At 32.0% G+C, this 57,671-nt stretch carries 60 protein-coding genes and 1 tRNA gene (2 of these 61 only partly in view); 29 read left to right on the top strand and 32 right to left on the bottom strand.

Going from position 1 to position 57,671, the window contains the following annotated elements; genetic code table 11:
- The 3 genes from HNP35_RS06490 to HNP35_RS06480 all read right to left on the bottom strand — a co-directional run.
- Nucleotides 1-485 carry the 5' portion of a helix-turn-helix domain-containing protein gene (locus tag HNP35_RS06490; RefSeq protein WP_184157664.1) on the bottom strand. 424 nt of this gene lie to the left of the window's left edge, so 485 of the gene's 909 nt are visible here — the first part of the coding sequence; it begins with the start codon at nt 483-485; its stop codon lies beyond the left edge, outside the window.
- A gap of 72 nt (nt 486-557) precedes the next feature.
- Nucleotides 558-2,087: a SulP family inorganic anion transporter gene (locus HNP35_RS06485; protein ID WP_184157665.1), complete on the bottom strand. Its 1,530-nt coding sequence runs from the start codon at nt 2,085-2,087 to the stop codon at nt 558-560.
- Between the two features lie 256 nt (nt 2,088-2,343).
- Nucleotides 2,344-2,589 carry a hypothetical protein gene (locus HNP35_RS06480; RefSeq protein ID WP_246453353.1) on the bottom strand — a complete coding sequence of 82 codons (246 nt, stop codon included), beginning with the start codon at nt 2,587-2,589 and terminating at the stop codon, nt 2,344-2,346.
- 466 nt (nt 2,590-3,055) lie between these two features.
- Here HNP35_RS06480 and HNP35_RS06475 point away from each other — a divergent pair, with 466 nt between their 5' ends.
- The 17 genes from HNP35_RS06475 to HNP35_RS06395 all read left to right on the top strand — a co-directional run bounded on the left by HNP35_RS06475 (nt 3,056) and on the right by HNP35_RS06395 (nt 17,273).
- The gene (locus tag HNP35_RS06475; RefSeq protein WP_246453351.1) at nt 3,056-3,928 is read left to right on the top strand and encodes a sensor histidine kinase; all 873 of its coding nucleotides are present in this window, start codon (nt 3,056-3,058) and stop codon (nt 3,926-3,928) included.
- Nucleotides 3,901-4,614, top strand: coding sequence for a LytR/AlgR family response regulator transcription factor (locus HNP35_RS06470; RefSeq protein ID WP_184157667.1), 714 nt, complete (start codon nt 3,901-3,903; stop codon nt 4,612-4,614). The genes HNP35_RS06475 and HNP35_RS06470 overlap by 28 nt, the downstream gene beginning before the upstream one ends.
- 353 nt (nt 4,615-4,967) lie before the next feature.
- Nucleotides 4,968-5,432 carry a hypothetical protein gene (locus HNP35_RS06465; RefSeq protein ID WP_184157668.1) on the top strand — a complete coding sequence of 155 codons (465 nt, stop codon included), beginning with the start codon at nt 4,968-4,970 and terminating at the stop codon, nt 5,430-5,432.
- Nucleotides 5,433-5,847: 415 nt separating this feature from the next.
- On the top strand, nt 5,848-7,077 hold the full coding sequence (locus HNP35_RS06460; RefSeq protein ID WP_184157669.1) for a TMEM143 family protein: 1,230 nt from the start codon (nt 5,848-5,850) through the stop codon (nt 7,075-7,077).
- 91 nt (nt 7,078-7,168) lie between these two features.
- Nucleotides 7,169-7,639, top strand: coding sequence for a DUF962 domain-containing protein (locus HNP35_RS06455; RefSeq protein WP_184157670.1), 471 nt, complete (start codon nt 7,169-7,171; stop codon nt 7,637-7,639).
- 1 nt (nt 7,640) lies between these two features.
- Complete coding sequence (locus HNP35_RS06450) at nt 7,641-8,507, top strand: class I SAM-dependent methyltransferase (RefSeq protein WP_184157671.1); 867 nt, start codon at nt 7,641-7,643, stop codon at nt 8,505-8,507.
- 165 nt (nt 8,508-8,672) lie between these two features.
- The gene (locus tag HNP35_RS06445) at nt 8,673-10,517 is read left to right on the top strand and encodes a TlpA disulfide reductase family protein (protein ID WP_184157672.1); all 1,845 of its coding nucleotides are present in this window, start codon (nt 8,673-8,675) and stop codon (nt 10,515-10,517) included.
- Between the two features lie 27 nt (nt 10,518-10,544).
- Entirely contained in the window at nt 10,545-11,063 is a 519-nt protein-coding gene (locus HNP35_RS06440) for a hypothetical protein (protein ID WP_184157673.1), read from the top strand.
- Nucleotides 11,064-11,228: 165 nt separating this feature from the next.
- Nucleotides 11,229-12,089 carry a hypothetical protein gene (locus HNP35_RS06435; RefSeq protein ID WP_184157674.1) on the top strand — a complete coding sequence of 287 codons (861 nt, stop codon included), beginning with the start codon at nt 11,229-11,231 and terminating at the stop codon, nt 12,087-12,089.
- Between the two features lie 40 nt (nt 12,090-12,129).
- Entirely contained in the window at nt 12,130-12,312 is a 183-nt protein-coding gene (locus HNP35_RS06430) for a hypothetical protein (protein WP_184157675.1), read from the top strand.
- Entirely contained in the window at nt 12,309-12,989 is a 681-nt protein-coding gene (locus HNP35_RS06425; RefSeq protein ID WP_184157676.1) for a 3-keto-disaccharide hydrolase, read from the top strand. The genes HNP35_RS06430 and HNP35_RS06425 overlap by 4 nt, the downstream gene beginning before the upstream one ends.
- Before the next feature lie 60 nt (nt 12,990-13,049).
- Entirely contained in the window at nt 13,050-13,637 is a 588-nt protein-coding gene (locus HNP35_RS06420; RefSeq protein WP_184157677.1) for an RDD family protein, read from the top strand.
- Between the two features lie 59 nt (nt 13,638-13,696).
- Nucleotides 13,697-14,119 (top strand): hypothetical protein, encoded by a 423-nt coding sequence (locus tag HNP35_RS06415; RefSeq protein WP_184157678.1) that lies wholly within the window; start codon nt 13,697-13,699, stop codon nt 14,117-14,119.
- An 8-nt stretch (nt 14,120-14,127) separates the two neighbouring features.
- Complete coding sequence (locus HNP35_RS06410) at nt 14,128-14,493, top strand: hypothetical protein (RefSeq protein ID WP_184157679.1); 366 nt, start codon at nt 14,128-14,130, stop codon at nt 14,491-14,493.
- 110 nt (nt 14,494-14,603) lie between these two features.
- Entirely contained in the window at nt 14,604-15,164 is a 561-nt protein-coding gene (locus HNP35_RS06405) for a GNAT family N-acetyltransferase (RefSeq protein WP_184157680.1), read from the top strand.
- 69 nt (nt 15,165-15,233) lie between these two features.
- Entirely contained in the window at nt 15,234-16,481 is a 1,248-nt protein-coding gene (locus tag HNP35_RS06400) for a hypothetical protein (protein ID WP_184157681.1), read from the top strand.
- Between the two features lie 171 nt (nt 16,482-16,652).
- Nucleotides 16,653-17,273 (top strand): hypothetical protein, encoded by a 621-nt coding sequence (locus HNP35_RS06395; protein WP_184157682.1) that lies wholly within the window; start codon nt 16,653-16,655, stop codon nt 17,271-17,273.
- A gap of 156 nt (nt 17,274-17,429) precedes the next feature.
- Here the strand turns inward: HNP35_RS06395 and HNP35_RS06390 are convergent, their stop codons facing one another.
- The 17 genes from HNP35_RS06390 to mraZ all read right to left on the bottom strand — a co-directional run bounded on the left by HNP35_RS06390 (nt 17,430) and on the right by mraZ (nt 36,210).
- Nucleotides 17,430-18,620 carry a hypothetical protein gene (locus tag HNP35_RS06390; RefSeq protein ID WP_184157683.1) on the bottom strand — a complete coding sequence of 397 codons (1,191 nt, stop codon included), beginning with the start codon at nt 18,618-18,620 and terminating at the stop codon, nt 17,430-17,432.
- 237 nt (nt 18,621-18,857) lie between these two features.
- Nucleotides 18,858-18,931, bottom strand: a tRNA-Arg gene (locus tag HNP35_RS06385).
- 102 nt (nt 18,932-19,033) lie between these two features.
- Entirely contained in the window at nt 19,034-19,483 is a 450-nt protein-coding gene (locus HNP35_RS06380; RefSeq protein WP_184157684.1) for a GatB/YqeY domain-containing protein, read from the bottom strand.
- A 260-nt stretch (nt 19,484-19,743) separates the two neighbouring features.
- Entirely contained in the window at nt 19,744-21,720 is a 1,977-nt protein-coding gene (gene ftsZ, locus HNP35_RS06375; RefSeq protein WP_184157685.1) for a cell division protein FtsZ, read from the bottom strand.
- A gap of 86 nt (nt 21,721-21,806) precedes the next feature.
- The gene (gene ftsA / locus HNP35_RS06370; RefSeq protein ID WP_184157686.1) at nt 21,807-23,213 is read right to left on the bottom strand and encodes a cell division protein FtsA; all 1,407 of its coding nucleotides are present in this window, start codon (nt 23,211-23,213) and stop codon (nt 21,807-21,809) included.
- A 6-nt stretch (nt 23,214-23,219) separates the two neighbouring features.
- Nucleotides 23,220-23,942: a cell division protein FtsQ/DivIB gene (locus HNP35_RS06365; RefSeq protein WP_184157687.1), complete on the bottom strand. Its 723-nt coding sequence runs from the start codon at nt 23,940-23,942 to the stop codon at nt 23,220-23,222.
- Entirely contained in the window at nt 23,929-25,278 is a 1,350-nt protein-coding gene (gene murC, locus HNP35_RS06360) for a UDP-N-acetylmuramate--L-alanine ligase (RefSeq protein ID WP_184157688.1), read from the bottom strand. Before murC ends, HNP35_RS06365 begins: the two co-directional genes overlap by 14 nt.
- Nucleotides 25,279-25,406: 128 nt before the next feature.
- Nucleotides 25,407-26,498, bottom strand: coding sequence for an undecaprenyldiphospho-muramoylpentapeptide beta-N-acetylglucosaminyltransferase (gene murG / locus HNP35_RS06355; protein ID WP_184157689.1), 1,092 nt, complete (start codon nt 26,496-26,498; stop codon nt 25,407-25,409).
- 45 nt (nt 26,499-26,543) lie between these two features.
- Nucleotides 26,544-27,854 (bottom strand): FtsW/RodA/SpoVE family cell cycle protein, encoded by a 1,311-nt coding sequence (locus HNP35_RS06350; protein WP_184157690.1) that lies wholly within the window; start codon nt 27,852-27,854, stop codon nt 26,544-26,546.
- A gap of 53 nt (nt 27,855-27,907) precedes the next feature.
- A complete protein-coding gene (locus tag HNP35_RS06345; RefSeq protein ID WP_246453348.1) occupies nt 27,908-28,228 on the bottom strand; it encodes a four helix bundle protein in 321 nt (106 codons plus the stop codon).
- Nucleotides 28,229-28,351: 123 nt separating this feature from the next.
- The gene (murD, locus tag HNP35_RS06340) at nt 28,352-29,683 is read right to left on the bottom strand and encodes a UDP-N-acetylmuramoyl-L-alanine--D-glutamate ligase (RefSeq protein ID WP_184157692.1); all 1,332 of its coding nucleotides are present in this window, start codon (nt 29,681-29,683) and stop codon (nt 28,352-28,354) included.
- Nucleotides 29,684-30,916, bottom strand: coding sequence for a phospho-N-acetylmuramoyl-pentapeptide-transferase (mraY, locus tag HNP35_RS06335; RefSeq protein ID WP_184157693.1), 1,233 nt, complete (start codon nt 30,914-30,916; stop codon nt 29,684-29,686).
- Between the two features lie 102 nt (nt 30,917-31,018).
- Nucleotides 31,019-32,482, bottom strand: a complete 1,464-nt coding sequence (locus HNP35_RS06330; protein ID WP_184157694.1) for a UDP-N-acetylmuramoyl-L-alanyl-D-glutamate--2,6-diaminopimelate ligase — start codon at nt 32,480-32,482, stop codon at nt 31,019-31,021.
- Entirely contained in the window at nt 32,479-34,494 is a 2,016-nt protein-coding gene (locus HNP35_RS06325; protein ID WP_184157695.1) for a penicillin-binding protein, read from the bottom strand. Before HNP35_RS06325 ends, HNP35_RS06330 begins: the two co-directional genes overlap by 4 nt.
- Entirely contained in the window at nt 34,485-34,832 is a 348-nt protein-coding gene (locus HNP35_RS06320) for an FtsL-like putative cell division protein (RefSeq protein ID WP_184157696.1), read from the bottom strand. Before HNP35_RS06320 ends, HNP35_RS06325 begins: the two co-directional genes overlap by 10 nt.
- Nucleotides 34,833-34,853: 21 nt before the next feature.
- On the bottom strand, nt 34,854-35,762 hold the full coding sequence (gene rsmH, locus HNP35_RS06315; RefSeq protein WP_184157697.1) for a 16S rRNA (cytosine(1402)-N(4))-methyltransferase RsmH: 909 nt from the start codon (nt 35,760-35,762) through the stop codon (nt 34,854-34,856).
- Nucleotides 35,737-36,210 (bottom strand): division/cell wall cluster transcriptional repressor MraZ, encoded by a 474-nt coding sequence (gene mraZ, locus HNP35_RS06310; protein WP_184157698.1) that lies wholly within the window; start codon nt 36,208-36,210, stop codon nt 35,737-35,739. The genes rsmH and mraZ overlap by 26 nt, the downstream gene beginning before the upstream one ends.
- Before the next feature lie 378 nt (nt 36,211-36,588).
- Between mraZ and HNP35_RS06305 the strand changes: the two genes are divergently transcribed.
- Both HNP35_RS06305 and yihA read left to right on the top strand, forming a co-directional pair.
- Complete coding sequence (locus HNP35_RS06305; protein ID WP_113677632.1) at nt 36,589-37,353, top strand: alpha/beta fold hydrolase; 765 nt, start codon at nt 36,589-36,591, stop codon at nt 37,351-37,353.
- Nucleotides 37,354-37,396: 43 nt separating this feature from the next.
- A complete protein-coding gene (gene yihA, locus HNP35_RS06300) occupies nt 37,397-38,017 on the top strand; it encodes a ribosome biogenesis GTP-binding protein YihA/YsxC (protein ID WP_184157699.1) in 621 nt (206 codons plus the stop codon).
- Between the two features lie 81 nt (nt 38,018-38,098).
- Here yihA and HNP35_RS06295 read toward each other — a convergent pair whose 3' ends face one another.
- From HNP35_RS06295 to gldB, 3 genes are all read right to left on the bottom strand, one after another.
- The gene (locus HNP35_RS06295) at nt 38,099-38,491 is read right to left on the bottom strand and encodes a hypothetical protein (RefSeq protein WP_184157700.1); all 393 of its coding nucleotides are present in this window, start codon (nt 38,489-38,491) and stop codon (nt 38,099-38,101) included.
- A 383-nt stretch (nt 38,492-38,874) separates the two neighbouring features.
- Entirely contained in the window at nt 38,875-39,207 is a 333-nt protein-coding gene (gene gldC / locus HNP35_RS06290) for a gliding motility protein GldC (protein ID WP_008467164.1), read from the bottom strand.
- Entirely contained in the window at nt 39,207-40,166 is a 960-nt protein-coding gene (gldB, locus tag HNP35_RS06285) for a gliding motility lipoprotein GldB (RefSeq protein WP_184157701.1), read from the bottom strand. Before gldB ends, gldC begins: the two co-directional genes overlap by 1 nt.
- Before the next feature lie 99 nt (nt 40,167-40,265).
- On the opposite strand from gldB, the gene nadE reads away from it, so the two are divergent.
- Complete coding sequence (nadE, locus tag HNP35_RS06280) at nt 40,266-41,072, top strand: NAD(+) synthase (RefSeq protein WP_184157702.1); 807 nt, start codon at nt 40,266-40,268, stop codon at nt 41,070-41,072.
- A gap of 93 nt (nt 41,073-41,165) precedes the next feature.
- A complete protein-coding gene (locus HNP35_RS06275) occupies nt 41,166-41,795 on the top strand; it encodes a response regulator transcription factor (RefSeq protein ID WP_008467169.1) in 630 nt (209 codons plus the stop codon).
- A gap of 95 nt (nt 41,796-41,890) precedes the next feature.
- Here HNP35_RS06275 and dnaG read toward each other — a convergent pair whose 3' ends face one another.
- The 5 genes from dnaG to HNP35_RS06250 form a co-directional block, all read right to left on the bottom strand.
- Nucleotides 41,891-43,963 carry a DNA primase gene (gene dnaG / locus HNP35_RS06270; RefSeq protein ID WP_184157703.1) on the bottom strand — a complete coding sequence of 691 codons (2,073 nt, stop codon included), beginning with the start codon at nt 43,961-43,963 and terminating at the stop codon, nt 41,891-41,893.
- 126 nt (nt 43,964-44,089) lie between these two features.
- Nucleotides 44,090-45,118, bottom strand: coding sequence for a hypothetical protein (locus HNP35_RS06265; RefSeq protein WP_184157704.1), 1,029 nt, complete (start codon nt 45,116-45,118; stop codon nt 44,090-44,092).
- A gap of 79 nt (nt 45,119-45,197) precedes the next feature.
- Nucleotides 45,198-45,932 carry a hypothetical protein gene (locus HNP35_RS06260; RefSeq protein ID WP_184157705.1) on the bottom strand — a complete coding sequence of 245 codons (735 nt, stop codon included), beginning with the start codon at nt 45,930-45,932 and terminating at the stop codon, nt 45,198-45,200.
- Nucleotides 45,919-46,479, bottom strand: a complete 561-nt coding sequence (locus HNP35_RS06255) for an RNA polymerase sigma factor (RefSeq protein ID WP_008467173.1) — start codon at nt 46,477-46,479, stop codon at nt 45,919-45,921. The genes HNP35_RS06260 and HNP35_RS06255 overlap by 14 nt, the downstream gene beginning before the upstream one ends.
- Nucleotides 46,480-46,677: 198 nt before the next feature.
- Nucleotides 46,678-47,655 (bottom strand): polyprenyl synthetase family protein, encoded by a 978-nt coding sequence (locus tag HNP35_RS06250; protein WP_184157706.1) that lies wholly within the window; start codon nt 47,653-47,655, stop codon nt 46,678-46,680.
- Nucleotides 47,656-47,812: 157 nt separating this feature from the next.
- On the opposite strand from HNP35_RS06250, the gene HNP35_RS06245 reads away from it, so the two are divergent.
- The gene (locus HNP35_RS06245) at nt 47,813-48,673 is read left to right on the top strand and encodes a hypothetical protein (RefSeq protein ID WP_184157707.1); all 861 of its coding nucleotides are present in this window, start codon (nt 47,813-47,815) and stop codon (nt 48,671-48,673) included.
- Nucleotides 48,674-48,885: 212 nt separating this feature from the next.
- On the opposite strand, the gene rlmN is transcribed toward HNP35_RS06245, so the two are convergent.
- The gene (gene rlmN / locus HNP35_RS06240; RefSeq protein ID WP_184157708.1) at nt 48,886-49,932 is read right to left on the bottom strand and encodes a 23S rRNA (adenine(2503)-C(2))-methyltransferase RlmN; all 1,047 of its coding nucleotides are present in this window, start codon (nt 49,930-49,932) and stop codon (nt 48,886-48,888) included.
- A 334-nt stretch (nt 49,933-50,266) separates the two neighbouring features.
- On the opposite strand from rlmN, the gene HNP35_RS06235 reads away from it, so the two are divergent.
- From HNP35_RS06235 to HNP35_RS06205, 7 genes are all read left to right on the top strand, one after another.
- Nucleotides 50,267-50,827, top strand: coding sequence for a YceI family protein (locus HNP35_RS06235; RefSeq protein WP_184157709.1), 561 nt, complete (start codon nt 50,267-50,269; stop codon nt 50,825-50,827).
- Nucleotides 50,828-51,130: 303 nt separating this feature from the next.
- The gene (locus tag HNP35_RS06230; protein ID WP_246453346.1) at nt 51,131-51,697 is read left to right on the top strand and encodes a YceI family protein; all 567 of its coding nucleotides are present in this window, start codon (nt 51,131-51,133) and stop codon (nt 51,695-51,697) included.
- Nucleotides 51,698-51,702: 5 nt separating this feature from the next.
- Entirely contained in the window at nt 51,703-53,154 is a 1,452-nt protein-coding gene (locus HNP35_RS06225) for a hypothetical protein (RefSeq protein ID WP_184157711.1), read from the top strand.
- Between the two features lie 38 nt (nt 53,155-53,192).
- On the top strand, nt 53,193-53,717 hold the full coding sequence (locus tag HNP35_RS06220) for a hypothetical protein (RefSeq protein ID WP_246453344.1): 525 nt from the start codon (nt 53,193-53,195) through the stop codon (nt 53,715-53,717).
- 166 nt (nt 53,718-53,883) lie between these two features.
- Nucleotides 53,884-54,249, top strand: a complete 366-nt coding sequence (locus HNP35_RS06215) for a hypothetical protein (protein WP_184157713.1) — start codon at nt 53,884-53,886, stop codon at nt 54,247-54,249.
- Nucleotides 54,250-54,364: 115 nt separating this feature from the next.
- On the top strand, nt 54,365-55,006 hold the full coding sequence (locus HNP35_RS06210; RefSeq protein ID WP_111284805.1) for an O-methyltransferase: 642 nt from the start codon (nt 54,365-54,367) through the stop codon (nt 55,004-55,006).
- Nucleotides 55,007-55,173: 167 nt separating this feature from the next.
- Complete coding sequence (locus tag HNP35_RS06205; protein ID WP_184157714.1) at nt 55,174-55,896, top strand: phytanoyl-CoA dioxygenase family protein; 723 nt, start codon at nt 55,174-55,176, stop codon at nt 55,894-55,896.
- 169 nt (nt 55,897-56,065) lie between these two features.
- On the opposite strand, the gene HNP35_RS06200 is transcribed toward HNP35_RS06205, so the two are convergent.
- From HNP35_RS06200 to HNP35_RS06190, 3 genes are all read right to left on the bottom strand, one after another.
- Complete coding sequence (locus HNP35_RS06200) at nt 56,066-56,629, bottom strand: phosphatase PAP2 family protein (protein ID WP_184157715.1); 564 nt, start codon at nt 56,627-56,629, stop codon at nt 56,066-56,068.
- Nucleotides 56,629-56,976: a Sec-independent protein translocase subunit TatA/TatB gene (locus HNP35_RS06195; protein ID WP_184157716.1), complete on the bottom strand. Its 348-nt coding sequence runs from the start codon at nt 56,974-56,976 to the stop codon at nt 56,629-56,631. Before HNP35_RS06195 ends, HNP35_RS06200 begins: the two co-directional genes overlap by 1 nt.
- 153 nt (nt 56,977-57,129) lie before the next feature.
- Nucleotides 57,130-57,671, bottom strand: partial view of a M1 family metallopeptidase gene (locus HNP35_RS06190; protein ID WP_184157717.1) — the final stretch only. The gene runs 1,702 nt beyond the window's last position; 542 of the gene's 2,244 nt are visible here — the last part of the coding sequence; its start codon lies off the right edge, out of view; it ends in the stop codon at nt 57,130-57,132.

Raw genomic sequence — 57,671 nt, 5'->3', positions numbered from 1 at the left:
TTGCGAAGCACATCATATTTAAAAGCATAATCAGAATTAATCTCATCCAGCATTCTTAAATAAACTGCTTTTAACGATTCTGTTAACTCCGCAGAAATTGGAACAACAGGATTACCGCCTGGTTGGAAAAGTGGATATTCTTTTAAATTCCCAAACTGACTAAAAAAAGCATCTGTAAAAATACAGAAAAACCCTGTTTGATTTTCATCAATATGCTCCCAACTGTAAGGAATCTGCGGATTTGCAAAGAACAAAGCCTGATCTTCAATCGCAACAACTTTATCCGCGTAGTGCACTCTATTTTTTCCAATGATTAAACTGATTTTGTAAAAGTCTTTTCTTGTGTAAGGCAAAGGATTACAAGTACTTCCAATATAATCATCCAGTTTAAAAACATTAAAATGCCCAATCTCTTTTTTAAGATTTTCAGGCATTCCATTTATTTTTACTGTATAAAAATCTTCTAAAGTTTCTGTGAGTTTCATTTTGTAAAGTTACAAAAATCAATCTTTCTAAAATTAGAAAATTGACAATTGATAATTAACAATTCACAATTATTAAGAGACCACTTTATAAGTTGGATCTTCAATAACGTTTACTTTAATAACTGCATCAGCATTTTTAAGCAATTGTCTGCAATCAGAACTTAAATGCTGTAATTCTACCGTTTTATTTTCCTGATTGTATTTTTTCGTTAGATTATTTAAAGCTTCTATAGCAGACATATCTGAAACGCGGCTTTCTTTAAAATCGATTATGATATGATTGGGATCGTTTTGAATATCAAATTTCTCTAAAAATGCAGTTGTTGAACCAAAAAATAAAGGCCCGTAAATTTCATAATGTTTTATTCCGTTTTCATCAATATAATGACGTGCACGGATTCGTTTGGCACTTTCCCAAGCAAAAACTAACGCTGAAATAATCACACCAATTAAAACTGCCAAGGCCAGATTATGCAGTACAATTGTAATTAGAGCAACAAGAATGCCGACAAAAATATCATGTCTTGGCATTTTATTAATGATTTTAAAACTAGCCCATTCGAAGGTTGTAATAGCAACCATCATCATTACGCCGACTAAAGCCGCCATTGGCAATTTACCAATTACTGGCGCACCAAAAAGAATAATAATCAAGATCGTCAAGGCGCCAATAATTCCAGAAAGTCTCGCTCTCGAACCAGCGCCAAGATTCACAAGTGTCTGTGCGATCATTGGACATCCGCCCATTCCATAGAAAAAGCCATTTAAAATATTAGAACTTCCTTGAGCAATGCATTCGCGATTACTATTTCCTCTTGTCCCTGTAATTTCATCAACTAGATTTAAAGTAAGCAAACCTTCTGTTAAACCTACTGCAGCAACAATTACTGAATAAGGAAAAATAACTTTTAACGTTTCAAATGAAAATGGAATATTAGGAATATGAAACGGAGGAAATCCGCCTTGAACAGACGCAATATCTTCTACTGTTTTTGTTTCGATATTAAAAACAATTACCAAGGCAAAAACTACCATAATGGCAACTAAAGATGCTGGAATTGTTTTAGTAATCTTCGGAAAAATCAGAACAATAGCAATTGTTAAAGCTACCAAACCTAACATCGTATATAAAGGAGTTCCTTGAAGCCAAGAAACTTGTCCGTTTACAATTGTTTTAAACTGTTCCAACTGCGACATAAAAATTACAACAGCTAAACCATTTACGAAACCAAACATAACAGGCTGCGGAACAAGTCTTATAAATTTTCCGAGTTTAAAAAGTCCGATACAAATTTGAACTACGCCCCCAAGTGCGACAGCCGCAAAAACATATTCTATTCCGTGTGATTTCATCAATGCAATCAGAACAATTACAGTTGCTCCTGCTCCACCCGAAATCATTCCAGGTCTTCCTCCAAAAATAGCAGTAACTAAACCCGCAATAAAAGCTGCATATAAACCAACTAGCGGAGGAAATCCAGCTAGAATTGCAAAAGACAAAGATTCAGGAATCATCGTCATGGCAACAGTTAAACCAGCTAAAATTTCATTTTTGTAATTTACCTTTTGAGTGAAGTCGAAGAGTTGGAAAGCTTTTTTCATAGGGCACAAAATTAAAAAAATTATATGCAAAAAAAGCACAAACCTTTCTGTAATAGAAAAGCATTATTCGCCATGAAAAAGACTAAACAGTTATTTTTAATTTAACTGTTTTAAAAGAAAAAGGAAGATTGAAAGAATAACGTTTATCATTTTAAGAATTTAGTTCTTGTCAAAAATTTTTCACAAAATACTTACAAAATAAACAAATGCACTAGCGTATTTACACCTGTTTTTTTATTTCATTACAAATCAAAATTTAATCTATTCTCTCGCAAGTATAACCTAAGCAATGCACATAATCCATAATATTTTCGCATTGTAAATCAATACCTTCTACCCGAAGGATTTTATCGCAATCTTCCAAATCAAAATTAATTTTATAGTCAGGAAATTGAGATTGTATAACTGCGATTACATAATTTTTATCAGATTCTTTCTGAACATTTGTTTTAAAAATCTCCACAACCATATCTGCCTCTTTTAATTCTTTAAACTGGTACATATCACTTTGATTAAAAAGATTATACAATTTTTCTAGGGTAAAAATACCTTACGAGTTTTCTTTTTGATCACAAATTCTGCTTTGATTTTGAAAGGCTTAAAATTAAGTAAAAACTTTCAATAAAGGCTTTTTTATTTAAGTAAATTCTTCTTTTTTATAATTATTAAAAAGGGAGTTTTACTTTTAAATTTATCATCCAAACTCAATTCAAAAATAAATCACAAACCGCTATTACAATAGCAATTTTATACCAGTGGCGTATGATTTATACGAATGGCGTTAGTATAAATTATTCTTTACAAATGACTAAAAACTATACGATTATATTATTTTTGCCGTCATGAAAATTCTCAAAATCTATCAAAATTTCTTTCTTAGAAATCTCATTGTACACACCTTTATACTATTGGTGATTTTTGCCTGTGTTTATGATGAACTTCATTTGGCAGGTCATAACTTTTGCTACATGGCAAGTAAAATTGCAATAGGATATTTTCCATGTATTCTTTGGATTACTGTTTTTAATCTATTTGTAATTAAAAAGCTATTATTCAAAAGAAAGGTAAAAGTATTTTTTCTGCTGTTTTTAACTTACTGGACTTCTTTTTATTTTTTTATTAATTGGTTTTTCCCTTTGGTTGGCTTTGGAAATTTCAAAACACTGCAGATTTTATCGCTTCTTATTAACGGAATGTTTTTCTATTTTATTCATGTTGTGATTACGAAAAAAATCATGGATGCAGATAAAGATATTATGAATTTCAAATCGGAACTTTCGTTTTTAAAACAACAATTGAATCCGCATTTTTTGCTAAATGCCATGAATAACCTTTATGGAGAAGCATTGGCAGAACCTGATAAAGTTCCCGATCGAATTCTGAATCTTTCGGATATGCTGCGATACCAAATTGAAGCTTCAAAAAAAGATTATGTTTTATTGGAAGAAGAAATTGCTTTCATTACAAAATATATCGAATATTATACGTTTAGAAATGAAAGACTTGCTGTAAAACAAAACATTGAAGGATTGCATGATGAAATCGAAATTCCACCTTTGTTCTTTTTACCTTTGGTTGAAAATGCAGTGAAATTTTCTGCGGAAACTGCAGAACCTTCCATCAATCTGGATTTGAAAGTAAAATGTCGAAGTGTAATTTTTACGCTAAAAAACAACTGTTTAGATTCTGAATCACGACTTTCGAGCACCGGAATCGGGATTGAAAATCTAAAAAGACGTTTAGAAGTTTACGGCCTAAAACACACTTTGAGCTGTAAAAAAGAGAAAAATATGTTTACCGTAAAATTATGCATATGGCACTTACCTACCGCTGTCTTATAATTGATGACGAATCTCCTGCTCATAAAGCTTTAATTTCGCACATTTCTAAATTTGACGAATTAGAACATTCTGGAAGTGCTTTTAATGGTATGGAAGCCATAAAATTACTCAACGAAAATCAATACGATATTATTTTCCTCGACATTAATATGCCAGTGATTTCGGGTGTAGAATTAATGGAATTACAGCCGAATCGTCCGCTTACAATTGTGACAACGGCTTATTCTGATTTTGCACTTTCTGCCTATCAAAATGATGCGATTGATTATCTTTTGAAGCCCATTTCTCCAGATAAATTTGCTAAAGCCATAGAAAAAGCAAAAACATACCATTCTGGAAATAACCTAAAAAAAGAAGATAGCAACGACGAAAAAATTCTTTCGTGCCGTTCTAATGGACAAGTAATTGAAACGGCATTACCTGATATTTTGTATATAGAAAGTCTTGGCAACTACATGAAATTGTACAGCCGAAAATTAAAATCTCCTATTATTATTTACGGTTCACTTGCCAGTATTGCTGCAGAAATCGACTGTTCTCATTTTGTTCAGGTGCATCGTTCGTTTATTGTAAATACACGTGAAATAGTCTCTATTATCAATAAAATCTTAACAATGAGTAATGGAGAAAATATTCCTGTTGGAAGAAAATATCAGATTTTGTTAGACAATTTACCTATTAAATAAGTTGTCTCTTATTTCGATTGTTTGTTTACCTTTTACATTATGAGAATTAAACAAAATATTCAACTTATTTCTGCGCAAAGAAAAAAGAATTATTTTTCTTACAATAAAAATTCAGGAAACTAAATTATTTTTGTACTAAATCTAATACATATTAAAATCTTGTATCCTCAATAATTACAGGCTTTTTCAATTTTACGAAAACGTTATATTGATTTAATTTAAATAAAGTGAAAATATATCTACATGCAATTTTGTGAATTATTTTCCTAAAAAATATACTAAGATGAATAACTTTTCTTACTTAATTATTTAAATTCGCGAGATACACAACTACTAAGATTATTTTATAACCAATGCGCATTTTTAATTTATTTAAACGATCAGATATAGAATGTCCGAGATGTCTTGGAAAAGGATTTGTTGACTGGGAAGATATTGCTCGATTAAATCGAAGATTAAAATGGGTTCCTGCACCTTGCGCCTATTGTAACGCAACAGGAAAAGTTGAGAAAGAGATGCTTTCTAAAGTTGCTGTAGATTGCATGTACCTTACCATTGATTTACCAGAATCTGTAATCGAAAAAATAAAAGAGGGTGATCGTGAAACTGTAGAAAAAGGCAAACAGCGCGAACTCTTTGTTGAATTTTTAATCCAATATGCAGAACATCATTATTTTACTCAAAATATGGATGCTGAAAGTATTGCAAACTTATACTTGAAAAACGAAGCCGAAAATGCGCCCTTTTCTGCAACACGAGAAGAATTAATAAAATACATTCAGGGTGTAATCGAATTAAAAAAATCGGTATTAAACTAAGCTTTGTTACTCTGTTACTTTGTTTCAAAAAAAGAAAAACAGGTATAAATACGTATAGCCAGAACTTTATTTTGGCGTAAACTTGCTGTGAATAATTTTTAGTTTAGAATAAGGTTTTCACCTAGAAGGCTTTTAAATTTTTTGTCACTTTTTTTGGAAAACAGAAGTGGGATTTCAAATCGCTGGTACCGATTAGAAATCCCACTTTTTTTGTTTGATGTTTGACCACATTTTTTTAAGCAGGACTTCCTGAGAATAACGCAAAGTTCACCAAGTTTTTTGCTGAGAAATTTAGGAGGTCTTAAAAGCTTTGCATACTTTGCGATAAAAAACATCACTTTAAAAGTCTAAAATCAAATTTCAGGCAGTATTTTTGCGTTCTGTAAACGCCACGAAATTAAAGCCCAAAATCAGCATGAAACGAGAACATTATATTCCGTTCAACAAAGAATTTTTACTAGAACAGCAAATTGCAATCTTCGCCGAAGATGCTAAAAAGGTAGAAGGTTTTAAAAAACTTTTCGATATTATCGAACATTATTACCATTACGAATCTTTTAATCTGAATCGAAATCTAAAGCAAAATTATGCGCTCTACGATCCTGATTTAAGCGAAAAAGAGCGTGAGCAGTTTATAAACAAAAGTGATTTTCCTATTTTTAAAGAAACGCTGCTAAAGGTTTTAGAACGTGGCAATTATTACAGAATTGATCAAAATGCTTTAGACAAAGCTTTTAAAGAATCTGATTTGATTGGACTGAATCTTTCTATAGATTTTAATGCTTTTAAGGATTACGAACTTTATGCAAGAGGGCATCATAAAACCAGAGAAAAGATTAAAAAATATTTTTTCTGGAAAAAAGAAGTCGAAATTGAATATTACGATCGTGTCTTAATTTATTTAAACTACAGCGACGCAGATTATCTTAAAAGCAAGAAAGTCAAATTAGGAAAAATGCCAATCGATCCAGGTTCAATTGGATTGAAAATCTTCAAACGAGTTCCTAAAAATGATCTCGAAACGATTTTCCCAAATGCGATTCCGAAAATGTCTTTAAAAGACAAAATGCTGCTTTGGGTTCCGGGTGTTTTTGGTGGACTTTCGTTACTATCTGCTAAAGTAATTCCGGCTTTAATTAATATGTATGACGCCTATCAAACGGGCGAAACTATCGATTTATTAAACAGTAAAACTTCCTTAAATCAAGGTTTAATTGCATTAGGAATTTTGGGTGCGTATTGCTTTCGCCAATACAATAATTTTATAAATAAGAAAATCAGATATTCTAAAACATTATCGGATAGCTTGTATTTTAAAAATGTTGGAAACAATAGTGGCGCCTTCTACTCTCTTTTAAATTCATCTGAAGAAGAAGCTCTAAAAGAAACGATTTTAGCTTATACTTTTTTACACGAAAGTGAAAAACCGATAACAGCAGAAGAACTCGACAACAAAATAGAATCTTGGTTTAAAACAAAATTAAATACAGATTTCGATTTTGATGTAAACGATGCTTTATTAAAATTAAAAAGCATCGGACTTGGTTTAGAAAACAATGGAAAATGGTCTGTCCTTTCGCTAAGCGAAGCACTTATTACAATTGATGAGTTATGGGATAATGTTTTTCAGTATAATTTAAAATAGTTTTATTCTTAGTTAGCAGTTATTTATTCTCCGATTAACGTAAAAGAAATTTCATTAGATTTACTGCAACCTAACTATAAAACCACAAAAAATGAGAACATTAGACCAATGGTTTGCGGAATATGCTGTAAGTCACCAAAACCCCAAAAACAAAGCTATACACTATATTTGTGTACCAGCAATTTTCTTTTCTATCGTCGGATTAATAATGAGTATTCCGAGTTCGATTATTTCAAACACGTTAAAACTAAATGCGCCAATAATCGAAAATTGGGCTTTTGTTGTTTTACTTTTTGTTCTTGTTTTCTATATCAGACTATCTCTTTCAATGGCTATTAAAATTGCTGTTTTTTCTATGCTTTGCTTAGTTATAAATTATTATATCGGGCAGTTTGTTCCGTTGTGGGCATTTTCAATAGGCGTCTTTGTTATTGCTTGGATCGGACAATTTTACGGACACAATATCGAAGGAAAAAAACCATCTTTTCTTAAAGATCTTCAATTTCTATTGATCGGTCCTGCTTGGGTTGTGGAAAATTTATTTTCAAGAAAATCAAATTAAAGTGAAAGCAGAAAAGACTAGCAGGACAGCACAATATATGGCGTTCTTTAGAGCGTTGGAAACACAGCGAAAAGATAGATTGTTTGTAGACCCATATGCAATTCATTTTATAGATTCGAAATTGAGACTTGCAACCCGTTTGTACAAATATTCAGTTGTTGCAAAATATATTAATAATACTATACAGGAAAAGATTCCGGGAGCATTATCTTCCGGAATTGCAAGAACAAAATATATTGATGATTTGCTTAAAAATGCTATTTCAAAAGGCGTAAAACAAGTTATAATTTTAGGTGCCGGTTTCGATACTAGAGCCGTACGTCTTGATTTTCTAAAAGCTATTCCAGTAATAGAAATTGACCATCCGAATACATCAAATTTTAAAGCTCAAGTTTACAAAAACAGAATTGGAGAAATTCCTACGAACATCCGTTTTCTTCAAATTGATTTTAACAAACAAGATTTAGATCAATTGGCATTAGAAAACAATTTGGATTTTTCTAAACCAACTGCCATTATCTGGGAGGGCGTGACTAATTATCTAACCGAAGATGCTGTAAAAAACACCTTTTCGTTTATTTCAAAATTTGCTTCCAACAGTCACATTATTTTTACTTATGTTCATAAAAATATACTGAGAAATCCAGCATCTTTTTTGGGTGGCAAAAAACTTCTGGAAGATCTTGAAAACCTCGAAGAACATTGGACATTTGGCTTTCTTCCCGAAGAACTTCCAAACTATCTAAATCAGTTTGACATTGCGCTTTTAGAAGATTTAGGAGCCAATGAATATCGCGAAAAGTTTCTCCCAAATCGCTCAGAAAAAGGATATGAATTTTATAGAACTGCTATCGGAATAAAAAAATAATCGACTCATTATCAGCAAAAAATATACTTTGTATATAGAATTAAGCAAAATTAACAGATGGTTTTTGCTAATATTTTCTTAATAAAAAAACAACGAATGATATAATATCTACTTTTACAATTCGTTAAACAATTAAGAAATAAACAAACAAAAAAACCACAACAGATGAAAAAAATCTACCTTTTGTTATTCTTTGCCGTTGTTAGCAACTTGTTTTCTCAAAACGGAAAAATCTATCTAAAAAATTCAAAATTCAACGTGGGTAAACCCAATACCTATGTTTATGAACCGCCTCAAGGTCTTGTAATAGAAGACAATGCTAAAGCAAATTTCCTGTATATTACTCCCTATGATTTTTCTTCTGATATAAGTCCGCTGAAAAAAAGTGGAAAACGTTATGAGTTTACCGTAAAAGTTCCCGATTCTGTCAGAGTGATTCTAGTCACTATAAACGATTCGCAAAAAATTGCAGATAGCAACAATGAAAAAGGCTACACTGTACTTCTAAAAACACAAAATGATGTTGAATTAGGAAAAAGTTTAATAAACGAAATTTCTGTTAGAAGTAATGGAGGTTACTTTTTTAGACTAAAATCAGAATCAAAAAGAGAAGATTTAATTGCTGAATATGATGCCCTATTTGCAAAATATCCCAAATTAAAAGACGACATCGTTTCTTTAGAATATTTCTACACTAAAAAGTCTCTCGACAAAGAACAAGGAGAAAAAGATCTTCTAGCTTTTGCCGATAAATGTGTAAAAAAAGATACCGAAGAATATTTGACTTCTGCTTATTACATCTATAGTTCTAATAATGACACGCAAGATCAAGCGAAAAAATTAAGAAAAGAAATTTCAGAAAAGTATCCTGCAAATAGAATTGATGCAATGGATTTTATTAGAAATTTCTTCGATCAGCCTGATAAAACAGAAGCTTCTGTTTTAGAAAGCCTTAAAGCTTATAAAACAAAATATCCTAACGATACTTCTAAGAGGTCTCTAAGCTATTTTTATTCTGTTTTGGTGCCTATCTATCTAGATAAAGGAGAATTGGAAAAAGCTATAGCCTGCGAACCTTATATAAATCTTCCAGAAGACACATACAATAATTTTGCTTGGGGCCAATCTGGCGGTGATTTAACAATGCCAGTAAAAGATATTGATTTTGCCACAAAAGTTTCTAAACGATCATTGGACATAATCGAAGCAAAACGAAAAGAATCTTACACTCCCGATTACAATGGCAAATTTAACATGTTTGCTGATACTTATGCTCTTCTACTTTATAAACAAGGCAAATATGAAGAAGCTTTTAAATACCAAAGCGGCGTGAAAGCTCTTGACGGATTGGACGCTGGAGGCAAAGAACGCTATTTGGCAATGCTTGATAAAGTAAAAAGTAAAGACGAAGTAAAAGCTTATATCGAAGACGAAATAGGTAAAGGCAATACATCTCCTGCATTTATTGCTAAACTAAAAGAGATTTATATTGAAAAGAAATTGCCGATGGCTGAATTTGATGCCATTCAGCAAAAAACAGAATTATTAGCACAAGAAAACAAGAACAAAGATCTTCTTGAAAAATTTGGAAGCAATAATGCCATTGACTTTACCTTGAAAAATCTAGAAGGAAAAGATATAAAACTTTCAGATTACAAAGGAAAAATTGTTGTTCTTGATTTTTGGGCAACTTGGTGCGGGCCTTGCAAAGCTTCTTTTCCAAAAATGCAGCATTTAGTGACTAAATACAAAGATAAAGATGTTGCTTTCTTGTTTGTAAACACTTGGGAAAATGGTAAAGAAGAAGAGATTTTAAAAAAAGTAAGTTCTTATATTACAGAGAAAAAATTTGACTTCAACGTTGTTTTTGATCTCAAACAAGAAGTAGTTGGCAATTATAAAATTCAAGCTATCCCGACACGTATCGTAATTGACAAAAAGGGCGATATTCTCGCTTATGACAATTCAAATACTGACATAGGAAAGATTATTGAAGAACAATTAAAATAAGTATTCTCTTATTTTTAAAACAAAAAAATGTATTTTTGGTATACCGAAAATAAATTTATGATACAGCTGATCTGGGGAATACTAAATATTGTTACTTTTTTTGCCATTGTTATTTTTTGTATGAAAAAAGCGGTCGAAATTCGTCAAAAAATTGGCCTTTTTGCAGCTATTATTTTTTCATTTTTTGCCTTGTCTTTTATTTCCAAACCTAGCAATAGTTCAGATTATAAAAAATTTGAATTTAAAAAGAGGAATCCTAATCAAGATACGTTTTTCTCAAAGGTTATTTTAGAAGAGGATTTAACAACAAAAATTGAGTTGGGCGTAATTCGTGATGAAGAAAATGCTATTTCTGCTATTGTGACCAGAAACGGTTTTGTAAGCGGTACAGAATGGCAAACTCAAAGTATTATTGTAAATAAATTGGAACCAAAAGATACATATCAATATATCGTAAACGGCACAAGAAAATGGAAAATTATTGGTATTGATATATATTCAGAATTTAAGGAATTTAGAGGAGTAAAAGAGTTGAAACCTAGATAAACTCTATACTTTCTTTCGAAAAGATTCTCAAAAGGACAAAGAAGAATTCTATCTTTTTTGTCCTTTTTTAATAATCAAGATTTATCAAAATAATTATATTAGTAAAGCGCATCAACGCTCTTTTTTAGTCAAAGTTCATTATCAATTCTAATTAACTTATAATAAATGAGAAAAATTATCAGCCTAATAACAGTAGTCATTTTATTCTCTGCTTGTAAAAAATCCGAAAACACTACGGTTTCTAATACTTCGACAACAAAAACAGATAGTAGTTCTGTCGATCATTCGGCACCAGTTACAACGTCAAATTCTGGATCTCTCTTGGATTTATTTACAAAAAGAAAAGATGAGATAGTTTTAAAATTAAAATCTATTTCTGCTGAACAAGCCAATGCTTTATACGAAAAATATCATGAAGAAAATGGTTATTTACTTCACCAGATAGACGAAAAAGAAGATTATTTACTGCAAAATTTTTACAGTGAAAAAGACACAGATAAAAAGGAAATCAAACTTTTAAATGATAAACTTTTAAAACATCAACTGCAATTTGACGAACTAGGCGAAGGTATTGTTGAAATCACGACTAAACCCGATTTTTATTATTCGATTTTTAAAAACTATGTAACGCCAGATTACAAAGAGTATCTGTTTATGCAAAGTGAAGAAAACAAAGAAACTTATTCTGTTGATGCGGGATTGGTTATCTCTTTTAAAGATTTAGGAGACCGTGTAGTTTCCTGGGAGAATTTCATGAATAAATATCCAAATTCAAAACTGATGAAATCGGTAAAAGAGGACTATAAAATGTATCATCTCGATTATTTAATAGGCGAAGACAATACTCCAACTTACGAAAGAGCTACCGAAGAGAAATACATTTATCCGGAAAACATTCAGGAATTTAATCGTTTTCTAAAAAAATATCCAAACAGTCCGACAGTGCCTTTTATTCATACATTTATGGAAAACTTTAAAAATGAAAATATAGCAGAAATGCTACGTGAGGCTCAAGACAAATTGTAATAAAACAACCAATAAACCAATAATTTCTAAAACTAAAACCATGGAAAATAAAAAACCAATACTATTTATCTTTTGGGTTATCGCTATTATTTTGGGCGTAACGCTGTTTAAACAATTCGATTTCAAAACATTTAAATTTGAAAAACCAGCACTAGATTTTATTTATCTAGTTGTATTTCTATTTTCAGTATTTATAATTATCAAAAATTCGAAAAAGAAATGAAAAAAATTATAACTGTGATTTTGATCTTTTTGTGCACGCAAATGGTTCAATCACAAAAAGGCTTTAAACCGCTTTTTGATGGAAAAACACTAAAAGGCTGGCATATTTACAGTGAAAAAACGGCAGAATCTGGATGGAAAGTAGAAAAAGGCGGAATTCTTCATTTTGATCCTAAAGCTATTAAAAATGGAAAAGGTGGAGATTTGGTAACGGATGCTGAATTTGAGAATTTTCATTTAAAACTAGATTGGAAAATCTCACCAAATGGCAATAGCGGCATTATTTTTTATGTGAATGAAAATCTTCCCGAATACAAAAACACGTATAGCACTGGCTTAGAAATGCAAGTCTTAGACAATGATGGCCATCCAGACGGAAAAATCACAAAACACCGCGCCGGAGATTTATACGATTTGATTAAAAGCAATTCTGAACCTGTAAAACCTGTTGGAGAGTGGAATACCGCCGAAATTATCAATAAGAATGAAAAATTAATACTAATTCTAAATGGCGTAAAAGTAGTTGAAACAACACTTTGGGATGATAATTTTAAAAAATTAATCGCCGAAAGTAAATTTGCTACTTGGCCAGGTTTTGGAACATTTAAAAAAGGAAAAATAGCTTTACAAGATCATGGAAACGATGTCTGGTTTCGTAATATTGTGATAAAGCAGTAAAAATTACATTCGGAAATTAAAATCCTAGCTTTTAACTTAACAAAAAACAAACAGCAGAAAATGGAAAATAATTTTACAAAAGTAATGTCAAATAAAACGGATGAAGAATTAATTAAAATTGTGACCGTAGATATTGGAAAATATCAAATATTGGCCATTGAAGCTGCAAAAGAAGAAATTGCGTCTCGAAATATTGACATAAATCGAATTAAAGAAATTGAGGCAAAATTAGAACTTCAAAAACAAAAACTTGATAAAGTAGAAAATAATACGGTTCATTCAAAAATTAGATTTGTAAATTTTCTGATAGATTTTATACTAGTATTCGTTTTATATTTTTCTATTAGTCCCAACATAGAATCTTTACTTTCTCTAACAGCTCAATATGAAAGAGCAATATACAGAATCGCAGCACTATTAATCTTTATTGCAATCTATTATATAGTTTTAGAACACAAGTATCAAAAAACATTGGGGAAAATTATAACCAAAACCAAAGTTGTAAATTTAGAAGGAGAAAAAGCAGAACTGAGCGATATTGTAAACAGAACATTTTGCAGATTAATTCCTTTTGACAGGGTTTCATTCTTTTTTTCAAGAAATGGAATTCATGATGTAATGTCTAAAACGAAAGTAATAAAAGATTAAAAATCAACATAGGGTGTAGCAAAAGCCTGTTTTTGAAAATCAAAACTAAGCAACAACAAATGAAAACATTCATCACATTTATAATAATTGTCTTTGCTCAAAATTTCTACTCTCAATCATTTGACAAAAAAACATATGAAAAGCTATTAAAATCAGATAAAATTGAATTTGTGGAATACGCCAAATCTGTTGGTTTAACCATTGAAACAGATTCGATATCTGAATCTATTTTTGCAAAAAGAAAGGGCTGTCTTTATTTAAAACCAACTGGAACTAAAAATGACAATGAATACTATGAATTAGCTCTAATTGTATCTACCCTAAATAAAGAAAATAATAAGCTCATACTTGAAAACGCAAAAGAAAATCCTGAAACGAAAGGAGTTTGGACAGATAATGAATATTTATACAGAGAATGGGACATGGAAAATCCTATATCTAAAGAAATGTGGTATAAAGTTTTAATATATAAAAGAAAATAAAACAACTTATGAAAAAAAATATCTTACTCCTTTTACTTCTTATTGGTACTTATAGCTTTTCACAAAATTTAAATAAGGAAAAAAGGTCTCAGGCAGAAATCAAAACCTTCATTCTTGCTGAAACAAAAGAAGGTGGAAAATTAGACTTTTTCACAAAAATCAAAGGAAAAGAATATAATGGATTACAAGTAAAACCTGGACTAATTATGACAAATTTAGAAATTGCATTATATAGCTGGGGCAAAGCAAATTCTGAGCTTGGTATTGAAAATAGTGAGAGCGCATTATTAATATTCCAAGAATTCAAAGGAAAAGAGCTAAATCTTAGAGAAAAAGATTTGATTCCTATGGGATTTAGAAACGACTTAAAATAATCGTCGGTAATAATATCCACTTTATTAGCTAAATGTAAAATTTACAAAACATAAAAAGCCGGAGCAAAAGCCAAAAATCCAAATCAAAAATCAATCAAAAAAAGTACAGAATGGAATTGAATTTTAAAGATTTCCCTAAACTAGTTACCGAAAGATTAGTATTAAGAAATATTGAAAAAACTGATGTTGCTTTAATTCATAAATTACATTCTGATGCAATTGTAAATGCTTTTGTTGGAAGAGAGAATTCCTCAAGTTTAAAAAAAGCAGAAGAATATATAATCAAAATGCAAAATTTAATTGCGAAAAATGAATGCATTTATTGGATTATAACTGAAAAAGGAAATAACGATCTAATTGGTTCGATTTGTTTATGGAATTTTGATATCGAAAATGAAATTGTAGAAATAGGATATGAAATGTTGAGTGAATTTCAAGGCAAAGGAATAATGACTGAAGCAATCAAAAAAGTAATAGAATATGCATTTGAAAAAATAAAAGCAAAAATCATAACTGCTTTTCCGTCTTCTGACAATATTAATTCTGTATCAATATTAAAAAAAATGAACTTTGAATTGGAGAATAAAAAATATAATAATACCCATGAGAATATAAAAAATCTGGTAACTTATACTTTAAGAAATAGTCTAATTAAAAACCAGAATCGCTAGGCAGTAATAGCACTAAAACTACATTTAGCATCAATGCGTTTTGCACAACAATTTTTAAACACTACTGATATGAAGAAAATACTCATTATAATTTTTTCAATATTGACCTTATCAGTTTTCGCCCAAGAAAAAACGGTTTCTGACTTCAAAAATGATTTTGAAAAAATTGTAAAATCTGATTTAACTGAAGAAAAACTAAATAAATTATTTCAGGAATACCCATTAATTTTAACTCCCCATAGTGACAATACTCAATTGTTTGAGTCTTTGAAAGGAACGGACTTTAATAATTATTCAATGCTAAATTTTAAAAATGAAAATCTTTACAAATCAAACATTGATAATTTATTGAATTCCCAAAATTCATACAATCGAATTCTCGCCTATTTATTAATTGCATCAACAAATGACAAATCCAAGGAAAACACTCTTTTAGGAAAAATAAAAACGGAAAAAGAAAAAGGAAATTTAATTTGGTCAGGAATGGCTTTATTAAGTTTGAAAACGAACCATACTGATGAATTATTTGATTTTCTGGTGAAAAATGAAGACTTTGGGGATGCACATATGTTTCCAATGTATATGCAATTGGACAAAGACTCAATTAAACAAACTGCTTATCGAAAAATAAATTTAGATAATAATAAGGCAAAAGTCCTCGCCATTCAAAGTCTTTCTAAAACAGCCAACAATTTTCAAACAGAAAAAATTGTAAAAGACGCAGTTGCAACTTGGGATATTAATTTAAAAGGTTATGCCATATATACAGTTAAAGAATTACAAATGGGAAATCTTTTGGAATTACTCAAACCTCTGATTGAAAATGAAAAAACAAAAAGAATTTCTCTAGAAGCTCTCGCAAATAGTCCAACTCAAAAAGACAGAAAATATTTGATTTCTTTAGTGGATAAAAACAAAATGGATGAAGATGTTTTAGAAGCCCTATTCAATTCAAAAAACATTGATAACTTGAAGCTATGGCTGTCAATAATCGAGAACAATCCTAAACCTGAAAATTATTATTTTTTTGCATTTGAACAGCCTTTATTAGCAAGTGATGAAATTTTGGAAAACTTGCAAACAGCATTGAAAAAGACAAAAGACAAAGACTCACTTGGAGAACTTGTAAGGGCTTTGAATGGCAGAACTGATAATGCAAGTATTGATATAATGCTATCTCTGCTTAAACATCAGAGTTCATCGGTTCGCTATTGGACTGCTCTTACTTTGGAAAACAATCCAAGTCCAACACTTAAAACTAAAGAAAATCAAAAACTAATTGAAAAAGGGCTTGAAGACGGCAATAACCCCGATTAATAATATTCTTGAAAACAACAACGTTTGGCAAGACGAGGAAGTTATGCATAATTTGAAAATGGTTTTGTATTTAGACTGTTTAGGGCTAATTTAAAATAATTGATGCAAAAAAATCCTTGATGGGATTCCAACAAAAATTTCCTTTAAATATTGGTATTTTCAAAATCTGAAATGAAGAAAATTCTTTTTTTTATCGTTTTATCAACTTTGAATTCTTACTCACAGGATTCGAATACCTTTTATACTTCATTCTCATCGGAAAATCCAAGAGAACATATTATTAGATTTTTAAATGATTCAATAGCTGAATTTCAAAATATACCAACTCACGGAAGTAAAATCTTTAGTTTTAAAAGAAAGTATTTCAAAGAAAATGGAATCTTAACAATTGAAATTGGAAACTTAACTGATGTAGAACAAAACAATCTAAAAATATATAATCTAGACTATTTGGAAAACAAAAGAATATATTTAGCTAAAAACAAAAAAGAACTTGTTGATAAAAGCAATGGAACTGTATATGTCGATAGAAAAATTCTCAATAGAAATTATATAAGACGTAAATCTATCACAATAATTAACAGTAAAAAGTATATAGTTGATAGAGGGATTACAAACGGTTATGGTTTAATAGAAAAATTACCAAAAGGAAATAAAAATGTAGCAAAATTTATAATGGAAAATGCTGAAGACCCTAAATTCAAAAGCGAAGTAATTCGCGGCTTAAAAGCTTATAAAAAATATGGCATTTTAGGAATAAATGGTGTTTGCATTATTACAAAAACTGAATAAAAAAAGCCTGAGAATGTAGATTCTCAGGCTTTTTTTATTTTATAGTGACCCTGACGATACAGAATTCGAACCACTTGTTAGAAGATTTAAAGATTTTAAATGATGCCTAATTTTGTGATTTGAACTATTGATTAGTCTTGAGTTATCACTAATTCATTAAATAAAACCTCTTTTAAGTAGTTCATTTATTGTTTTATCATCAAGCATATCATCAGATAGACTTAAATCCAGAATAGCAATATCATTAGAAAGCTCGACAGATTTCAATTTATTATTTTCTAATTCAAGTCTTCCCAGTTTCTTGTTTTCTGAAAGATTGATGCTTTCCAACAATGTATTTTTTATACTTAAATCATTAAGCAAAATGTTTTTTGACAAATCAATTAATATTATTGGATTTTCATCAATATAAAGTCTTTCAAGCAACGAATTATTGGACAAATCAACTTTTGACAAACCACTTGAACTAATAAACAACTCAAGTAATTGGGTATTATGTGTTAAATCTAAATGAGTATGATTAATTTTTTCTAAAGACTCAGGCTCCGTATCTCCACCTAAATGAAGATATTTTAAGTTAATATTTTTTTCAAGATTAATACTTGAGAAGGCATTATCAGTAATACGTAATTCTTCTAACAGAATATTTTGAGAAAGGTTTATTTCGGATATTTGATTCCAAGTTATATCCAATTTCTTTAATTTTGGAAATCTTGTAACATCTAACGAATCTATTTCTACATTTTCTAATGTAAGATCTTCTAATTCGGCTAATCCATTTTCATACCAGATGCAATGACCGCCATATGAGCAATAGATTTTTTTAAGCATTTTGTTATTCTCATTTACCCTGGCTGAGATTAACATATGACCAATATGTAATTCTTCAAGATTTATATTTAAACTTAAATCTATATCATCTAGCTCATTTAATCCATCCAAAAATAATTGTCTTAGATTTAAGTTTGCTTTTAAATCTAAATTTTCCAGCAGCAGATTATCTAGTTTTAAAACTTCAAGCGCTATATTTTTTGAAAAATCAATTTCTGTAAGATGCTCACTTCTTTCAATGGTAATTATTTTTAATTTTTCATTAAAAGTCAAATCTAGTTTTTCTAAATCATAAGAATCTATAATTAGTACTTCTAGATTGGGAAAATACTTAATTTCATCGATACAAGTCAAATCATGACCTTCACAATTAAGCTCTGTAATTGATGTAACAGATGCTATATTTAAATCAAGTATCATTTTTTTAAAGTTTTCATCTTTAAAATTAATCTGTGATATTTTCTTTTCTATTGAATCCGATTTAAATCGACCAAACCAATTTAATATGCTATCCATCTAATATTTTTTATGTTTATATCTCTTAACCTTTTGAATATGTAAAAAAAATAGAATTTTGTTTTAAAAATAAATCTGTCTCTAAATTCGTCAGACCGTTTATCGAAACTTACACACTCACTCGTCTTTAAATCACACTACCCTAATTCATAATAATTACTTTTTCTTTTTAATTAGAATTCATTTTTTAATGATACAAAAAAAGCCTGAAAATCAATATTTTCAAGCTTTTTTTAGTGACCCCGGAGGGGTTCGAACCCCCAACCCTCAGAGCCGAAATCTGATATTCTATCCAGTTGAACTACGAGGTCAAAATATTAAATTCCAAATTTTTATCCCGAAGCCTCGGGACCAAATTCCAATTTTAGTATTGGAATTTGGAATTTAAATATTGAGATTTTTAATTTGGAATTTTATGATAATAATTTCTTTACAATTGTAGAAATGGTTTTTCCTTCAGCAGTTCCACCCAATTGAGCAGAAGCTAATCCCATTACTTTACCCATTGAAGCAATTCCTGAAGCTCCTGTTTCAGCAATGATTTTTGCGATTACAGCTTCTACTTCTTCTTCACTTAATTGAGCTGGTAAAAACTTCTCGATTACAGCAACTTGAGCCAATTCTGGTTCTGCTAAATCAGGACGGTTTTGTTCTGTAAAGATTCTTGCGCTCTCTTTACGAGTTTTAACTAATCTTTGAAGCAATTTAATTTCTTCGTCTTCTGATAATTCTTCTTTAGAACCTGAAGCTGTTGAAGCTAATAATAATTCAGATTTTACTGCTCTTAAAGCTTCTAAAGCAACAGTATCTTTTGCTTTCATGGCGGTTTTAATTTCGTCCATGATTTGTGCTTGTAAACTCATGTTTATGTTTTATTTTAAATAAGCTAATGCCTATTAATTGATTATAATAATTTGTTTGTTCGACTAATAGTATAGTCTGTCAGGCTGAGCGGAGTCGAAGCCCTTTCCAACGAGAAGCCCTTCGACTACGCTCAGGGCGACAATATTGTCTTTAAAATACTATTTTAAAAGTCAAATTTTGAAATTCTGTGCGAAGATAAAAAAAATAACCCGAAAATTAAATCCAATTTTCGGGTCATCTATTATTATGATGCTAAAAATTAATCTACGTTATCGTGCAAAAATGAATTGTTAGAACGTATTTGTAAATCATTATTACTGTCTGTTCCAACAGAAATTCTAGAATTTGCATTATTTGATTGCGAATTAGACAAGTCAATTCCTAATCTTTTGTAAGCTGGTTCTTTTTCCAGCTCGTCTATTCTAGAAACATTATTATGGAATTTATAGTTAAACTCTTTTAGTTTCTTTCTTCTTTCTTCAGCTCTCAAACGTAATGTTTCTTCAATAGTTAATTCTAAAGGAGAAACCTCAGAAGTTGTAGAGAAATCTGGTTGGCTAGCAAAATCAACTCTTGGTTTCAAAGTGATATTTAATTCTTCTGGAACAACATCTTCAACCACTTTTTCAACTGGTTTAGAAGCCAATAAATCGTTTTCTACTTCCATATATTCTTCTAGAGAATATCTCACAACTCCGTTATCTGAAACCTCTGTTACAGGTACAAACTGCACAGGATCATTAACTTTGATTTCACGAGTTTCATTTGTCAATTCGAATAAAACTCTATTATCTTCTACAACAGGCTCTCTTTTTATAGGCTCTTGTTTAAACAAAGGAAGATCAAAAGAAAAAGTTGTTTGTTCTTCTTTTTCAAATACTCTTTGCTGTTGTACTGGCTGTTGCATTTGCTGAACAGGTACTTCTGGTGCAGAAATTGTAAAATCGATATCTGTAATTGGCGAAACAATTTCGAAAGTTACATCTAGATTTTTGATGAACTCAGACATTACTACCAATTCTTCCTGATTGATTGCTGGAGCAACAGCTTGAACCGGAGTTGGAGCAAATGTTTCATCTTCATCATCCGTTAAATCAAAAACAACTTTATCTTCAACCTTTGCTGTTGGTGTATCAACTGTTAAGTCGAAAGAAGAAAGTGGCCTGTTCGTCAAATTATGAACACTTCTTTGCTCATCTTCCAACGTATGAATGATTTTTTTAGGTTCTGTATTTACAATTTCATTTTGTTGTTCTACATCAAAACCTGTAGCAATAATAGTTACTGCAATTGCTTCACCAAGAGTTTCGTCTTCACCAACTCCCATGATAATATTTGCATTATAACCAGCCTCAGCTTGAATGTGATCGTTGATTTCTCCAATTTCGTCAAGAGTAATCTCATTAGTTCCAGAAACGATAAGCAACAATACGTTTTTGGCACCTGTAATTTTATTATCGTTTAACAACGGAGAATCTAAAGCTGAGATAATTGCATCTTTTGCTCTGTTTTCACCTGCTGCCACAGAAGATCCCATGATCGCAGTTCCACTGTTTGATAAAACAGTTTTTGCATCACGTAAATCGATATTTTGAGTATAGTGGTGCGTAATTACTTCAGCAATACCTCTAGAGGCAGTTGCTAAAACTTCATCCGCTTTCGAGAATCCAGCTTTGAAACCAAGATTTCCGTATACTTCTCTTAATTTATTGTTGTTGATTACAATTAAAGAATCTACCTGCTTACGCAATTTCTCGATTCCAATAATCGCTTGCTCCTGACGTACTTTCCCTTCAAATTGAAAAGGAATCGTCACGATACCAACAGTTAATATTTCTCTTTCTTTAGCTAATTGAGCAATTACCGGAGCTGCACCAGTTCCAGTTCCTCCACCCATACCAGCAGTAATAAATACCATCTTCGTATTTCTATCCAACATCTTTTCGATATCAGAAATACTTTCGATAGCAGACTGCTGACCAACATCAGGGTTTGCTCCTGCTCCTAATCCTTCAGTCAAATTAACTCCTAATTGGATTTTATTTGGCACTGAACTATTTTGAAGCGCTTGCGAATCGGTATTACAAACGATAAAATCTACGCCTTTAATACCTTGCTTAAACATGTGGTTGATTGCGTTACTACCGCCTCCACCAACACCTATGACTTTGATTACATTTGATTGATTTTTTGGTAAATCAAATGAAATACTTCCAAATTCTGAGTTGCTCATCATCTTTTTGGTTTTTGAAATTCTTATTTAGTACATTTTTTACTTCTTGACTTGGGGCAAAAAGTAATATCCTTCTCTTGTTATTCTATTTATTCTGCGTTGTCTAAAAACTCTTTGATTTTGTCGACATAACGATCAAAAAATGATCTCCTTATTTTGGTTTCTGTAGATTCGTCTTTAGAAGCTTTCTGACTTACAAGTTCTCTATCTTCTTCAATCGTTTCTACTTTCTCAACGTAATTTTCCTCAACTTCGTATCGTTGTACTGGAGGGGCGTTTCTATAAACAACTTTTGGCTGTTCATTAACCAATTCCATTCTAACAGCACTTTGCGAACTATTTTCGATACTGTTCATTACCAATCCAACTGCTGTTGCAAATAACGGACTAGAAATTTCTTCTCCTGAGTTTCCTGCCAAATGCTCGTTTGGATAACCAATTCTGGTATCCATTCCGGTAATGTATTCAACCAATTGTTTGATGTGCTTTAATTGTGCACCTCCACCAGTTAAAACAATTCCGGCAATTAGCTTTTTACGAGGATCTTCGTGACCATATGCTTTAATTTCTGCAAAAACCTGTTCTACAATTTCCACTACTCTTGCGTGAATAATTTTAGAAAGATTTTTTAGTGAAATCTCTTTTGGCTCTCTTCCTCTTAAACCAGGAATAGAAACAATTTCATTGTCTTTATTCTCTCCTGGCCAAGCAGATCCGAATTTTATTTTTAAAAGCTCAGCTTGTTTTTCGATAATTGAACATCCTTCTTTGATATCATCTGTAATCACATTTCCTCCGAAAGGAATTACAGCTGTATGACGAATGATACCATCTTTGAAAATAGCTAAATCCGTTGTTCCACCACCGATATCGATAAGCGCAACACCAGCTTCTTTTTCTTCTTGACTTAAAACAGCATCTGCCGAAGCTAATGGTTCTAATGTTAATCCAGACAATTCAATTCCTGAACTCTGAATACATCTCCCAACATTTCTGATTGAAGATGCCTGACCAACTACAACGTGAAAACTAGATTCTAATCTTCCGCCATACATTCCAATTGGCTCTTTAATTTCAGACTGTCCGTCGATTTTAAACTCCTGAGGTAAAACGTGAATGATTTCTTCTCCTGGTAACATCGCTAGTTTATTTACCTGATCGATTAGAAGCTGAATATCATTTTCACCAATTACTTCTTCGGGATTATTTCTGCTAATGTAATCCGTATGCTGAATACTTCTGATGTGCTGTCCGGCAATACCCACAACCACATCTTTAATTTTGTATCCAGAATTATTTTCTGCTTCGATTATAGCCTGTTGTATAGACTGAATCGTCTGCGTAATGTTGTTTACTACTCCTCTGGCAACACCCAAACTTTTGGATTTACCAATGCCCAAAATCTCCAACTTACCATACTCATTTTTCTTGCCAATCATGGCAACGATTTTGGTTGTTCCAATATCTAGACCTACTGCAATATTATCTTTTTCCATTTTCTATTATTTAGTGCAAACTACTTGTTCCGTAAACCTAAGGTCAATCTTTTTGTATTTGTATAACGAACTATCTAAAACTGCTTTTTGAAAAAACGCTTTATAGTTTTTAAATTTCTTATCAACATTCATTGTTCTTCCGAAATCTATAAAGTAATCATAGTTACGGTTAAACATTTTTAGGCTTCCATTCGGCATAATCTCTATAGCAATGATGTTTTTTTTCAAAAACGCATCGTCATAAATTGTGCGAAATAAAGCGGCTAAATCTTCGTTATTTTTTTCATTAATTGCCCCTGAAACAAGAGGAACTCTCGCAGTGAAATTGTCAGACAAAGGCATTTTATTACCCTCGTAATCAATATAAAAAGAAGAACCGCCTTCATAAACTCTTGCTATGGGCGTCTTCTGTTTTACTACTGCTTTTAGAACTCCATCGATACTTACAAAAACATTTGACTTTTCAATCATCTCTTGTGTATCGAGGGTTTTCTCTATCTTATTCAAATCTACTTCATCTTTTCTAATACTGGAAGCGTCTCTTTTATTTTCTATCAACAATTTATTAACCGTTTCGGGCTTAACAAAAAGCGTATTTTCTCCTACAAAAACGACCATAGATTTTTTCAATTTTCTATCTCCATTTCGATGCTGAGCGAAAGAATATAGAAAAAGAACAAGTCCAATAATGAGTACTAATCGAATATTTGTCCAATTAAATATTTTCATTTAAAACCTTTTTTATTGACGGAACCATTTCTCCCAGATCACCAGCTCCAATTGTTACAATTATAGGCGCATCACTGGCTTTGATTTCACCTAATAAATCTTCTTTTGCAACAATTTTTTTGTTCGTATTTGTCATTTTACCCAAAAGCCACTCAGAAGTCACTCCTTCCATCGGAAGCTCTCTTGCAGGGTAAATATCCATCAAAAACACTTCATCAAATTGCGATAAGCTTTCAGCAAATCCGTCAACAAAATCTCTAGTTCTGCTGAATAAATGCGGCTGGAAAATTGCCAAAACTTTACGTCCCGGATACAACTCTCTAACTGCTTGATGAACAGCATTAATTTCTGTTGGATGATGTGCGTAATCATCAATATAAACTAAATTTTCACTCTTAATCTGATATGAAAAACGTCTTCTAATTCCGTTGAATGAAGCAATGGCTTTTGCAATAGAATCGGTCGGGGTGCCGAATGTCTTAGCCATTGCAATAGCCATCAATCCATTCATTAAATTGTGTCTTCCAGGCAATCCGAAACGTAAATCCTTCATAATCTCTGATGGCGTCTGCACATCAAAAACATAAGCCCCATCCTCAATACGAACGTTGAAAGCCTTAAATACAGCATCTTCATTTACAGCACATTGAACACCCTCTAAAGGCAATTCTTTTGTAATGAAGAGATTATTTTTATCCTCTACTTTTGAAGCAAATTCTCTAAAAGAGGCCTGAATTGCATCGCTAGTCCCATATATATCCAAGTGATCAGCATCCATAGAAGTCACGCAAGCAATATCTGGACGCAAATGCAAAAACGATCTATCAAATTCATCTGCTTCTACAACCGTTACTGTTTTTCCGCTTCCAATTAAATTTGAATTATAATTTTCTACAATTCCACCTATGAAAGCCGTAACATCAGCTCCACTTTGAAATAAAATATGGCCTAAAATACTAGATGTTGTTGTTTTTCCGTGAGTTCCTGCAACGGCAAAACAAAATGTATCTCTACTAATAATTCCTAGAACTTCTGCACGTTTTTTAACCTCGTAATGTCTTTCTATAAAATAATTCCACTCTGAATGTGTTTTTGGAACAGCTGGCGTGTAAATAACCAATGTATTCTCAACATAATAATCTTTTGGAATTAAGTTTATATCATCCTCAAAATGAATATCAATACCACTTTCAATCAATTCATTAGTTAGCATTGAAGGCGTTTTGTCGTAACCTGAAACTTGTTTTCCAATAAATTTGAAATAACGAGCCAGAGCACTCATTCCGATTCCTCCGATACCAATAAAATAAACGTTTTGTATTTGATTTAAATTCATTTTTTATTTGCTTTTATTTGCTTTAAGCTATAGGCAGTAAGCTTTAGGCCTTTCTACCTTTGTCTTTATTATTTGATTCTTTTTTACTTTAGGCCATATACAAAAGCTTAAAGCTTACTGCCTATAGCTTACCGCTTAATAAGCTTTACAATCTCAGCAACAATAGCCTGAGTTGCTTTTGGCATTGCTAATTTTTTAATATTCGCACTTAATTGCTTTTGTTTTCCTTCATCTTTCAGCAACGCTTCAAAAACAATACTAAACTGCTCGTTAAGTTCAGATTCTTTCAACAAAATTGCGCCTTTAGCATCAACAATTGCCTGCGCATTTTTTGTTTGATGATCTTCGGCCACATTTGGAGACGGAATAAAAATTACTGGTTTTCCAACAATACATAATTCCGATACCGACGAAGCTCCCGCTCGCGAAATAATTACATCTGATGCTGCGTAAACAAAATCCATTCTTTCAATAAAATCAACCACTTTTACATTTGACTGATTGTATTTTTTATATTCTTCAAAATATAATTTTCCGCATTGCCAGATTACCTGAACATCTTGCGAAAGAAAATTTTGCAACTCTTTTTCAATTAACTGATTGATTCTTCTAGCTCCTAAACTTCCTCCTAAAACCAAAAGTGTTTTTTTGTTCGGATCTAATTCATAAAAAGCAATTGCTTCATCTCGTTTACTATCAATATCAATTAAATCTTGACGAACCGGATTACCTGTCAAAACAATTTTCTCTTTTGGAAAAAATCGCTCTAAATTCTGATAAGCCACACAAATTGCATTTGCTTTTTTGCTTAACAATTTATTTGTAATTCCAGGAAATGAATTCTGCTCCTGAACCACTGTCGGAATTCCTGCCGAACCAGCCGCTTGCAATAATGGTCCACTGGCAAAACCGCCCGTTCCAATTACCACATTTGGCTTGAATTTTTTAATTATCCTTTTTGATTCCAATAAACTGCTTGCCAGTTTAAGCGGAAACATTAAGTTTTGTAAAGTCAATTTTCGTTGCAAACCTGCAATCCAAAGGCCTTTTATTTCGTAACCTGCCTGAGGCACTTTTTGCATTTCCATTTTGTCTTTGGCACCTACAAATAGAAATTCTGCATCAGGAAATTGTAATTTTAATTCGTTCGCAATCGCAATGGCAGGATAGATATGTCCTCCCGTTCCTCCTCCGCTAAGTATGAATTTATACTTTGTCATCTTTATAAAAATTACAACTTTTTTAAATTTTATTATATTTTAACTTTATTTATTCAAAACTGCATTCATTGGATTCCTTGAATTATCTTCTATTGAATAAACTGGTTCTTCAGCATATATTTCTTCAGGAATCACATCGTCTTCTGCCAATTCTTTATCAATCAATCGCTGTAAAGCTTCTTTTCTTTTTGCTTTTTCTGCTTTCTCCTCCGCAATTTCTTCTTCTTTTTTCGTCACACTGATGATAATTCCAAGTCCTAAACAAGTCATCCAGATCGAACTTCCCCCACTACTTATTAAGGGTAGTGTCTGTCCTGTTACAGGCAATAATTCAACAGCAACCGCCATATTAATCATGGCTTGAAATATCATTGGAAACCCTACTCCAACTACAACCAATTTACCGAATAAGGTTGGCGCTTTATGCGAAGCAATTACAAATCGAAACAAAAGCAATAAATACAGAATTACAATTGAAATTCCACCAACCAAACCGTATTCTTCGACAATAATCGCATAAATAAAATCGGAAGAAGATTGTGGCAAGAAATTTTTCTGAACACTTTTTCCAGGCCCTAAACCTCCCAATTTTCCAGAAGCAATTGCAATTTTCGCTTTCTCTATCTGATAATCGTCTTCGTCTGGCTTATCTGTTGTAAAGTTTGTAATACGACTTTCCCAAGTAGAAACCCTGCTAAAGAATCTTGAATCTGGAAAAGCTTTTGCAACCAAAAGGAAAAATGCCAGCATCGCTATTCCTGAACCAATAATAAATCCAATATATTTTAAAGGATATTTTCCAATGAACGTTAACATTAAAACCATTGCAAAAATCAACGCTGTGGTCGAAAAGTTTGCAGGTAAAATCAGCATTAATGTGATAAATACTGGAATCCAAAGCTGAATCAACGAAGTCTGAAAAGGCTCATTTTCTTCTTTAGTTTTCGATAAATATCGCGCTACATAAATAAAAAGAACAATCGATGCTAATGTTGATGTTTGAAATGTAATTCCAATAAAAGGCACCTGAATCCAACGACTTGCATTTGCTCCTGCAATTACAGTTCCTTTCAATAAAGTGTAAAGCAATAAAAACCAAACTATAGGCAGTGCAATTTTTGAAATCGCTCTGAAATAATGATACGGTACTTTATGAACCCAATAAATAATCAAGAAACCAATACAAATATGAGCCAGATGTTTTAACAAATACCCCAAAGTATTTCCCGTTCCGTGGCCAATATAAGCCAAGTTACTACTCGCACTAAAAACAGGCATAAACGAAAACAGCGCCAATAGAGCCACGAATGACCATATTACCCTATCTCCTTTTAGTTTGTTTACTAGCTCCTTCATATTTCAGATTTTAGAGTTTAGATTTTAGATTTTTTCTCAACTAAACTTTTATACTAATTTTTATTATTGATTCTGTTATTTACTGTCTTTAAACTGCTTACAAAAATGGCTGTTAACTCATTTCCTTCTTTCCAAATTGTTTCTAATTCAGATTTTGCAATCCACATTTTTTCTTTTATAATTTCTAGCCAAAATAAAGTTTCATCAGCTTCCTCTAAAACGATATTCATTTTGGCTATAAATTCTTTATCACTTCTAGCTCTACAAACAGCTCTATAATTTGCCCCAACAGATGTTCCACTTCTAACTATCTGATTAGTAATTGACCTAATCACATTTGTATTAGGCATTTTCTCTGCCAATTCAATTATCATTAAAGAGAACTTTTTTGTTCTCAACTTCATTTCATCCGTCGTCATTATCAAAAGAACTTATATTACTAATTTTTAAATTCAAAGCTTAGAAAAAATCTAAAATCTAAACTCTGAAATCTAAAATTATAAATTGTGTACCGCTTGTTTAAATTGTTTTCCTCTGTCTTCGTAATTTTCGAATAAATCGAAACTTGCGCAGGCTGGAGACAATAAAACAGCATCACCTTTTTCTGTTAATCTTTGAGCTGTTTTTACAGCATCGTTCATATTGTTAACTTCAACCATAATATCAACAACATTTCCAAAAGCATCAATAATCTTACGGTTATCAATTCCTAAACAGATAATCGCTTTTACTTTCTCACGAACTAAAGACATTAATTCGTTGTAATCGTTTCCTTTATCAACACCTCCAACAATCCAAACTGTTGGAACGTTCATGCTATCTAAAGCAAAGAAAGTAGCGTTTACATTTGTCGCTTTTGAATCGTTGATATATTGTACATTCTGAATTTTAAGTACTTTTTCTAAACGGTGCTCAACACCTTGAAAATTAGATAAACTTTCGCGGATTGTTGCATTTCTAATTTGCATCAATTTCGCTACAGAGCTTGCTGCCATTGCGTTTTTCATATTATGTTTTCCTTCTAACGCAATGTGTTCTGTGTCCATTGTAAACTCTTCTTGGTTGATCTTAATTTCCATTTTGTTGTTATTTATAGAAGCCCCTTCATCGAATGATTTTGTCAATGAAAAAGGAATTAATTTTGCTTTTGTTTTGTTCTTTTTTAACCATTCTGTACTCGCTTCATCATCTGCATCGTAGATAAGATAATCGCTTTCTGTTTGGTTCATTGTTATTCGAAATTTCGAATTGATATAATTTTCATACTTATATTCATATCGATCTAAATGATCAGGACTAATATTCGTTATGATGGCAATATCTGGCCTGTAATTTATAATTCCGTCTAACTGAAAACTGCTTAATTCAAGAACGTAAACATCATATTTATTTTCTGCAACTTGCCAGGCAAAACTTTTTCCAATATTCCCTCCAAGACCAACATTCAAACCAGCATATTTCAGCAGATGATGTGTTAACATGGTTGTGGTTGTTTTACCATTGCTTCCAGTAATTCCGATTGTCATTGCTTCTGTAAAAGGAATTGCAAATTCAATTTCCGAAATCACTTTTACTCCAGCCGCAATTAGCTTTTTTACTATTGGAGACTTATCCGGAATTCCTGGGCTTTTCATCACTACATCAGCATTTAGAATTAAATCTTCTGTATGCTGCTCTTCTTCCCAAGGAATTTTATTAATGATAAGAACTTCTTTATAACTCTCTTTTATCTTTCCGAAATCAGACACAAAAACCTCGTATCCTTGTTTCTTCCCGAGGATTGCGGTTCCTACTCCGCTTTCTCCTCCACCTAAAACCACTAATCTCATTTATCTTAATTTTAGGGTGATGATTGACAAAATGGCTAACATTACGGCGACAATCCAGAAACGAGTTACTATTTTACTTTCGTGATATCCTTTTTTCTGATAATGATGATGAAGAGGCGCCATCAAAAAGATTCTTCTTCCTTCACCAAAACGTTTCTTCGTGTATTTAAAATAAAATACTTGTATAACTACTGAAGCGCTTTCTGCTAAGAAAATTCCACAGAACAAAACAATCAATATTTCTTTTCGAACTGCAATTGCTAAAACTGCAATGATTCCTCCAATTGTCAAACTACCAGTATCTCCCATAAAAACCGATGCCGGATAAGAATTATACCAAAGAAAACCAATCAGTGCTCCAACAAAGGCTGATATAAAGACCGTCATTTCTCCCGAATTCGGGATATACATAATGTTCAAATAATTCGAGAAAATGATATTACCAGAGACAAACGTAAATATTCCGAGTGCGAGGACAGAGATTGCCGAGGTTCCTGCTGCGAGTCCGTCAATTCCATCTGTCAAATTTGCTCCGTTCGAAACTGCTGTGATAATAAAAATTACTACGGGAATAAATATTAGCCAAGCCCATTTTTCATATCCATCTCCCATAAAAGACAATACTTCAGCATAATCAAATTCGTTGTTTTTTACGAAGGGAATTGTTGTTGCTGTAGATTTCTCTTCAACTGGAGCAGGAAGTACAACTGTAGTATTTGTTGCTGTTCTAAAAACATCTGTACGACCTGTATCTGTTCTTACTGTAACTGCAGGATTGAAATAAAGAACTGCTCCAACGATGATTCCCAAACCAACTTGACCAATTACTTTAAAAATTCCTTTTAATCCTTGTTTATCTTTTTTGAATATTTTGATATAATCATCCACAAAACCGATAGTTCCCATCCATAGCGTAGTTACAATAAGCAATACGATATAAATATTATGTAATCTTGCGAATAACAAAACCGGAACCAATGTAGCAAAGATGATAATTAATCCACCCATTGTTGGCGTTCCTGCTTTTTCATTCTGACCTGCCAGACCAAGCTCACGAACTGTTTCTCCAACTTGCTGACGGCGCAAAAAGTTAATCACTCTTTTACCATAAATAGTTGATAAAAGCAGTGAAAGCATAAATGCTAAAGCTGATCTAAATGTGATATATTGGAAAACTCCTGTTCCAGGAAGATCCAATGTCTTGTCAAAATATTCAAATAAATAGTACAGCATATTTCTTTATTTTTTTAAATTCCAATTTTGAATGAAATTCCACTTTTTAAAATCCCAAATTCTAACTATGAATTGATCTTGGAATTTGGAATTTCTATTTTGTTATTTGTTTAATTGTTCTAAAATTTCTTTTACCGTCTCCATATCATCAAAATGATGGCGAACACCATTTACTTCCTGATAGGTCTCGTGTCCTTTTCCTGCAATTAGAATGATATCCTTAGACTGAGCTAATTGACAAGCGGTTTTAATCGCCTGTTTTCTATCTGTAATTCGCAGCATTTTTTTGTAATTCTGAGGCTCAACTCCCTGCTCCATTTCATCTAGAATAACCTCTGGATCTTCATTTCTCGGATTATCAGAAGTTAAAACTGCTTTATCACTTAAATCTGTAGCCATCTTCGCCATAATCGGACGTTTCGTTTTGTCTCGATTTCCTCCGCAACCTACTACAGTGATCAATTGTTCGTTTTTAGTACGGATATCATTAATCGTTTTTAGAACATTTTCTAAAGCATCTGGTGTATGTGCATAATCTACAACAGCAGTAATTCCTCCATCTGAAACGATATACTGAAAACGACCCGAAACACTTTCTAAATCAGACAACAAACGCAACGCTTCAAGACTATCAATTCCAAGCTCTACAGCCGTCCCATAAATCGCTAAAACATTGTATGCGTTGAAAGTACCAATCAGTTTTACCCAAACTTCATTGTCATTAATTTTCAACAATAATCCAGACAATTGACTTTCTAAAATCTGCGCTCTATAATCTGCATACGATTTTAAAGCGTAAGTCAGTTTTTTAGCAACCGTATTCTGCAACATTACAGAACCATTTTTATCATCAATATTAGACAACACAAATGCTGATTTTGGAAGCGAGTCAAAAAATGATTTTTTAACATCTCTATATTCAGCAAATGTTGGATGGTAATCTAAATGATCGTGAGAAAGATTCGTAAAAATTCCGCCTACAAAATGCAAAGCTTCTGTACGTTTTTGGTGAATTCCGTGCGAACTAACTTCCATAAAGCAATGCGTAACTCCAGCTTCAATCATTTCATTCAGATAATGATTAATAGTCAAAGAATCTGGTGTTGTATGCGTTGCTGGATATTCTGTTTTATCTACTACAATTTTTACAGTTGATAATAACCCAACTTTAAAACCTGCTTTTTGAAACAACTGAAATAATAATGATGCAATTGTTGTTTTACCGTTTGTACCCGTTACACCAACTAATTTTAGTTTTGCAGAAGGATCTTCAAAATAATTAGCTGCCATAAAAGCCAATGCCGTGTTGGTATCTTTTACTTGAATATAAGTTACTTCACTAGCTATATTTTCTGGAAGCGTATCACAGATAATCGCTTTTGCTCCCAACTGAATTGCTTTCTCTATATAATCATGCCCATCTGAAAGCGAACCTCTAATTGCCACAAAAACATCATTTGCTTCTACTTTACGTGAATCAAACTCAATTTTAGAAATAGCAACATCTGTTGAACCTTTTGCAGATTCAATAGCTACTTTATATAATATGTCTTTTAGTATTTTCACGATAATTCTAATACTATAGTTGAATTTTTAATTATAGTTTCTCCCGCCTGAATAGATTGCTTCTTTACTTTGCCAACACCAATAACTTTAACCTTGATCTTAACATTAAGATTTTCAAGCAAAGCCACTGCATCCATTCCTGGCATTCCTTTTAAATCAGGAATTTGATTTGTTTTTTTACGAGATTCTAAATCGTATTTATCATAACTGTTTTCTTGTTTCGCAATTTTAGAATCAAGCTGTTTTATTTTATTCGTCGAAGGCGCATCTGTAAAAATCTTTTGAGCGATTCTTTTAAAAACCGGTCCAGCCACATCTGCTCCGTAATAATTGTTTTTTGCTGTATTTGGTTTATGAACAACCACAATACAAGAGTATTTTGGATGGTCAGCTGGAAAATACCCCACAAATGAAGACGCATAATATAAAGCTGATTTTCCTTCTTTTCCTCCATAATTCATCTGAGCCGTTCCTGTTTTCCCTGCCATCGAAAAATCTTTCGAATACAACTTAGAACCTGTTCCCTTTTTTACCACATTAAGCAAAACTGCTTTTACTTTTTTTAATGTTTCTGGAGAACATACACTTGGATTTATTACTTCTGTATCAAACTTTTTAATGGTTTTATTCCATTCTTTTATCTCCGAAACAAACTGTGGTTTTACCATTACACCATTATTAGCAACTGAATTGTAAAATGCTAAAGTTTGCATTGGCGTTACCGAAACATTATATCCAAAAGCCATCCACGGAAGTGTAGTTCCAGACCAATGTTTATCACCAGGTTGCGGAATATAAGGTCTTCCTTCTCCTTTAAAATGCAACCCTAAAGTTTTATTCAATCCGTAGCTATTAATATGATTAACAAATTTTGAAGGATTATTTTTATAACCTTCATAAACCGCCTGAACCATTACTGTATTTGATGAAAGTTCGAAGCCTCGAGCTAAAGAAACTTTTCCGTAACCGCCATTATGCGAATCACGTACAGATCTTCCATAATATTTAACAACACCACCGTGACTATCATAAACCGTACTAGTATCTGCTACTTTATCTTCTAAAATCGCCATCAAATCGACTAATTTAAAAGTCGATCCTGGCTCATGAGATTCTGCAATTGCGTAATTTGTTGTTTCATAATACGAACCGTCTTCTGCTCTTCCTAAATTTGAAATTGCTTTTACATGGCCCGTTTGTGTTTCCATAACAACCACACAACCGTGATCAGCTTCATAATCTTCTAATTGCTTTAACAAAGCGTGATGCGCAATATCTTGAATGAAAACATCTATAGTCGAAATGACATCATAACCATCAATTGGATCTACTTCATTTACATCACGAATAGGTTTCCACTGTCCTTTGGCAATTTTTTGTTTTAGAATTTTACCGTCTTTCCCGTTTAGATAGTTTTTAAAAGCCCATTCAATTCCTTTTCCAACTTCTACTCCAGTTGCTGGATCAATCTTGTCATAACCAATAGTACGTTCAGCGATTTTACCTATAGGATGTTTTCTAACCGTTTCTTGCTCAACTATAATTCCGCCTTTAAAAGCTCCTAAACTGAATAATGGAAAGCTTTTTATTTTCACATATTCTGTATAACTCAATTTACGAGCGATTAAATAATAACGGTTTTTATTCTCACGCGCTTTTCTTAATTCTTTTTGAAAATAACTGCTCGGCTTATCTAAAACTGTTGCCAATGAATCTGACAATGGTTTCACATACTTTTCAAACGTTTCTGTTTTTGGCGCCTTTGCATCAAAACGAATCTCGTAATTCGGAATTGAAGTTGCCAGCAAACTTCCATCTGCAGAATAAATATTTCCTTTGTTTGCAGGAATTACAAAGTTTCTCACAGTACGCTGTTTTGCCAGCTTTCTGTAATAATCTCCTTGAACCCATTGAATATTGGTTAATTTAACGACAATAGCAATTGCCATCACAAAGATGAAAACTGCTACGAGGTAAATTCTGTAGGATATATGTTTATCTTCTACTGCCATATTCTTTTAAAGAAACTTTTTTCTTCTTCTTTTTCTACTTCTATTTTTACTGGAGGTACTGTCGATGGAAAAATTTGCTTTTCTAGCATTTTATCCGAGATAGTTGACTCCATTTTTAATTTCATCAATTCTGAGCGTCGATCTACAAATTCAGATCTTAACTCTTTTGTTTCATTACTTAACTTCGCAATTTCAAAAACCTTTTGTTCGTATCGTTGCGTATTAGCAATCATCAAAATGGCGAGTATTATTATGAAAACAATAAAACGCCAATTCTTTACCGCATCTTCATGAATCAGAAATCTTGCTTTTAATATGCTAAATACACCGCTTTTCATTTTTCTATACCTTAATATATATTATAGCTTTTCTGCAACTCTTAATTTGGCACTTCTTGCTCTATTATTTATTTTGATTTCTGCATCATCTGGAACAATCAATTTTCCTATTGTTTTAAATGGAACTGAAAAATTTCCGTAAAAATCTCTTTCTGGCTCTCCTTCAAACATTCCGTTTTTGATAAATCTTTTTACCAATCGATCTTCTAACGAATGATAGGATATTACTGAGAATCTTCCTCCTGGCTTTAAAATCTCTAACGACTGCTCGATAAATTCTTTTAAAACATCCATTTCCTGATTTACTTCGATTCTGATTGCTTGATAAATCTGAGCCAATACTTTATTTCGAACTTTTTCTGGCAAAAACCTTTTAAGAACTTCTTTTAATTCTTCAGTCGTTTTAATTGGATAATCTCTCCTCGCTTCAACGATTGTTCTTGCCAAGACTGGTGCATTTTTCAACTCCCCATAATCAAAAAAAACACGACGTAAATCCTGTTCTTCATATTCGTTAACCACCCGATAAGCATTTAAATCATTTTTTTGACTCATCCGCATATCTAGTTCGGCATCAAATCTTGTAGAAAATCCTCTTTCCGGAACATCAAACTGATGCGATGAAACTCCCAAATCTGCCAAGATTCCATCAACTGCCTTTATTCCGTGAAAACGCAAAAATCTTTTTATGAACCTAAAATTCTCATTTATTAATGTAAACCTTTCGTCTGGCAAAGCATTTGCAAGCGCGTCTTCGTCTTGATCAAATGCAAACAGCTTTCCGTTTGGCCCTAATCTTCTTAAAATCTCCTTTGAATGACCACCGCCTCCAAACGTAACATCTACATACACACCATCAGGTTTAATATCTAAACCATCTACAGTCGGATGAAGCAAAACCGGATTATGATATTCCATCTTCGTCGTCATTAATATTTCCCATTACTTCTTCGGCTAAATCTGCAAAATCCATATCTTCGCCGCTTATTGATTTTTCGTATAAATCCTTATCCCAGATTTCTACTATATTAACCGCCGATGAAAAAACTACATCTTTAGAAATACTTGCAAACGTTACCAAATCTTTTGGCACCAACAATCTTCCTAATGCATCAACCTCAACCACTTTAACACCAGCCGTAAATCTTCTAATGAAATCGTTGTTCTTTTTTACAAAGCGATTAAGCTTGTTGATTTTTTTCATCATCAAATCCCATTCTTCCATAGGATATAATTCTAAACACTGCTGAAAAACAGAACGCTTCAAAACGAATCCGCTTTGAAGAGAAGCCGTCAATTGCTTTTTTAAAGGCGCAGGCATCATTAGCCTTCCTTTAGCATCGACTTTACATTCATATGTTCCAACAATTGTGTTCAAAAAAAACTAGTTAACATGTTATACAGCAAAAATATAAAAAAAAATACCACATTTTACCACTTTATACCACTTTGTTAATAAGTTTAACCACTTTGCTACCACTTCTCATAATTACCAATCAATCAATATCTTAACTATTAATTAACAGATTAATAAATACGTTAATCATTCAAAAAAATAATGCCCTAATTTTCTTAAAAAATTGATTATTCTTCAGATTTCTTAACATTCTATTAATTTAACAAATAGCGCATTAATTACTGATTTTTAGACTTTTATAAAAGAAACGTAAATATTGTCGTTAAAAAACAGTAGCAAAAATTCATTTTTATTTATTTAACCCTATATTTGTCGAAATTGAAATTGGCATTAGATTAGATGGACAAACACTATAAAAAAGAAGGCAAATACAGCTATTTTGAAGCTGGAGAAGGAACTCCAATTGTTATTCTGCATGGATTAATGGGAGGTCTTAGTAACTTTGATGGTGTAGCACAATATTTCCCGACAAAAGGATATAAAGTTGTTATTCCGGATTTGCCAATATACACACAAAGCATTTTAAAAACGAACGTAAAAAGTTTTGCGAAATACGTAAAAGACTTTATCACTTTTAAAGGTTTTGACAAAGTAATTCTTTTAGGAAATTCTCTTGGAGGACATATTGCTTTGTATCATACAAAACTTTATCCTGAAAAAGTTGCCGGACTTGTAATTACCGGAAGTTCTGGACTTTACGAAAGCGCAATGGGCGACAGCTACCCAAGAAGAGGCGATTACGAATACATTAAAAAGAAAGCTGAAGATGTGTTTTATGATCCAAAAATCGCAACTCCAGAATTAATTGATGAAGTTTACGCTACCGCTAATGACCGTATCAAATTGATTAAAACCTTGACGATTGCAAAGAGTGCAATTCGTCATAATATGGCAAAAGATTTACCAAAAATGGATGTGGAAACCTGCATTATTTGGGGTAAAAATGACTCTGTAACACCACCAAATGTTGCCGAAGAATTTGATAAATTATTACCAAATTCGACCTTGTATTGGATTGACAAATGTGGGCACGCAGCTATGATGGAACATCCAGATGAATTTAATGAAATTCTGGAAAAATGGCTCACCGAGCAGAAATTATAGTGACAAACTTTCGATTTTTAAGGAGGTTTTAAAAACAAAAGACATGAAAATTAATACCGCCGAATTTATTATCAGTAATTCTGATGCTTCAAAATGCCCGACTGAATTCTTGCCGGAATATGCGTTTATAGGCCGATCTAATGTTGGTAAGTCATCTTTGATTAATATGCTTACCAACAATAAAAACTTAGCAAAAACATCTAGTAGACCAGGAAAAACACAATTAATAAATCATTTTAAAATCAATAATAATTGGTTTTTAGTCGATTTACCTGGTTATGGATATGCTAAAGTTTCAAAGAAAACAAAATCTGTTTTCCAGCAATTCATTACCGATTATTTTGAAAACAGAGAACAGCTTGTTTGTGCCTTTGTTTTAATTGACATTCGTCACGAAGCTCAAAAAATTGACATTGAATTTATGTCTTATATGGGAGAAAGCGAAATTCCGTTTTGCATTATTTTTACCAAAGCCGACAAAATAAGCCGAACAAAAATAGACTCTCATATTGCAGCCTACAAAAAACAAATGTACGCAAACAATTGGGCAGAAATGCCACATTATTTTGTAACCTCATCTACAGAATCAACAGGAAAAGAAGATGTTCTATCTTACATTGATGAAGTAAATCAGGAAGTTTTTAAAAACAACTCAGGGTTTTAAATAGAAAATCTCAATAAAAAAATCCCAAATTCCAACCTTATAATTGGAATTTGGGATTTTCTGTTTATTGGAATTTCAAAATCAATCTGCCATTTTATTTTCAAAATTCTTTTTAGCTGTTTGTCTAAAATTTAAAGCTTTCCATTCTTTATAAATTAAAACTTGATAAAGAATATAAAATAGAGAATTAAAAAACCACAAATCGAGTACAAATGGTTCTGTAAAGATTACCGAATCTGTATTTCCAGACAAAAAAATACTGGCACTGCTTGTTAAGTAAATAATTAATCCGTTGCAAAAATAGAAATAGTCGTGCTTAATATTTTTCAAATTCGAAACGATATAATAAAAAGCATAAAGCAATAAAGGAATTGAAGTTATCGCGATTTCAATCAAATTAAATTCCCAATAAAGTGACGGAATAAGATAATACTGAATACTTAAAAACAGTAAAACCAAAATCAGTACTGCCAATATAATTTTCCTAAATATTTTATTTTCAAAAGAATTATAGAAAAACAGACTCAGCGATATAAACTGAAAAATAAAGTAATAATGCGAAAGAAAAAAATTGGAATTAGGATAGAGAAATCCAATAATGTTGCATAATAATTCTACACAAAACAAAAGAACCAAATATGCTGTAACAATACGATATAGCACATCTCTTTTTTTGCACGTAATATAAAACCTAATTGCATTGGCAAGTAAAAAAAATAATCCGACTAGACTTACCAGAAAAGGGAATAGCATGTTATTAATTTTGGGGATGATATTGCAAATAAAATACAAAAATCCCAAATCTCACTTTTAAGGATGAAATTTGGGACTTTTTTTATTGATTTTTAAGCTTCTTCTTACTTTGTAAGCTCTAATTTTTCTGCGAAGTAGTCACAGAAATCTTTCATAGTATCCGACATTTTTTCGTCGTCTGTTGCACGTTTAAAAGTATCTGACATTGCCACTAAAGTTTGGTGAAAGAAAATTTTCATTTCGTCTACCGGCATATCTTTTGTCCATAAATCGATACGCATGGTTTCTTTAGCTTTGCTGTCCCAAATAGACAACATAATTGCTTTTGCTTCTTCAGCCTGAACACCTCCATCTTGTGCGCTCCAAGTTAGTTTTTCTGGAACACGGTTTTCATCTAATTCTATATTGAATTTAATCTCTGAGTTTATATTTGCCATTATTTCTTAGGTTTATATTTTGATTTTTCGAAAATCTCTTTTGCGTCAGTTTTAAATAAATCTGCTAAAGAAACTTCGCTATTATTTTTCATGTAAGCACGCACCATTTGCCAGCCAATCCAAGCTCCAATTCGGCCAGGAGAATCATTATCAATTTCTAAAAAGAATTTAGAAAAAGGTGCTGGTGTCATAAATCGTGTTCTAAGTTTAGGATCATCACTATAAAGCATTTCATTTTCTATAAAATACCTCCAGATATAAGCTTCATTTTCTTCGCACCATTTTATTTGTTCTGGCATGTAGCCCATTTTTTCTGCATCGGTATAATCTGGAAGCAGTAAATCTTTTGCGTAAAGCTGTTTTCCTTCAAAAACCATTTGCGCTACTAGGCTTCTATCAGGAGAATCTGGAATATTACGATAAGAAAAACTAGAAACCACATCTGGCATAATCTGTCTTTCTTCGAAGTTTTGTTTCAAGTAATTTGGAAACTCGTAAAACTTATGCTCTTTTCCTAAATAGAGTTCCAGCGCCACAATTACAAGACTGTCTGCATAAATTGCTTTTGCGTTATAGTCCATTTCTCCAATTACCGTAATTACCTTTGGAATTTTAGTTTTAGGAAAATAATATTTTACATGCTGAAAAAGCGCATCAAATTCTTTGTGAACTGGCTCAAAATTACTGTACTTTTTTTGTACTTCATCATAAACCTCTCTCCAAATTGGATCGTTCATTTTTTGCAGCCAGACATTATCATCATTACCTGCAGGAAAAAAGAACGGATATTGTTTTTTTACCTGCGCGAGGTCTTGGGGTTTAGTTTCAAAAAACACCTTATCAAAACGCTCTACTTTAATATCAACAGGGATTTCTTCTACTGCTTTTTCGACCTTACTTTTTTGGTTGCAGGACAAAAAAAACAGGCATAGAACCACTGCAAAGCGATAAATTTTCATTTTATTTTAATTAGATTTGTGTTATCAGAATTTAAAGTAATTGCATACTAAAAATAATTCTGCAAATATACATCCCTGTACTTTAAAACTTAAACTATTATGGCTAAAAAAAGCACAATTCAGACAGAAAAAGTAAATACGCATATTGTAGAGTGGCTAAAAGACTACGCTAACAAGGCAAAAGTAAACGGTTTTGTAATTGGAATTTCCGGAGGTGTAGATTCTGCAGTAACTTCAACTTTATGTGCGCAGACAGGACTGAAAGTTTTATGTGTCGAAATGCCTATTCATCAGGCAGAAAGTCAAGTAAATAGAGCTAAAGAACATATTTCGCAATTAAAAAGCCGATTCTCAAATGTTTCTGAAGTTCAAACCGATTTAACAGCTGTTTTTGAATCTTTTAAAAGTGCTGTACCAAAAACTGATGATGAAGCAAAAGTAAATTTAGCATTGGCCAACACTCGTGCGCGTATCAGAATGACTTCTTTATATTACTTAGCAGGAATTCATGGTTTATTAGTTGCCGGAACAGGAAATAAGGTTGAAGATTTTGGCGTAGGTTTTTACACTAAATATGGAGATGGAGGAGTCGATTTAAGTCCAATTGCTGATTTAATGAAATCGGATGTATATGCTTTAGGAGAATTTTTGCAAATTCCGCAATCAATTTTAACAGCTGCACCTACAGATGGATTATTTGGAGACAACCGTACAGATGAGGATCAATTAGGAGCAAGTTATGACGAATTAGAATGGGCAATGTTAGCTGCGGAGTCAGGAAAGACGGTAGCTGACTTTGAAGGGAGAGAAAAATCTGTATTTGAAATTTATAAACGATTAAACACCAACAATAAGCACAAAATGGATCCAATTCCAGTTTGTAATATACCCGAAAAGTTAAAATAATTTTTTTTAACATTTGTCAGCTATAAACTACAGAATTTATTTATTAATTTTACAGCTCCAAAAACATGAACAATTCTAAAAAAGGTAAAAATTATGATTAAAGTATGTCTAGCAGACAATCATCCTGTTACGCACTTTGGCGTTAAGTCTTACTTCAAAGACCACGATCAAATTTCAATTGTTGCCAACGTCGGCAATTTTTCAATGGTTAGAGATATTCTTCAAACGAAGGAAATCGACATTCTAATATTAGATTTAGAATTAGAAGGTCTTTCGAGTATCTTCGAAATCAAATCAATCTTGAAAAATTTCCCAAAAACAAAAATTGTTATTTTTAGTGATCTTGCTGAGCAAATGTACGCTCCAAACGCAATTAAAGCAGGAGTTTCTGGGTATGTACACAAAACAGAAAAACTTGAAACATTAGGTCATTCTATTATTAAAGTACACGAAGGAAAAATTATCATCAACGAAACAGTACGCAAAAACATGGCACTTATTGCGAAACAAAGCAAAAGCGAGCGTCTGTACAGAAAACTTTCTAACCGTGAAATCGAGGTTTTACGTTATTTAAGTGATGGTAAGAAAAACAATGAAATCTCTAAAATCTTAAATCTGAACGAAAAAACGATCAGTACTTACAAATTGAGATTATTAACTAAATTAAACGTTACTAATTTAGTTGACTTAGTTAACAAAGCGAAGACTTTAGAAATTATTTAATTACAATTCGAAAATCTTAATCTTTAAGAAATTCGAGAAACTATAAAAACTCTATCTTTTTTGATTTATTCAGATTAGATAGAGTTTTTTCCTTTTTAGTGATACGGTACAACTACACGCCCCAATTTCTTAGAAAAATTATTCAACAATTTGGAGTAATCTATAACCATACTCAAAACTTCTGAATTATCTTCTTGCGGATCTGTTAAAAGAGAATTCTTTAATTCTGCAATGATCGAAGACACCAAATACCATCTCATAGCAAATATGGTCTCTGAAACATTCTGCTCAATCGTTTCACTTTTTTGTTTTGGAAAAATATTCTGCCCTTCCCAATTATGTATGGTCAATCTTTCATCTTCCATTAATATATTCGTTACTTCTTGAGCAAATTCAGGCTCTAAATGCATCAAATATTTGTCTAAACTAAAAGTCTCATTCTGATTATAAAAATCAATAAGATTCGTGTAAATATTCTGAAATAAAACATTCGATAACTCTATCTCATCTTCCTGAAGACTTAAATATATTTTTTGGAATACTTTGTATTGTCTTTTTTCCGAAACTTCTTTTACATTTCCTTCTTCATCTGCTTTCAAGAAAACATCTTCAAAATCTTCTACTACATTTCCGTACAAAAGTAAAACCTCAATGACTTTTCTTTCGAAACCATATAAAATATCAACTTTTTGATTTTGTACTTGCGGAGAATATCCCGAATCTCCCGGATAATCGTAACCTTCCGGCGGACCAGTTCTTGGATCTTCTGGATCTCCGCCCGAAAAAGTTCCAGCTTGCGGAGGCTGATTTCTATGAACTTCAAAAGGTTTTTGTTCTTGTTTCTGTTTTTTATTCGCTTCGGCAATATCTTTCTGAATCAATTGCGCTAAAGTACTTGTTAGAACCTGCTCGGAAATATCCATTATTCGAGCACATTCCTGTATATATACCTCTCGCTGAATACGATCTGGTATTTTAGAAATACTCGTAACCATATCACGAATCAAGTCTGCTTTTTTAATAGGATCATTTTTAGCTTCACCCATTAAAATCGACGCTTTAAACTGTATAAAATCTTTACTGTTGTTTTCTAAATAAGCAACTAAATCTTCATGAGAATTTTTTCTAGCAAAACTATCTGGATCTTCTCCATCAGGAAAAGAACAAACTCTCACATTCATTCCTTCTTCTAGAATCAAATCGATTCCACGAATTGAAGCTCGCAAACCTGCAGCATCTCCATCAAAAAGAACTGTAATATTTCGCGTTAAACGGTTTATCAAACGAATTTGATCTGGCGTTAATGCCGTTCCAGAAGAAGCCACAACATTCTCTATTCCAGCTTGACTGAACTGAATAACATCGGTATATCCTTCTACCAAATAACAATTGTTTTGTTTGGCGATGGATTGTTTAGCATGATAAATTCCGTAAAGGACTTTACTTTTATGGTAAATATCACTTTCTGGCGAATTCAGGTATTTTGCTGCTTTTTTATCATTGGTTAAAATACGTCCTCCAAAACCTAAAACACGGCCCGACATACTTTGAATCGGAAACATTACACGACCTTTAAATCGATCAAATGGACGATCTTCTCTCGCGATTGTTAAACCTGTACTTTCTAAAAATTCTAATTTATAGCCTTTTCCTAATGCTTCTTTTGTCAAAGCATCCCAAGTTTCGGGAGAATATCCTAAATTGAATTTTTTAATGGTTTCATTCGTAAATCCTCTTTCTTTAAAATAAGACAAACCAATTGCTTTTCCTTCTTCAGAATTAACCAAAACATCTTGAAAATATTTGGCAGCAAATTCAGAAACCAAATACATACTTTCGCGAATATCTGTATTTGCTTTTTCGGCTTCCGTTTGCTCCGTTTCTTCTATTTCGATATTATATTTTTTGGCTAAATATCGAATGGCTTCTGGATAAGTAAACTGTGAATGCTCCATTAAAAATTTAACAGAGTTTCCTCCTTTTCCTGTACTAAAATCTTTCCAGATTCCTTTTGCAGGAGAAACCATAAACGAAGGCGAACGCTCATCTGAGAATGGACTTAAACCTTTAAAATTACTTCCTGCACGCTTTAAATTCACGAAATCGCCAATAACCTCCTCTACTCGAGCAGTTTCAAAAACAGAATCAATGGTATTTTGTGAAATCAAAATGTTTTAAATTTTAAAAGTTGAGAGCTTGCAAAAATACGTAAATCTTGTTGGAATTTTAATCATTTTAAATCAAAAAAGCATCTCAAAAGAGATGCTTTTTTCACTAACTAAACGACCAGTATTTTAGTTTAAATCTACTCTAAGTCCTAACGAAACGTTATTCTCTTTTACTAGATTATTCTGAAACAATGGGTTCAAATCATATTTAAAGTACAAACTCAATTCTCTGTAGCCGATATAAGAACTCAGACCGTAAACAAAATTATTTACATTGTAATCGCCTTTTATTGTGGTTTTGTATTTTAAATCGTCTTCTTCAAATTTTAAAATCTGTTTTGACTTTACATTAACTCCTGCATAACCTCCAATTCCGAAACGGAAACTTTTATGAGTTTTAAAATATTTTACACCATCTTTTTCTGTCGGTCTTGTAAAATCGAATTCCAAATGCACGGGCGCAACCAAATACACATTTCTAAAACGAGATTCTGTTAAATGCACTGGATTTACTTCCAAATTAGTTTGATCACCATCTACTACAAAACTCCTATTATCTGTCGGACGAATATTATTGTACATTAACGAAAGACCGTATTTAGCATGTAGTAAATTATCGTTTTTCATTAATCTCGAATTGTATGTAAAACCCCATTCGTAAAAATGCGACCCCATAAAACGATAATTTGAATCTTGAAGTTTTCCGTCAGTCATTATATTATTTAATCCCATTGCAAATACGAACTGAGAAGTTGTTCTCCTTTCGCCACGAATAGAATCTTTATGATGTTTAACAACCTTCCAGCTTATTTTATATACTTTCGATGAATCCTCTTTTATTTTGCCGTCTACTTTTTTCTGAACCAAATCATTTAGTTCATTTTGAGCCAGAGTTATTTTTTCTTCCATAACTACAGCTCTTGCCTCTGCCAATTCTTTTTTACGCTTTTCTGCCTGCTCCTGCGTAATTTTTCCTTCAGATAACTGAACGTTTACCGCTTCAACTTCTTCTTTTAAAGCTTCTTTTTCTTCTTTCGTAATTTTCTCGATTTTATTGGCGATTCTTTTTGTTTCAGATTCAAATGTTTCTTGACCTAAAACCTTACTGACAAATAAGAAGACTAAGATTACGAGATAAATGGTAAAATTTTTCATGATTGATTGATTTAAAATATTTGATGATGATTAATGGTAAATTGATAATTGTTAATTGTTAATTGTTAATTGTTAATTGTTAATTGTCTTGATTCTTTTCTTGCTGATTTCTGTTTGACAAAGCGACTTTAACATCTTGAAAATTTTTGTTCACTTTTGCAATCATTTTTTCTCTAAAAGAAAGTTCTAGTTCTCCGTCAACTTGGTTCAGCAGTTCGTTGGCATTGATTTTAATTTTTGTTTTTTTAACTCCGCTTTCTACTAAAACTTTATTTTCTGCTGTTTGCAATAACTGATCAACATTATCCTTTTTAGGATTTTCTGCAATTGCACTTTGATTGTTTACTGATTGTTTTTCTTGATTGTTTTTGATGATGATTGAAGACTCCGCTATTTGATTTGATTCATTTTTAATGGTTTTATTTGAGATTTGTCCCGAAGCTTCGGGATTCGCTTTTTCTACTTTATTTGAAATCACTTCTGAAGGTTTTTCAGAAATAGCAACTTCCGTTTTTACTGAATCTGTAGTGTTCAAAATTGGTCCTGTAACCGAATCTTTTTCAATTTCTTTATCAACAACTACCGTTTCTGGCGTTTTAACCACATTTTTATTTTGGTTGAAAAAAATTGTTCCAACCAATAAAAACCCAATGAAACTTGCTGCGATGTACAGCCATTTTCTATTTTTCTTAGGTTTCTTTTCCTCTGCCACACTCAACATCGCGTCCAATCGATCCCAGGCTTTGTTACTTGGTTCAATTTTGCGTTCGTTTAGTTTTTCACGGAAATCCTTTTCAAAATTATTCGGTTCCATTATCTTGTCTTTTTAAAATAGTAATTTGTGTTTGGAGCATTTTTCTAGCGTGCGATAATTGCGATTTTGATGTTCCTTCATTAATTCCTAACATCTTCGCAATTTCATTGTGTTTGTATCCTTCAATTGCGTATAAATTGAAAACCATTTTGTAGCCATCTGGCAAAGCATCAATTAAATACTGAATTTGTTCTACTGTAAACTGGCTGTCGATTTCATTAAAACTTTCCTCGACAAAAAATTCATCTTCGGCAAATTTTACTTTTTTCTGAACTCTTAAATAAGAAATGCATTCATTAACCATAATTCGGCGGATCCAGCCTTCAAAACTTCCTTTGTGTTCAAAGTTTTTTAAATTCGTAAACACTTTCATGAAAGCCGTTATCATCACATCTTCTGCCAATTGAATGTCCTTTATATATTGACGACATACACTTAACATTTTTGAAGAATACTTACCGTAAATCTGCTGCTGTGCCTGACGATTATTTTCGACAGCCAACTTTATGATTTTGGTTTCTTCTTGATGTAACGAAATAATTTTCATTAATAAGCTTTGGTTTTTGGTTTTAGAAACAGACTTCTATTAGCATAGACGATTGTCGATTTGAAATGGTTGCATGAGGTTTGAAAAATTTCAATAAAAAAATTCCAAATTCCAACAATATAGAAACAGATAGTTGATTTACAACAAAGTAAATCAATTATCTAATTGACAAATTTTCTAATTATTTAATTAAAGAAATTATTTTTTTCTTTCAATAACGTAGTTTACCATTAAAGTAAGCGCCGCTTTGAACTCAGAATCTGGGTAATTTTCAAGAAGAGAAAGTGCTTCCTGTTGGAATTCGACCATTTTATTTTCAGCGTAAGCCAAACCATTATTGTTTTTTACAAAAGCAATAACTTCTTTTACGCGTTTTTTGTCTTTGTTGTGGTTTTTGATGGAGTTTATCAACCACTTTTTTTCTTGCGGAGTACAAGTATTTAAAACGTGAATTAAAGGCAAAGTCATCTTTTGCTCTTTAATATCTATTCCGGTTGGTTTTCCGATGGCTTCTTCGCTGTAATCAAATAAATCGTCTTTGATTTGAAATGCCATTCCGATTAATTCACCGAATTTACGCATGTTTTCTACCTGAATATCATCTTCGATTACGGCTTTCGCGCCAAGCGCACAACAAGCTGCAATAAGCGTTGCCGTTTTCTTTCTGATGATTTCGTAGTAAACATCTTCGGTAATATCTAATCTTCTTGCTTTTTCGATTTGAAGCAATTCTCCTTCGCTCATTTCGCGAACGGCAACAGAAATAATTCTCAATAAATCGAAATCGCCATTATCTATAGAAAGCAATAAACCTTTTGACAATAAATAATCTCCAACTAAAACAGCAATTTTATTTTTCCAAAGTGCATTGATTGAGAAAAATCCGCGACGGCGATTACTGTCGTCAACCACATCATCGTGTACTAAAGTTGCAGTATGGATTAACTCGATAACCGAAGCTCCGCGATACGTTCTTTCGTTTACAGTTCCGCCAGAAACCATTTTTGCAGTAAGAAAAACAAACATCGGACGCATTTGTTTTCCCTTGCGGTTTACGATATAATAAGTGATTCGGTTTAGTAATGCAACCTTTGAAGTCATCGATTCATGGAACTTTTTTTCGAAAAGTTCCATTTCGTTAAAAATAGGCTGCTTTATTTGAGATGTAATATTCATTTAAACACCAAATATACTATTTTAAATAAAATTACGTTGTGTATTTTAGGTTAGGATTTAAATAATTTATGTTCTAACCTGAAAAAACACCAAAAATAGTTCTAACTAATACTGATTTGAATTCATTAATTAAAAAAATAACCCAAACTATTTATTTATGAAAACAAAATTTTTATTAATTGGCACTTTTATTACAATGTCTTTTTTCATTAGCTGTAGTTCTGATGAAAAAACAAATGACGGATCTGGAAAAGCGATTACAAACGCAGAAATTATAACCAATTCTAAAATCGACGCTTCTGTTGAAGATGTTACAAATATTGCTGAAGATCAATTTAGCGCACAAGTAAATGTAAATTCAAAACCTGGCGGACCAATCAAGAATTTCTTGCCAAGTTGTGCTACAATTACAACGGTTTTAACCAATAATACTTGGACTAAAACGGTAGATTTTGGTGTTGAAGGCTGTACATTAAACAACGGAAATACGGTAAAAGGAAAAATGGTTGTTTCTTTTTCAAATGATTTTACCTCTTCTACACAAACTATAAGTTACACTTTTGACGGATTTTATCACAATGGCAAAAAAATTCAAGGAAGTAAAAGTATTGTGCGAACAATTAAGGAAACTAATATATTGGTAACAGCGCATCCGGTTTCGACAGCTTCAATAGATTTAACAATCACTTTTGATGATGGTGGTGTTTATACCAGAAAAGGAACTCTTGTAAAAGAAATGACTTCTGGATATGACACTTGGTTTGATTGGGATGATAATGCTTTTGTAGTAACTGGAAGTGGTACAACAACTTTCCCGAATGGAGATACTTTTTCTGCAGAAATTACGACTCCTTTAGAATTTAATGCATCTTGCAGAAAATCTTTTGCAGTAAAAGGAATTGTTTCTATTACTAAAAATGAAGCCAAAGCAACTATTGATTATGGTAACGGAGAATGCGACACACTTGCTAAAGTAACAAAAGACGGAGTTACAGAAGAAATAGATTTGAAAAAATAACATCCTTTTTGCCCAGCAAAAAAGCATTAAGAACAAGAATTATTTCTCGTTTTTAATGCTTTTTTTATTTGGTTAATATTCAAATGTCCCGAAGGGACATAAAATCTTTGACGAATATTTTTTTTTCTACCGACGAGATACTCCTAGCGGAGTATATTTTGCAATTATTTTTTTTCCACGAAATATTCCTAACGGAATATTTTGGCAAATTTTTATTCTGCTTCTTTATTGGCTAATTGTCCGCAAGCGGCGTCGATATCTTTTCCTCGGCTTCTTCTCACTTTTACTACTACTCCAATATTTTCTAAGGCTTTTATGTATGCCATAATTGATTCTTCTGAAGCTTGCTGAAATTCTCCATCATCAATTGGGTTGTATTCAATTAAATTGACTTTGCAAGGAACATATTTACAGAATTTTACCAAGGCATCAACAGAAGCTTTGTCGTCGTTAATTCCTTTCCAAACTACATATTCATATGAAACTTTGCTTTTGGTTTTTCTGTACCAATATTCCAATGCTTCACGTAAATCTTTTAAAGGGAAATTTTTACTGAAAGGCATAATTCGCGCACGAGTTTCATCAATTGCAGAATGTAGAGAAACTGCTAATTTGAACTTCACATCGTCATCCGCCATTTTTTTGATCATTTTCGGAATTCCGGAAGTAGAAACCATAATACGTTTTGGAGACATTCCCAAACCTTCTTCTGAAGTGATCATATCGATTGCTTTAATGACATTGTTATAATTCATTAAAGGCTCACCCATTCCCATAAAAACAATATTAGAAAGCGGATGATTATAATACAGACGACTTTCTTTATCAATAGCCAAAACCTGATCGTAGATTTCGCCAGGTTCTAGATTTCGCATTCTTTTTAATCTTGCTGTCGCACAGAAATTACAATCTAAACTGCACCCAACTTGACTCGACACACAAGCTGTTGTTCTAGTCTCTGTCGGAATTAAAACAGATTCAACTACTAGTCCGTCATGAAGTCTAACGGCATTTTTTACAGTTCCGTCGCTACTCTTTTGCATCGTATCAACCTTAATATGATTGATTACAAAGTTGTTTTCAAGCATAGACCTTGTAGTCTTTGCCACATTTGTCATATCCTCAAAACTGTGAGCACCTTTACTCCACAACCACTCATAAACTTGATTTCCGCGAAAAGCTTTATCTCCATTTTCAACAAAAAAATCACGAAGCTGATCTTTTGATAAAGCGCGTATGTCTTTTTTCTCCATTTGCATGCTGCAAAGTTAATCACTTTTGTCATTTTTCTTAGCATTTTAAATACATTCTTAAAACCTACTTCAAAAAAGACTCTTCTTTTGTTTTTTTGAAAATCCTCTCAACTTAATAATAAACAAATATTTACACTTAGAATAACGCTTCAAAAGTTTCTAGATTTAGCTTGATTCAGCCATTCATTCATTACTATAAAAATTTAATAAAACTTTAGCCATGATTTTTATCATTCCTTTTGGTTAATGTGCTCAATAATTTTGATCTAAGAAATAAGGTCAGTTCGCAACCACTTCATCGAACTCCTCCCGATTAAAATTAACCTATACATTATTAAAAATGAAAACAATCAAATCAATCCTATTAACTGTAATTTTTACAACAGCTTCTTTACAAATAAATGCACAAAGAACTTACAATGTAACTGCAAATTCCACTTTTGAAGTCGCTGGCACTTCTACCGTGCATGATTGGGTAATGAAATCTACAGAAGGAACTGGCACAGCTAACTTAACTATTAAAGATTCTAAACTAGCAGGAATTAACAGCTTAAACATTTCTTTATTAGCCGAAAGCTTAAAAAGGTACAAAACCAGTATGGACAAAGTTGCTTATGAAGCTCTCGATACTGAAAACCATCAAAATATTGAATATGTTTTAAAATCTGCTGTAAAAGTAGACGAAACAACTTGGAACTTAACTGGTGTATATACTATTGCGGGTGTAAGCAAAGAATTTACTACTCAAGTAAGGATAACAATTTCCAATGGAACTTTTATTCTTCAGGGTTCTAACCAAATTACTTTTGGCGATTTTGAAATGACACCTCCAAAAGCTGCACTTGGTGTAGTAAAAGCGGGTAAAGATTTAACGGTGATTTTCAATATTATTTTAAGCTGATACACTTTTCTTCAGTGTTAAAAATCCGCTAAATCAGAATTGAAATTCTTACTTCCAAAATCTTAAAATTTAAAAATTTAATAAAATACAACGCTCTTTTTTATCGTAGTGATCGATTTTGTAAAAAATGAAAACGTTGTAGTTATTAAATACCTATTTAATAAAATTTTAACAATGATTTTTATCATGTATTTCCCTGATTTATAGGAAGACCTTTGATACAAGTTAAAACAACATTCTTAGTACTAAATAGAAACTGGCCGACACATTAACTTATTTTTTAAAATAAAAAACATGACTAACATGAAAACAAATACAATTAAACTTTTTGCAATTGTTACAGCATTTTTAGGAATAACTACAATTGCTACCGCACAAAAATCATACACTTTAGACAAATCAACTTTTTCTGTTGCTGGAACTTCAACGCTACATGACTGGGAAATGAAATCTGCTTCTGGAACTGGAACTGCTTCCTTAAATATTGCTAACGGAAAATTAAGCGATATCGAAGCATTAATCATAACGCTGCCAGCAGAAACTGTAAAAAGCGAGAAAAAAAGTATGGATAAAGTAGCTTACGAGACTTTAAAAACAGATAAAAACAAAAACATTAAATATGTCTTAAAATCTGCCGAAAAAGTAAACGAAACAACTTGGGAACTTACAGGAACTTACACGATCGCAGGAGTAAGCAAAGTGTATAAAACAACTGTAAAAACAACTGTTACTAAAGATGGTTTAAACCTTCAAGGAACAAATAAAATCACTTTTGCAGAATTCGGAATGAAGTCACCAACCGCAATGCTTGGAACTATTAAAACCGGACAAGACCTAACCTTAAAATTTAATTTAAACTTTAATTTATAATTGCCATGAAGAAGATTTATATCCTATTTATTACATTAATAAGTACGTTCGCTGTTGAGGCACAAGTTAGCTTTGGAAATATGCAAAACCAAATTTCTAGAAGCAAAGACGGTATTAACGTTTTCGACGTACAAAAAGACAACCGAGAATTTAAAGGCCTAAGCATTGATCTTGGTGGTGCTTTCAACATGGATTTCCAAGCAACAAATTCATTCAACGATCAATCTGCTAATTCTACTACTGTTACTACAACACCTACTGGGACTACAACTAGAACAATTACAGGATATCGTTTAATGAATACTGAAAACAATTTTACGCTACCTGCTGCAGATATGTACATTGGCGCTCAATTGTTTGATGGAGTAAGAGTAAATCTAGATGTGTATCTAGCTTCTAGACATCACAATGATTCTTATGTAAAAGGCGGATACTTACAAATTGACAAATTAGACTTCATTAAAAAAGATTTCTTGGCTGATGTTATGAAATATGCTACAATTAAAATTGGGCAAATGGAGAACAATTTTGGTGATGCGCACTTTAGAGCTTCTGATAATGGTAATACAATCCGAAATGCATTTGTTGGGAATAATATCATGAATGCATTTACTACAGAAATGGGTATGGAGGTTTACTATAACAGAAATGGATTGGTAAGTATGTTAGGTGTTACAAATGGTAATTTAAATCAAAGTAACGAAGAAGTTTTTTACACTTCTGGACCAAACACTAACACAACGCACAGCCCTTCAATCTTAGCAAAATTGGGTTATGATAAACAACTTAATAAAGATTTGAGAGTAAGATTAACTGGTTCTCTTTACCATAACGCAAATCTTGGAAATGCAAACATATATTCTGCTAATAGATCAGGATTTGGTTATTGGGGTATATTGAATAATAACGCTTATAAAAATACCATCACTAAGACCGATGCTAATGGTAATGTTATTTCTACAACTACGACTGATGTTGCAACTACTTTTAGTAAAACATCTACGCCTGAAGCAACATTCAATCCTAATTTCAAAAACTGGGCTACTACTTACATGATTAACCCTTTTGTAAAATATAAAGGACTTGAATTTTTTGGAACTATCGAATTAGCTTCAGGAGGAGATAAAGCAGGTTCTGACGATAAACGTACTGCTAATCAATACGCTTCAGAGCTTATTTACAGATTTGGAAAAACAGAACAATTCTATATCGGTGGAAAATACAACACCGTATCTGGAAAATTATCTAATGCCGATGCTAAAGAAGTTACCGTAGATAAATTTGAAGCAAGTGCTGGCTGGTTTATGACTAAAAATATCTTAGCTAAATTAAACTACGTTAATCAAAACTATAAAAATTACTCTCAATTTACTGGAGATCCTGCTACTGGAAATCTAAATAACTTTTATGGCGGTAAATTTAATGGTTTAGTATTCGAAGCAACCATTTCGTTCTAATAAAAAATAAAATGAACACGAGATTTCAAATATTAATTATGGGTTTAGCAATATTCTTTATACTAGGAAGTGCTAAACCCACTTTTTTGCCAGAAGATAATGCTGTGGTGATAAATAAAATTAAAATAGAAATCACAGGACTATCTACAGTTGGCAAATATAATTGCTCTAACACCTTTAATATAAAGGATACGGTTTATGTAAATTGCACAAAAAAGAACACGTTCAATACTGATATTAAAATGTCAAACTTTGATTGTGGCAACAAAATAATGACAAAGGATTTGCAAGGAACCGTAAAAGTGAAAAAATTTCCAAACAGTACAGTAAGCATTACCGATATCAAAAGAGACGGTAAAAATTACAAATGCAGACTCAACTTTTACATTACTGATAAAACGCTCAAATACAAAGATTTTGTCTTATACAATTCTGATGATAAAATTCAGGGAACACTGAATTTAAAATTCTCTGATATTGAATTGGAAGCTCCAGTTAAGATGGCCGGATTGATAAAAGTGAAAGACGATATTATTATCAATTTCAGCTTATATAAAAATTAAAAAAAAATTATCGTCTCATTTCAAAATTGACTTTTTTTGGCATAAGAATTGTCTTGCTCTCGAAAGAAAAATAATCTTACAAAGAGCTCAATCATTTTAAAATTTGTATTTTTATTTTTCAGCCATTTAACCTTTAAGTTTTATCAACCTAAAAAAAATTGAAATTATGAAAAAACAAATTTTAAGTTTAGCTGTTATCGCATTATTAGCATTCGCAGTTCAATCATGCGAGAAAAAAGAAAACAAACCAGCTGAAGATGAATTGACTCTTGGCAACAAAGTAGATTCTCTAACGTCTGATATCGAAGAAGTAAAAGATAGCGCAGTAAGCAAAGCAGAAAGTGCTGCAACTAAAGCAAAAGATGCAACAGAAACAGCAGCTCAAGATGTAAAAGACGCTACTAAAAAAGCAGCTGAAGACGTAAAAGATGCTACCAAAAAAGGAGCAGAAAAAGTTGAAAATGCTGCTAAAGCTGCCAAAGACGGAACTGTAAAAACAGCTAAAGAAGTAAATGAGGCTTTAAAAAAATAAAAAAATTAAAAGCTAATAACTAGAAACCATCCGCCACGTCGGATGGTTTTTTTATGCTAAATAGTTCGCCAATATTTTTTGTATTTTTGTCTCTGAAATTACAAGATACTACAACATGCATTTTATATCACAAGAATTAGAAGATTATATCGAACAGCATTCTGAAAACGAACCAGAATTATTAGCAAAACTCAATAAAGAAACCTATCAAAAAATACTTTTACCGAGAATGTTAAGCGGTCATTTTCAAGGACGCGTTTTGAGCATGCTTTCTAAATTAATTCGTCCTGTAAATATTTTAGAGATTGGAACTTATACTGGTTACGCTGCTTTATGTTTATGCGAAGGAATGCAGGAAAATGGACAATTGCATACCATTGATATCAAAGAAGAATTGGTTGATTTTCAACGAAAGTATTTTGATGCTTCACCTTGGGGAAAACAAATTTTTCAGCATTTAGGAGAGGCTGTAAATATTATTCCAGATTTAGATGTAAAATTTGATTTGGTTTTTATTGATGCAGATAAAGAAAACTACCTAAATTACTGGGAAATGATTGTTCCAAAAATGAATAAAGGCGGAATCATTTTATCTGATAATGTTTTATGGAGCGGGAAGATTTTGGAGCCAGTTCATCCAAATGATGTTAGCACAAAAGTACTTTTAGAATACAATCAGCTTTTGAAAGATGATCCGAGAGTTGAAACGGTTTTATTGCCAATTCGCGATGGATTGACGGTTTCAAGAGTACTGTAAAGAAATCTAATGAATTGCCTCCAGCTTTAGTTGGAGGAACAAAATCAAATAAATATTTAGAGGCTTTAGCCAAATCAAAGAATCGATAATTCGGCTAAAGCCTTTTCTATTTCCCAATAAAAAAACCTCTAGCTAAAGCTAGAAGCAATTCAAGAACTTTTTTAAACATGAATCATAGTACCGAAATAAACTCTGAAGGATTCTCAATAATTAATAATGTTTTTACTGAAAATGAGATTGAACAGTTAATCACATTAATTGAAAATGCAACTGAAAGCGATTCTAAAAATGCAACTTTCAGAAAGTCACAAGATTTATTTGCCATCAGACAATTTCACAAAGAAATACCTGAAACTTTAGATTTTATTTTTAATGAAAATTTAAAAGAAATTATCGAGTCTAATTTTGGAAGTGGTTATTTCATAACTAAATCTATATATTTTGATAAACCTGAAAAATCAAATTGGTTTGTAGCCTATCATCAGGATTTGACTATTTCGGTTGACAAAAAAATTGAAATTGAGAATTTTGAGAATTGGACTTTAAAACAGAATCAGTTTGCGGTTCAGCCTCCGACAGAAATTTTAGAAGACAATTTCACCATCAGAATTCATATTGATAAAACAACTAAAGACAATGGTGCTTTGAAAGTTATTAATAACTCACATTCGAAAGGAATAATTCGAATTGAGAATCTGGATTTTGAAAATGAAAAAGAAACAATTTGTGAAGTCGAAAAAGGCGGTATAATGATTATGAAACCCCTACTTTTTCATGCCTCTAACAAAACTACAAATAACGAAAGAAGAAGAGTTATTCATATTGAATTCAGCAAAAAACAACTTCCAGCTGGACTTGAATGGAGCGAGAAAACGGTTTTTCAAAATTAAAAATATATAAAAACAAAAAACCTCCAGCTTATACTGGAGGTTTTTTATTATAATTTAAAAATTTTCTAATTTAATGTTAGACGCACTGCAGTGCATCTCCAAGGAAAACATTGTCAAAAAAAATCTTAGAATCTTAGCAACTCAGAACCTTAGCCCCTTTCAAAAAACTCTATCCCGGAAAATATTGCGGTTTCAATTTTCTATACACTAAATAAATAAGCGATCCGAAAAGTGCTCCAAAGAAATATCCAGCAAGAATATCGCCTGGGAAATGCAATCCTAAATAAATTCGGCTATAAGCGAAGATTAAAGGCCATAAGAATAAGAAACCTATATATTTAAAATAGCGTCTTAAAACCCAAAACAAGAAAGTTGCAACTGCCATTGTATTTGCAGCATGCCCAGAGAAAAAGCTAAACGATTTTCTAGTCTGAACAACTCGAATAATAGTGTTTACTTCTGGGTCGTTACAAGGACGCAAACGCTGAAAAGTATGTTTGAATAAATTACAAGTCTGATCTGTAAAAGCAATTAAAACAGCTATAAAAAGCAATAAATACAAAGTTTGCTTGCCTCCTATTTTTTTATAAATAAGATAAAAAAGCAATAGAAAAAACGGCGTCCAATATAACTGATTGGTAATAACGAGCCACAATTTATCGTATGTTTCAGAGCCTAGCCCGTTAAGAAATATTAGAAGATCTTTATCTAATTCCTGTATTTTTTCAAGCATTATCTTTGGCGTTTTATAGGTCCAGAAAGAGAATCAATATCTTCTTTTACTTTTTCGATTTCATTAGTTGTATCTCCTAAAAGATTTCCTGTATCTCCAAGTAAATTAGATTTTGCATTATTAATTTCTGCGTTGATATTTCCAGTAATATCATTCAAAGATTTAGAATCAAGACCATTAGCCTCTGCTCCTTTTTGAATTTCACTTTTAATATCATTGGTTGCATTTTTTAATTGCGCCATGGCTTTTCCCATTGTACGGGCAATTTCCGGCACTTTATCAGAACCAAAAAGCATAAGCACTATAAATAGTATGAAAATTAATTCTCCTCCTCCTATACCAAACATAACTTTTATTTTTGTTGTCGCAAAGATATTAAATTTTGGAGCTTAGAGTTTTAAAATTAACTTAAAAAGTCCTTTAAAATGCATTTATAAAAAGAAAAAGTTCATCAAGCTTTTTCAAACCTGATGAACTTTTTACAATAACTTTTTATTTATTTAGTCAAATTTTGACTTTGTTTCTACTTTTGGCCAAGAATTATTAGTTACGTCGATATCTGCAGTCAACAATTGTGGATCAATCTGAATGCTTTTAATTGCCTTAGTTGTAGCATACACTTTTCTAGCCGACTCATTACCTTTTCTCCAAATTTGAGCTGGATATTTGTAATTATCTTTTGTACCGTCTTCGTATGTAATTTCAACTAAGATTGGCATAATCATTCCTCCTGGTTTATTAAACTCAACTTCGTAGAAATATTTAGGAGATTTAATAGAAGCTTTTTCTTCAGCTGTAAAAGTCTGATTTACGTAATCTGCCAAAGTTTTAAAATCTTCTACTTGTAAAGCTTTTTTAGAAGACGCTTTTACTTCTGCATTATCTCCAGCAACTAAGTAAACGAAAGGACCTTTTTCAAATCCGAAACGACCTTTTCTAACTTTTACATTTTTAAGATCTGCGGTTGGCGTTTCTGAAACATAATATTGTTTTACCTCTTTAATTCCGATATCTACAAAATCAGTTGAATAAAACCATCCTC

This window comes from Flavobacterium notoginsengisoli (genome assembly GCF_014207905.1).
GTDB lineage: Bacteria > Bacteroidota > Bacteroidia > Flavobacteriales > Flavobacteriaceae > Flavobacterium > Flavobacterium notoginsengisoli_A.
The sequence above is the reverse complement of the archived record's forward strand: the minus strand, read 5'-3'. Positions and strand labels throughout refer to the sequence as shown.

Excerpts from the sequence above, each read along its gene's own strand:
- HNP35_RS06320 (WP_184157696.1), bottom strand. The coding sequence starts at position 34,832 with ATGAAAAGCGGTGTATTTAGCATATTAAAAGCAAGATTTCTGATTCAT.
- HNP35_RS06265 (WP_184157704.1), bottom strand. The coding sequence starts at position 45,118 with ATGAAAAATTTTACCATTTATCTCGTAATCTTAGTCTTCTTATTTGTC.
- HNP35_RS06445 (WP_184157672.1), top strand. The coding sequence starts at position 8,673 with ATGAAAAAAATCTACCTTTTGTTATTCTTTGCCGTTGTTAGCAACTTG.
- murG (WP_184157689.1), bottom strand. The coding sequence starts at position 26,498 with ATGACAAAGTATAAATTCATACTTAGCGGAGGAGGAACGGGAGGACAT.
- murD (WP_184157692.1), bottom strand. The coding sequence starts at position 29,683 with ATGAGATTAGTGGTTTTAGGTGGAGGAGAAAGCGGAGTAGGAACCGCA.
- HNP35_RS06275 (WP_008467169.1), top strand. The coding sequence starts at position 41,166 with ATGATTAAAGTATGTCTAGCAGACAATCATCCTGTTACGCACTTTGGC.
- HNP35_RS06250 (WP_184157706.1), bottom strand. The coding sequence starts at position 47,655 with ATGAATATTACATCTCAAATAAAGCAGCCTATTTTTAACGAAATGGAA.
- HNP35_RS06225 (WP_184157711.1), top strand. The coding sequence starts at position 51,703 with ATGAAGAAGATTTATATCCTATTTATTACATTAATAAGTACGTTCGCT.
- HNP35_RS06415 (WP_184157678.1), top strand. The coding sequence starts at position 13,697 with ATGAAAACATTCATCACATTTATAATAATTGTCTTTGCTCAAAATTTC.
- HNP35_RS06325 (WP_184157695.1), bottom strand. The coding sequence starts at position 34,494 with ATGGCAGTAGAAGATAAACATATATCCTACAGAATTTACCTCGTAGCA.
- rsmH (WP_184157697.1), bottom strand. The coding sequence starts at position 35,762 with ATGACGACGAAGATGGAATATCATAATCCGGTTTTGCTTCATCCGACT.
- HNP35_RS06440 (WP_184157673.1), top strand. The coding sequence starts at position 10,545 with ATGTATTTTTGGTATACCGAAAATAAATTTATGATACAGCTGATCTGG.
- HNP35_RS06425 (WP_184157676.1), top strand. The coding sequence starts at position 12,309 with ATGAAAAAAATTATAACTGTGATTTTGATCTTTTTGTGCACGCAAATG.
- HNP35_RS06255 (WP_008467173.1), bottom strand. The coding sequence starts at position 46,479 with ATGAAAATTATTTCGTTACATCAAGAAGAAACCAAAATCATAAAGTTG.
- HNP35_RS06260 (WP_184157705.1), bottom strand. The coding sequence starts at position 45,932 with ATGGAACCGAATAATTTTGAAAAGGATTTCCGTGAAAAACTAAACGAA.
- HNP35_RS06475 (WP_246453351.1), top strand. The coding sequence starts at position 3,056 with ATGGCAAGTAAAATTGCAATAGGATATTTTCCATGTATTCTTTGGATT.
- HNP35_RS06390 (WP_184157683.1), bottom strand. The coding sequence starts at position 18,620 with ATGGATAGCATATTAAATTGGTTTGGTCGATTTAAATCGGATTCAATA.
- HNP35_RS06430 (WP_184157675.1), top strand. The coding sequence starts at position 12,130 with ATGGAAAATAAAAAACCAATACTATTTATCTTTTGGGTTATCGCTATT.
- HNP35_RS06455 (WP_184157670.1), top strand. The coding sequence starts at position 7,169 with ATGAGAACATTAGACCAATGGTTTGCGGAATATGCTGTAAGTCACCAA.
- HNP35_RS06205 (WP_184157714.1), top strand. The coding sequence starts at position 55,174 with ATGAATCATAGTACCGAAATAAACTCTGAAGGATTCTCAATAATTAAT.
- HNP35_RS06210 (WP_111284805.1), top strand. The coding sequence starts at position 54,365 with ATGCATTTTATATCACAAGAATTAGAAGATTATATCGAACAGCATTCT.
- HNP35_RS06215 (WP_184157713.1), top strand. The coding sequence starts at position 53,884 with ATGAAAAAACAAATTTTAAGTTTAGCTGTTATCGCATTATTAGCATTC.
- yihA (WP_184157699.1), top strand. The coding sequence starts at position 37,397 with ATGAAAATTAATACCGCCGAATTTATTATCAGTAATTCTGATGCTTCA.
- HNP35_RS06400 (WP_184157681.1), top strand. The coding sequence starts at position 15,234 with ATGAAGAAAATACTCATTATAATTTTTTCAATATTGACCTTATCAGTT.
- HNP35_RS06245 (WP_184157707.1), top strand. The coding sequence starts at position 47,813 with ATGAAAACAAAATTTTTATTAATTGGCACTTTTATTACAATGTCTTTT.
- HNP35_RS06480 (WP_246453353.1), bottom strand. The coding sequence starts at position 2,589 with ATGTACCAGTTTAAAGAATTAAAAGAGGCAGATATGGTTGTGGAGATT.
- HNP35_RS06470 (WP_184157667.1), top strand. The coding sequence starts at position 3,901 with ATGGCACTTACCTACCGCTGTCTTATAATTGATGACGAATCTCCTGCT.
- HNP35_RS06195 (WP_184157716.1), bottom strand. The coding sequence starts at position 56,976 with ATGTTTGGTATAGGAGGAGGAGAATTAATTTTCATACTATTTATAGTG.
- mraY (WP_184157693.1), bottom strand. The coding sequence starts at position 30,916 with ATGCTGTACTATTTATTTGAATATTTTGACAAGACATTGGATCTTCCT.
- ftsZ (WP_184157685.1), bottom strand. The coding sequence starts at position 21,720 with ATGATGAGCAACTCAGAATTTGGAAGTATTTCATTTGATTTACCAAAA.
- HNP35_RS06380 (WP_184157684.1), bottom strand. The coding sequence starts at position 19,483 with ATGAGTTTACAAGCACAAATCATGGACGAAATTAAAACCGCCATGAAA.
- HNP35_RS06235 (WP_184157709.1), top strand. The coding sequence starts at position 50,267 with ATGAAAACAATCAAATCAATCCTATTAACTGTAATTTTTACAACAGCT.
- HNP35_RS06485 (WP_184157665.1), bottom strand. The coding sequence starts at position 2,087 with ATGAAAAAAGCTTTCCAACTCTTCGACTTCACTCAAAAGGTAAATTAC.
- HNP35_RS06460 (WP_184157669.1), top strand. The coding sequence starts at position 5,848 with ATGAAACGAGAACATTATATTCCGTTCAACAAAGAATTTTTACTAGAA.
- HNP35_RS06420 (WP_184157677.1), top strand. The coding sequence starts at position 13,050 with ATGGAAAATAATTTTACAAAAGTAATGTCAAATAAAACGGATGAAGAA.
- gldB (WP_184157701.1), bottom strand. The coding sequence starts at position 40,166 with ATGAAAATTTATCGCTTTGCAGTGGTTCTATGCCTGTTTTTTTTGTCC.
- HNP35_RS06230 (WP_246453346.1), top strand. The coding sequence starts at position 51,131 with ATGAAAACAAATACAATTAAACTTTTTGCAATTGTTACAGCATTTTTA.
- HNP35_RS06395 (WP_184157682.1), top strand. The coding sequence starts at position 16,653 with ATGAAGAAAATTCTTTTTTTTATCGTTTTATCAACTTTGAATTCTTAC.
- HNP35_RS06350 (WP_184157690.1), bottom strand. The coding sequence starts at position 27,854 with ATGAAGGAGCTAGTAAACAAACTAAAAGGAGATAGGGTAATATGGTCA.
- nadE (WP_184157702.1), top strand. The coding sequence starts at position 40,266 with ATGGCTAAAAAAAGCACAATTCAGACAGAAAAAGTAAATACGCATATT.
- HNP35_RS06365 (WP_184157687.1), bottom strand. The coding sequence starts at position 23,942 with ATGAAAATATTTAATTGGACAAATATTCGATTAGTACTCATTATTGGA.
- HNP35_RS06220 (WP_246453344.1), top strand. The coding sequence starts at position 53,193 with ATGGGTTTAGCAATATTCTTTATACTAGGAAGTGCTAAACCCACTTTT.
- rlmN (WP_184157708.1), bottom strand. The coding sequence starts at position 49,932 with ATGCAAATGGAGAAAAAAGACATACGCGCTTTATCAAAAGATCAGCTT.
- HNP35_RS06465 (WP_184157668.1), top strand. The coding sequence starts at position 4,968 with ATGCGCATTTTTAATTTATTTAAACGATCAGATATAGAATGTCCGAGA.
- HNP35_RS06405 (WP_184157680.1), top strand. The coding sequence starts at position 14,604 with ATGGAATTGAATTTTAAAGATTTCCCTAAACTAGTTACCGAAAGATTA.
- HNP35_RS06305 (WP_113677632.1), top strand. The coding sequence starts at position 36,589 with ATGGACAAACACTATAAAAAAGAAGGCAAATACAGCTATTTTGAAGCT.
- murC (WP_184157688.1), bottom strand. The coding sequence starts at position 25,278 with ATGAATTTAAATCAAATACAAAACGTTTATTTTATTGGTATCGGAGGA.
- HNP35_RS06410 (WP_184157679.1), top strand. The coding sequence starts at position 14,128 with ATGAAAAAAAATATCTTACTCCTTTTACTTCTTATTGGTACTTATAGC.
- HNP35_RS06200 (WP_184157715.1), bottom strand. The coding sequence starts at position 56,629 with ATGCTTGAAAAAATACAGGAATTAGATAAAGATCTTCTAATATTTCTT.
- HNP35_RS06345 (WP_246453348.1), bottom strand. The coding sequence starts at position 28,228 with ATGATAATTGAATTGGCAGAGAAAATGCCTAATACAAATGTGATTAGG.
- gldC (WP_008467164.1), bottom strand. The coding sequence starts at position 39,207 with ATGGCAAATATAAACTCAGAGATTAAATTCAATATAGAATTAGATGAA.
- ftsA (WP_184157686.1), bottom strand. The coding sequence starts at position 23,213 with ATGGAAAAAGATAATATTGCAGTAGGTCTAGATATTGGAACAACCAAA.
- HNP35_RS06435 (WP_184157674.1), top strand. The coding sequence starts at position 11,229 with ATGAGAAAAATTATCAGCCTAATAACAGTAGTCATTTTATTCTCTGCT.